The organism is Salegentibacter salinarum, from assembly GCF_900168115.1.
GTDB classification, from domain to species: Bacteria; Bacteroidota; Bacteroidia; order Flavobacteriales; family Flavobacteriaceae; genus Salegentibacter; species Salegentibacter salinarum.
On sequence record NZ_FUZC01000002.1, the window covers coordinates 344639 to 389042 of the forward strand.

Consider the following 44404-nt stretch of genomic DNA (forward strand, 5'->3'; position numbering starts at 1 on the left):
CGGGGATGGTAATTTTAGTTATGAAGACCGGACTGTTATTGAAGAGCTAGGTCGGCAGTACTACGGCGGAATTTCCAATAATTTATCTTACAAAAATTTTTCTTTGCAATTCTTATGGCAATTCGTAAAGCAAAACGGGTATAAAGGCTATTTCGCGCCACCGGGCAATGTTTCCAACCAACCTCAAAATGTTATTTCGGGTATAGAAAATGGCACACTGCAACAGGCTTCTCAAAATTTTACGGCATTCAACTCCTATTTTTTTGCCTCAACGAGTGAACATTTCATTTCGGACGCTTCATTTCTGCGTCTTAAAACCCTGGGATTTAGTTATGACCTTACGGAGAAGATACTCCAGAATTGGAAACTAGATGGTTTTAGGTTTTTCCTAAATGCCCAAAACCTTATAACAATAACCGATTATGAAGGAATAAACCCTGAAAATCCAGGAGTGGAAACATTGCCTTCTTTACGAACGATTACCGGAGGCTTGCAAATTAATTTTTAAAAATCACGACAATGTTACGAAATACATATTTTAAACAACTTTTTATTTTGCTGGTTATTCTTATTAATACCTCTTGTGAGGATTATTTAGAAGTTGATACCCCGAAGCACAAAATAGTAAGTGCAACAGTTTTTGAAGAAGATGAAACCGCCATAAGTACCATGACCGGCATTTATAATGAATTATTAAACGCTGATTTTTCCGGTGGATGGAATTATTCAGTAAGCGTTTTAGGAGGGCTTTCTTCAGATGTACTTGAGCCTGTTAACCCTAATAGTGTAAGTTATGCCGAATTTAATCAAAATGAAATTTCACCTGACAGTGAATTTAACTTTTATCTCTGGTCCAGTACCTTTAATATTATTTATATGACAAATGCCCTTTTGGAAGGTTTAAGCCAGTCTGAAGGAGTTTCCGAGGAAATCAGTAAACAGTTGGAAGGAGAGGCCCGATTCATTAGGGCGTTTACTTACTTCTACTTAGTGAACTTATATGGAGATGTTCCCCTTATCCTTTCCACTGATTATGAACAAAATTCGTTGATAGCCAGAGAAGGGCAGGAGCAAATCTATGAATTGATAATTGATGACCTGCAAGCCTCCATAGAACTTTTAGAAAATACTACATCAGAAACGCGAACCAGGGCCGATAAATTTGTAGTGACAGCAATGCTGGCAAGGGTTTATCTCTACCTGGGTAACTGGGAGCAGGCCGAATTCTTAAGTAGTCAGGTTATAGCGGAGTCATCCAAATATGAGCTTCTTGAAAACCTTGATGAGATTTTTCTGCCAGAGAGTAAAGAAGCCATTTGGCAAATTTCACCTGTTGGTAGAGGAAATATTCTAACTAGTACCAATGAAGGATTGGCTTATGTGGGTAGTTCTTTTTCTTCCTTCAAAATCAGTGATGAATTTGTTAATTCCTTCAATTCAGAAGATAAAAGACTTACTAGTTGGATAGGTTTTTATACTAATGCTACTCGCAGCTTCCATTTTCCATATAAGTATAAGGACGGGTCGAGTATTAGTAATATCACTGAATATTCCATGGTCTTAAGACTGGCAGAACAATTTCTTATCAGGGCGGAGGCAAGAGCTCAAACAGGATATTTTTCCGGAGCAATCAACGATCTGGACAAGATAAGAACTCGTTCAAATCTGGAGTCTATTTCAGGATCAGACCTAGAAATAAACCAGGAAAATTTAATCTCATTAATCCTGGAAGAAAGAAAAAGAGAGCTTTTTTCAGAATGGGGACATCGTTGGTTGGATTTAAAACGTACCAACAGGGCTTCCTCGGTTCTAGGACATTTATCCGATTCTTGGGAAGACACCGATATACTTTATCCTATTCCAGAAATGGACCGAATGAAAAATCCAAATCTTACCCAAAATGATGGTTATTAAGAACTTGAAATTAATAAAGGACAGGGGATATTATCTTTTGGTGTTTTTATTTTTAGGGTTTAATACTGCTATTTGTCAACAAAAACCTAAGACACCTGACAGTGAGCTTTTAGGTCTTGACCCTTCTGTAAGGTATGGTAAACTGGAAAACGGTTTTACCTATTACCTTCAAAAAAGTGACTCCCTAACCAATACCATTGACCTCCATCTGGTGGTAAAGGGAGGAACTTACCACGAAGATAAGGACCAACTTGAATATGCGCACCTGATAGAACATATGGGGTATAAAAGCACAAAGAACTTCCCCGATTTACCGGCCTATTTCAATACAAAAGGTCTATATGTCCATGCTGGCACTAGAAATCTTCATACATTTTATTTTACCAGAATACCATCTGGTGATAAATCGGTTCTTGATTCCGGGTTACTGGTTTTACGGGATTGGTCGCATGATATCAGGTTCGACCAGCAGTCTATTGATGTGGAACGTGAGGCGATTTTAGGTGAAATGAGGGTAGATAACCCTTATAATGATTGGTTTTGGAATGTCCTGACTAAAAATTTGATTAAAAATACCGGGGCCCATTTTCGAGATCAAAATGCGGCTGAAAAAAGTATACTTGATTTTGATAAAAATGCATTTCTGAGATATTATAAGGATTGGTATCGTCCTGATCTGGAAGCTGCAATTATAGTAGGTGATATCAATGTAGATAGTGTAGAAGCACAGATTCAGCGATTATTTTCGGACCTAAAAACTCCTGAAAAGAGGAGTAATGTCAATAAAAAATTGGCGAAATGGAAGGTTGATTTCAATGTTGAGAACCAGTACATCTCTGTGCTTGATACTTTGAAGCCGGGTTTTCGGCTTTATATTGCCAGCAAACGCATGGATGAAAAGAATCCAAAGAACGTGTCGGATTATAAAGCTATGTTATTGCGTCAACTCTATGAGATAATCCTCAAACCGCGCATAAAGCAGCTGAAGCAACAACTCAAGCCTCCATTTTCAGAATTTTTTATGACCAATAATCCAGTGAACGGACAGCTTGCTTATGATTTGATGAAAGTTGATTTAGAAAGTGATGAGCCTCGTAAGGTAAAGAATGGATTAGTTAGGGCTTTAAGTGCAAGAAAGCAAATACATAAAGGAGTGACCGACTTAGAATTAGATAGGGCAAAGAAGGAAGTTCTTCAGCATTATTCAGGGAAACAAAGGAGTAATTCTGAACTTGTTTCAAAATATGAAAACCATTTTGTAAGCGGAACCGCTGCTCCTGATCCCAAAAATGAGTACAAGTTGATCTCTAAAATTCTTAATCAAATTGACCTTAACAAAATGCAATCTGTTTTTAATGATTACGGAAATTTTATGAACAAAACAGATTTTTTGTTTTTCAGGGCTAAAGACCAGGTCGCACCGGACTCCGATACACTTGCCAAGTGGCTTGATGAAATTGATTCGATGACAGTAGATCCATTAAAACCTTTACCACCTGCTATCGAATCTCTCTCGGAGGTAGCAGGCATTCAGGAAATCGATGAATACGATGTAGAATTAGAAACCGAGCATATAATTGGTGTTACCGAAATAAAGCTGAAAAACGGGATAAAACTTTTTTTTAAGCCTTTAAAACCTATATCTGAACGCAATGCGAAGACAATTAGCATACATGCTTTTCGTCCAAATAATATTCCTATAAGAAGGAGGAAGGAATATTTGGCAGCCAAGGTTGTTCCGGAGGTTCTTAAGTTTACTGGAGCTGGTTCTTTTGATAAATTCCAGTTAGAGAACTTTAAAAAAAGTACTGGACTTCGATTGAGTTTTGAATTAGGGAGAAATTATCAAAAGATTTATGCCACTAGTAAAGAGAGGGATATTGATGAACTGCTCAATCTCTTATATCTTAGGTTGAAAAAGCCGTTACTTGACAAAGAGAGTTTTTCAGCATGGAAATCGGATCAAAAAGGGGTACTGAATGAGGATAGTTTTGGACGAGGAAATCCAAATTTTTTTATGGATGATATTCGAGCTATTTGGTATCCCGATATTCCCAATTTGAAATTGCAGGATCTTGAAGATCTAACTATGAAAAAAGTGTCTGAGGCACATCAAGAGTGGTATTCTAATTTAAACGGCTACACCTTTATAATTTCGGGTGATTTTGACAGGGAGGATCTGACTAAGCGGCTGGTTAAAAAAATGTCAGCTTTTCCAGTTACCACGAAACAGGTTTCGAATGATCAAACTATCGATTTTCCATTTTACAAGATGGATAAGGTCATCAGGCTTAGTAATCTAGAGCAGTCTTATATCAGTTTATATTTTCCTGTTAATGCTCCCAGGGATATTAAAACCCAGGTTGAACTTAAGCTACTATCAAAAGCTTTGCATAAGCGAATTTGGGATCGTCTACGGGAGGGATGTTATGCTCCGGGGGCTTGGGGAGAGTGGATGGACATTAATAATGGTATTTACTCTTTAAATGTCCGCTTTAATAGTGAACTAGGTAATGAAAGTGAATTAACACAGATGGCTATTGAAGAATTCCGAAAGCTAAAAAAGTTTGGCGTGGACCGGACCTGGTTAGAAAATGCAGTTGTGGATTTAAAAGAAAATTATGGAAAAGGGATCGATTACCTTTCCACCTTTTCATCTTTTTGGCCAGAGTATTTTCAGGATAAGATCAACACGGGGGAAGATATTGAAAATGAAGTGCTTCAATATGAAGCAGTATTGGACCATTTCACAAGTTTGGAGGATATTAATGCTGCTGCGGATAAATATTTAAGTGAGGAAAATATGCAGAAATTCCTTGTGCTGCCAAAGGATTATGTACAAAATGAATGAACTCACAATTGATTATCGGTCTATTTTTTACTGAATTTGATTTTAAAATGCCATTAAAATAAACACCGGGAAAATTATCCCGGTGTTATTTTAATTAAATAAGTAATTAGTCACTTATCATAATTGGCAGCGGTGAGCTACTCTCAAGTGGTTCACTCTGGGAATTTGCAACTGGATAAACCGTATATGGTGTTTCCGTATCTGATTCGAGATAAACTCTACAATCGAAAGACCCTTCCTCACAATTTACAGTAACTGGTTTCCAACCTTCGTCGGTTTCAATAAAACCTGTTGCGGCTGCATAATTTGTTCCCACGGTGGCAAATGCCATTCCAACGGAGCATATAAACGCTAACATCGGTAATAAAACTTTAGTTTTCATGATATTTAAATTTAAAAGTTAATAATAAAATTCCCGTTTTTTAATTCAGGTGCCGGTGCACCCTACATTTGTTGCAACAAAATTTCTTTATATTTTATCTGTTATCTCTGCCTGGTTTTTCAGCTTGTTATTTTTCATCAGGTATAGGCCAAGTAATCCAATTGCTATGCAGCCCAGGTTGAAATATAGATGCTGATGCCAGGAAAGAAGGGAGATGATTCCTCCACAGGAACACGGGGTATAGGGACTTAAAAATAATATCCCAAGAATGTATATAGTAAACAGGTTTAACAATCCCATAGCTGCAATCATCCCCAATAATTTCTTTTTAGGGTATAGCAGAAGTGATCCGACAATAAGTTCTAAAATAGGAACTCCTATACTGAGAAAGTTCGTTAATAGCCTACTGTTAATTAAGGGGTTGTTGTATAGGTTATCATAGAAACTGCTATAATCAAACAACTTCGTGGCTCCTGTATATATGAACAATATGGCCAGGAAGAACCTAATGATTTCTGAAAGACGATATTTCTGGTGATAGGTGAAAAACATTTTTTTTGTTTAATACCTTAAAATTCAGCATTTTAATTTGATTTTTTTAGGTGAAAGTTTTAACATGCACATCAATCAGCGCGAATCGGAAGGATTTACTCCAAAATGTTTCTTGAATGCCCTGGAAAAATGTGAAAGGCTTCCAAAACCACATAGGGTCGCTATGTTTGAAAGTTTTGTATCAGTATCCAAAACGAGATCCCGGGCTTTCTCCAGCCTTTTTTCCCTATGGAAGCTAGCTATTGTTTTTCCGTGTATAGCCTTAAACCCCCTGATTAGTACGGTAGAATTGGTTTCCAGTTCCCTGGCGATTTCTGGAATAGGTTTTAAAGGAGAGTCAAGATTATCCATAAGATAATGGTAAAGCCTGTCGATAATCTTTTTATTCTTTGAGATATCAAATTGCCTTTTCGGATGCAGTGCCTTTTTGAGCAACTTCTCTTTAGTCCATTCATTTTTGGAGATTGTCTTAACCGCAGATAAAATAAAAACTTCTGAATTATTATTTTCAAATTTTGTGATCCTGGAATCCATGGTTAAAAAAAGGTCGTCGCGTAATCTATAATTTAATTTGATAGATCGGTCAAAAGAGGTTGAATCCATAATTTCCTGAACTTTTTTCAGAGATTCTTCATCGAGTATACTTTCCAGATTGTGTAACTGGTTATCAAAAAGGCCGTTAGATCCAGTATTGTAATCCTTAATTTGATAATTTTCTTCTACTATAAGAATTATATGGTTCAGGTAGCTGAGATCATATTCCGGTATTTTAGAAGGTACTTTTAGTTTTAATACCCCTGCAAGCATATTTAATAAGACACCAATCGTTGATAACTTGCTTCGTAGTTTATTTATTTTAATACGCTTGTCATATTCATCATTAGCCAGTGCGGTAATTAGATGGGTGATCTGGTCGAAGAGTTTGTCGTTAGGAAAGTACATAATTAGTTTTTTACGGGATAATTGGATAAAAACTCCAGGGCTTTTAACTTGTCTTCAAAAACCTCAGTGTCAACTTTTGGAATGCTTGTGGAGAGGTAAAACTGGGCGGTAGATTTAGTATGGGGATATTGAACTAGAAGAGCTACTGCTGTGGCTTGTACCGATCCCTCTTTTGCTAAGTAATCCATAGCCTCTTTATCTGCCTGAATTACCTCACGCAAATCGCATAAAATGGGATACCCTTTATTATTTTGAATGGACAGACGAAGTTTTAAAAGATTCTTGGCAATCTTAAGGCTAAGGTTTTCCAATGGGGCATAAACAAAGTAAAGGATATCATTTTCTATCCAAACCTCTGCAAAATTATTTTGTGCCCTTTTAATCAAAATAATAATTGTTACTATAGAATACTGTAATTTAGTAAATTACATTTGATAAAAATGAAAATTTATTGATCCAACAGGTCATTTTGAGACAGTTTGAATCAAAATAAACGCTGTTATTTGACTCTCCTGAATTTTATTTTACTCTAAGTGGCATTTTTTCAGTTTTTAAAAAATAAATTTCCAGGTCTTAAAAAAGTTTCATTAGCTTAAGGTATTCATAATAAATACTTTGGGGCAATGGCAAAAGTTAAACACAATAATTTCCTTGATACTGTGGACGAGGTGATCACTAATGCAACCGATGCAGGGGTGATTCATCTTCATGCTGAAGGCAGGAAATTGAACGGTCGTAAAATTACAATTAACGGAAAATCTTCTTACCATTTCGGTACTACCGGTTACCTTGGGCTTGAGCAGGATGAGCGTTTAAAAGCGGCTGCTATCGATGCCATCCGGCAATATGGAACTCAATTTCCTTTATCGAAAACTTATATTTCGCATCCGCTCTATGCGCCGCTGGAAGAAAAAATTTTCCAAATGTACCAGCACCCTATACTCATCACAAAAAATAGTACACTTGGCCATTTAGCTGTGATTCCTACAGCTGTGAGAGACAATGATGCGGTGATTTTGGATCATCAGGTGCACTGGAGTGTCCAAAGCGCTACTGAAATTTTAAAATCTCGTGGAATTCCTGTTAGAATGATCAGGCATAGTAATATGGATATGTTGGAACATTATATCAAGGAATATAGAAATAAAGCAGATAAGATTTGGTATATGGCAGATGGAGTTTATTCCATGTATGGAGACTATGCGCCTTTAAATGACCTTATTGCACTGGCGAGAAAATATCCTCAACTCCACCTATATATAGACGATGTCCATGGGATGAGCTGGAAAGGTAAGCACGGCTCGGGTTATGTAATGTCGGAGCTTAAGGAACTTCCCCAGAATATTCTTTTATTCGGAACCTTGAGTAAAACTTTCGGTGCCAGTGGAGCGGTGCTTGTTTGTCCCGATGAAAAACTGCATAAAAAAATTAAAAATTTCGGAGGACCGCTAACATTTTCAGCTCAGTTAGAGCCTGCTTCTGTAGCAGCGGCAACTGCTTCTGCAGATATTCATTTATCCTCTGAAATATATGAATTACAGGCAGATTTGGAGGGTAAAATAAGATACTTTAATCAATTACTGGAGTCATCGGATTTGCCTTTGATACATAGAAATTCCTCCCCTGTATTTTACATTGGTACTGGCCTTCCGGCTACGGGTTATAATTTTGTAAATAAAATGATGAATGCAGGTTTCTTTGTAAACCTTGGCTTGTTCCCGGCCGTTCCGGTTAAAAACACCGGTGTCCGAATCACCATTTCCAGGCATAATGAATTAGAGGATATAAAAGCCCTGGTTGATGCAATGGATTATCATTTTCCAAAAGCCCTCGAACAAACTCATACGGACCTACCCAGTATCTATAAGGCTTTTGGAATGCCGAAGCCAGGCTTACCGAATGAGAAATTTGCAGAAAAAACCAATACCAACCTACACTTAACATATACCAAATCCATAAAAGAATTAGATAAGGAATCCTGGGACAAGTGTTTCTTGGGGAAAGGTACTTTTGATTGGGATGGTCTTAGCTTTTTGGAGCATGTATTCATCAATAACAATTTGCCGGAACATAACTGGAATTTTCATTATATACTGATCAAAGACAACAGGGATAAAATTATTCTAGCAGCCCATATGACTAGTGCCTTATTAAAAAATGATATGCTTTCCAATGCAGCTACATCGAAAGCTATTGAGGATATAAGGAAGCAGGATCCTTATTATATGACAGATATCGTGCTGTCGATGGGATCGGTTTTCTCTGAAGGGGATCATTTATACATTGATTCGGGCCATTCTCAGCTAGTGAATACAATGCGTTTATTTCTGAAACAACTCGAAGTAATAAAACAGCAGGTAAAAGCCAAGCTTATAATTCTTAGGGATTTCAATAAAAATAATGACTTAAACAGCTTTTTCAACGAGCAGGGTTTCGTAGCTATAGATATGCCTGACTCCTGTGAAATTTCCAGTCTCCACTGGAGTAATGAAGAACAATATGTATCCACACTCAGCAAACGCTCCAGGAAGCATTTCAGAAAAGATGTCAAGGCATTTGAGAATTATTTTAAAACCAGGATCGTATGTTTACCAACTTCCGAAGAAATTGATAAATATTATGAGTTATTTGAAGAGGTTTGGAGTCACAATTTAGGAATTAATACCTTTAAATTTCCTAAAAAGCTATTTTCTGAAATGATTATAAGTCCGAAGTGGGACTTTTTGGTATTATATCTTAAACCAAATAGAATCAACGCATCGGAAAAGGTCGTAGGCGTGATGTTCGTTACACGATCCGGGAATACTTTAATACCCTCTCTGGTCGGGATGGATTATGATTATAATGAAGAATTCAATATCTATCGCCAGCTTTTATACCAGACAATCAAAACGGCCGGAATTTTAAAATTCAAAAAAATTAATTTTGGCTTTAGTGCCAGTTTTGAAAAAAAGAAATTAGGAGCCACTTTAACTCCTAAAATAGCCTATATCCAGGCAGATGATAACTTTAGTCTGGAAGCTTTAGATTGGTTAAGAAAAGAATAGGTACCCCCAGCCCCCTGTGTATATTTTGTTTTTTAAGATCCTACCATTTAAAAATACATATTGAAAATAGCACAACAACGGCATTATTTGTTATCCTTAAATACGAAACTGATGTTCGAGAAGGCAATGTCAATTTTTACGGATGAGGTAGAACGGATCATCAATTCGCAGGAGGATACTCTTAAAAAAGCGGAATTGGGAATCCGCCTCTCCAATCGTACCCTCTCTGAACTACAGCGAATGGTGGAAAAGGAAGATTTTGAGGATCCTGCGGAAGAGATCAATTTTTTTAGAAATATCAAACCCATACCGATGAGTTACCTGATTTATTTTACCGAAGTCAGGACTTGTGAGTTGAGCATTCCCAAGCTAGGTACACAACCAAAGATCTGGTTTTTGGAAAAGGAGGCTAAAAAAATCAATAAGTTTTTCTCTAAGAATAAAGACTTTGCAAATTATATGGAGCAATCGCGCAGATATATGGATCCGGAATTTTTTACGCGTAATAAACTGGATAATTTTCCTTTTGCGCCGACCATAAATTATTACCAGTACCCCGAATTCTCGACCTCGCACGATATGCTTTGGGCTATGATCCAGGCAATGTATAAGTTTATACATTACGTAAGAGAGAAACTGCATACGCTGCAACCCGGAAATAAGGCACTTTTTCTGGAGCGTAAGCCAAAGTTGCTTAAATGGACCGGTTCCAAAACAGCACTGGTCGAACTGCTCTATGCGTTGCATGCAGACGGGGCTTTGAACCACGGCAATTTGGAGATCAGTACTATTATTTCGGCTTTTGAAGATTTTTTCAATACGAAACTGGATCAGGGTTATAAGACGTATTACGAGATAAAGGCCCGAAAAGGAGATAAGGCCAAGTATCTTAATCAGCTTATCCTAAGTCTTTTAAACAAGATGCGGAGGGATGATGAATTATAATATTATTAGTTGGGTAGATTGGGCGGGTTTACCCTTCTATTCCTTGATTCTAATGTTTTGATAAAGGCTACAAGTGCAGCCTTTTCTTCATTAGTTAAGTTCAATTTTTCCAGTATCGGGGAAGTCGTTGGAAAAAGAGTATCATTTACCTCGTGAGGCTTTCTTTTAGGACGTGGCATCCCGGCATTGTACATATTGACGACCCCTTCTAAATGAGGAAACAGGCCGTTATGCATATACGGCTCAGTTCGAGAAACTTCCCGCAAGGTAGCTGTTCTGAATTTTCCGACATCTTCAGGCTTTCCTGTTACTTCGAACAAACCCAGGTCTTCGTATTTTCGTCCATAATAGGTTAGGCCTGTATTATGAAATTTATTATCACTAAAGTAGCCTGTATTATGACAATTTATGCACCGGGCTTTGGTTCTAAATAGATGTAGACCTAAGACCTCCCGGTCTGAATAAATATCAGCTTCGCCATCAATAAACCTGTCAAACTTAGTGCTTTCGCTAACAATAGTTCGTTCATAGGTGGCAATAGCCTTTCGTATATTTTTTTCGCTAATTTGTTCGTTTCCAAATGCAGATTCAAATAATGCTTTATATCCCTTTATGGCGGAGATCCGTTCCGTAGCCAGGTTCACGTGGAAATTCATTTCAAGGGTATCATTAATCGGGAATCCCACCTGGTCTTCAAGTGATTCAGCTCTTCCGTCCCAAAATAAGCTATCAACGTATCCCACATTGAGTAGGGTCATAGAGTTTCTTCGTCCTTGCTGCCTGTTATGGCCATAACTTACTCGACGTCCATCTCCCCAGCCAATTTCAGAATCGTGGCAACTGGCACAGGCTATTTGTCCTGAGGAAGATAACCTGGGGTCGAAGAAAAGCGTTTTTCCAAGTTCTTTTTTTTCCTTGTTGTAAGAGTTGTCCTTAGGAAAATTCGGAGGGGGGAGGTGACCAATGTCTTCGAAATTATTTTTTACTTCCTCATCGATGTCGGGTGCGGGCCACATGGATGGATCTCCACTACTATAGCGTTTCCTTAATTCATCAATATCATATTCCTGGTAAACTTTAAATCCTGAGAAAGCCAGGATTATGAATAGACAGCAATGAAAGAGTTTATAGTTGTTTTTCATGATTTAGTAATTCAAAATAAGAGAAAGACTGGTATACAAACGCTGGTTATTGGCATGGTAATTATCGCTTTCCAGGGAGGATAAATAGCCAATTTTCAGGTTCAGGATACTTTGGAGGTTTTGTCTACTGATAAAATCCAAATAAGCACCTGCCTCCAGGTTTATTCGCGTGGAGGAAACCAACTGAAGATCCGGCATGATAACCTGGTTGTAATAATCACGAAGGCTAAAACCCATATAATCATATTCATCAATATTTTCCAAATACTGGCTGTTTCCGTTTTCCAGGTTCTCTTCAATATTAAAAATAATACTTGTTCTGAGCTGCGGCCTAAGCTTGATTTTTTTGGTTTCAAAGACTACTTTCTGCCCATAAAAGTGTATTTCACCATTTTTAAAATCCGATCGGGTTACTGCCAGGGCATCCTGCTGTGAGCTTTCCCAGTACTGAAATTTTAACCCATATTCATTTTTTGTAGAGCCTTGAGCATCTTGTTGAATGTGGGAATAAGAGAGCATATGTTCATCCAAAGAATTGGAATAGGTTTTTCCTCCTTTAGCGGTCAAGAAATTTTCTCCCAGGTTCCTGTGATAAGTATATTCGGCTTTGATTAGCTTTCCTTTACCTTTATACTTCAACCCCATAATATCCAGTTGAAAAGCTTCCGGCTCAAAAGTGGCGAAATAACTGTTTTCATTGTCAACCCTATCATCCACATCCTCTTTAAACGTGATATTTTCCCCTCTTTTTAAATTCGCCGTTACCAGTAATTGGTGACTGCTATTTTGGAAAGTGTAGCCCAGAGAAAAATTTTGCGCTTTGTTTTTCCTCTTAATATCCTCCTCAAATACATTCATAAGCGAGCCGTACCCGGCTATCCATTTTATATAAATATCATAATTTACAGCCTCGTTCTGATTGTTATTGGAGAAATTAATATTGTTGATTATGGCTGCCTGTTCAAAAGCATAGCCCATATTGAACCTATGATTTTTAGTTATATTGTAAGACAGGTTTGCTCCTAAGGTTAACTTGTTATAGGTTATTTTTGGTCTTGGATCGAGGTTTACCCGGTATTTATTAAAGAGGTTATAGTTTGTTTCCAGGGCTAAGTTCCAACCTTGGTTTACCGGTATTACAACTCCACCGTTCAATTCGTAATGTTGGTTGCTCCAGTTCCCGGGTTTTGAGACCCCAAAGTAATGCGGATCGGGCATCATGCCTTTTTTCGGCATCATATAGGATAAATTCCAGGCCAAATCCCGGTAATAGGTTTTTTTAACCAGGAGGTCACCAAAAAAAGTAATTCCCATACCAGTTCTATAAATACCTTGGGTTTTTAATCCAAAGTCTTGTACACCTTGTGGTTCCCCGCCTTGTTTAAGGGCACCTTCTTCAAAGTGATAATATAAAGTAGAAGCGGTATAGTCTTTTAGTGGTACGCATGCCATATTCACCGGGTTCTTGCTATAATTCTTTAGCACTTCAGTAAAGAATTGATTAGAAACAGGACTATTCAGACTGTCCTGTGCCGTGCCCCTGAATGATAAACATAGTAATACTAAAAGACCAAACCGTTTCATAACAATAATTTAATTGGTTTTTACCTGGGGACGATCCAGGAATTCAAAATCATTACTGGAATTATTGGTGTCCTGGTAGTAGATGCGACCATCAATTTCCCCCGCAACTTTACGGATAACAGATTGTGAGGAAAAGGCTCCGTTTGGAGTGGTGGTTTCGCCTGCATCAATTTGGCTGGTTAAACGTTTGGGCTTCTGTTTTGCCGGGTTGTTATACTGAAGTTCCACCCCATCCAGGATTACCTCGTTTGGGATTTGTAGATATAAACTGGTCTCTTCATCTATTTCATTTTGATCGGGAGCAGGATACTCACCCCAGGAGGAAATGTTTTCATCATCAGAATAGAAGATCGCAAGAGCTTCCCTACCGTGGGTGTCCAGAATAAAATCACGTCCACCAGAGCTTTTAAATATTACTTCAACATTGGTTACATTGGGATTATCTATATCATAATCTAAAAAATTACCGCCGGTACTCTCCATATACGGCCTGAAATAAGCTTCAAAACGTACCTGGCTTAAATCCACAGTTCTTTCCGGTTCTGCCACTTCATAAGTTTGGGTTTCTCCATCTTCATCTTCAATCACCAGGGGTTGTTTATGATTAATGGCGGTGGCCGCTATAATAGCACTTTCCCCCGGAGCAAGTGGATACTCTTCGCCACTTCCAGGTACCTTCAATACTTCATCGGCGTAGATATAATCGCTATTTGGATTTTCCTTATCCTGGCCAAGGGATTGACTCCAGTCATACTGCCCCGAAGCCTGATGATAAGACTCATTAGTAGAAGGTGTGCTTCCATTACCATAGACCTGAGCTAAATAAAGGCCGTCCAAATATTGAATTTCATTGGAATTATTATGGATTTCTACAAACTGGTCCCGGAAGACAGCACCCAAACGAACATCAGAACCATTATAATAAATTTGCTTGATCAGCAGGTTTCCAATGGTACCGGTCACAATTTCAAGCGAGGTACTGCTGCCATTTTCAGAGATGGATATATTCTCGGCGGAACCATTAAAGCTGACCTCGGTTTCTACTTCCTGGCCTGAAAAATCAAAATATTCCTCGGCAGTCATGGTTTTACTGATATTTATTTGGTAAGAGCCCGGGACAACTTCTACTACGGCCCGACCCTCGGCATTGGTAGTAGCTTCATAGCTTCTGCCGTCTTCTATATTCTCAAGACTGATTACCGCACCAGCAGCATTCTCGTTTTCATAGTTTTCGTCGTAGGCAACGTGGATTTCATGGGTGACCGGAGCGATAAAATCGCCGTCGTCATCTTTGCTACAGCCTATTATAAGGGTGGCAATTAGCGCTAAAAAGGATAGTTTTCTCATAAATAGTAGTGTTTATTAAAATTCATATTTAAGGTTCGCGCCAAAACTAATGGCTTCATTTTTCCGCCGGATAGCATCATTGACTTCTATCGTAGGCCTGTAATTCAAGAAATTATTAGCATATAAGGATATACTGATATTGTTCCGCATTTCTTTGGTCAGTCTGAAATGGAAATTATTATAGAATGGGGTTATACGATCTTCTGTACTATCGGGGTCAAGAAAGAGCGAAGCATATTCAGGATTGGTTCTTTCCGAAGACGGAATGCTATATTGATTAGCACTTGCATCAATATATCCAATGGGATAGATATCAGCAAAGCTTGCATAAACCGCAGACCTTATAAAGTGTTCTGCCGTGAAAGACATGAGCAGCCCAATGGCCGAAATATGATGGGTTATGGTTCCACGTAAGCGCCACATATCCTGTTTGTTGGATGTCCTGTTATAGATTCCATAGAGATATTCTTCATTTAAGGGATCAGGATTTTTCCGGATTGTAGGAAGAATAGAGGCTGAATTGCTATAAGTATAGGTTCCATTGACATTAAAGCTCGTATTGATAGCTTCGATTTTTTTAAAGTTTATAAAAAATTCTATCCCCTTATCTATTACAGTTGATGCATTGGTAGGTAAGGAATAATTCAGGATCATTGTTGCAGGTCCTACTATTTCGTAGGTGGGGGGAGTTTCACTATTTGGAAAACTAAATTCAAGTTGAGGAAGGTATACCGATTGAATGATATTGTCGCTGGTAAATCCATCAAAACTCTCGTTATAAAATGCTGAAAAAGAAATTTGTGCAAAAGCCGCATTAAAATTACCACCAAGCTCATATTTCCAGCTTTTAGAAGGTTCCAATTCATTTTTTTCAATAGGAACTTTATGGGTGTAAATCAGGTTATACGAGTAATTAGAAGTCCTGTAGTCAGCCAGTACCCGGTCAAAATATTTATCTCCGGGAAACGTTTGGGCTAGGGAAGGGGCTTTAGAGGCAAAACCAAATCCACCTCGTACACTTAATCTATTGGTTAATTCATAAGCTAAATTGACCCTGGGACTGTAACTGGAAAAACCATTTTGAGAATCATACCGGAACCCAAGATTGGCAAAGACTTTTCTATTGTTGGAAAAAGTATGGGTGATGTTATCCTGCAGGTGAGCACCAAAACGAAATTGTCCTAATACGGAACGCTTAAAGTTTACTTGTCTAATACCTTCTTCCAGACCGGAAGATCCTCCTGAAAATGACACCTGGGTATGGGCGTGCTCCGGATCATATTCCTTACCACGTCCCTTGTTATCACTATAAGAAAAGTCGAATCCAAACGTCAGACTATGAGAAGTGTTCCCAGCGTTGAAAGCTTTATCCCCTGAAATATTCGCTGATATATTTAATGGCTGGCCAAAGGTTTCCCTTTTCATGAGGTAGGCGACCGGGGTGTAAGTTCCTTTAGAAATTCCGGTCTCTAAATTTAAGGGAACGATACGCCCTCCATCATTTCTGAATTCCTGTCGGTAGGAATGCTGGTAGGCATAAGAAAACCCGGTGTTTAGGTTGATGTTATCAATAAGCGATACCGCAGGCTTCCAGTTTAACCGGTTGTTAAACCTTATCCCACGATCTTTACGAAAAGCGGAGTCTCTACCCCCATCATCATTGTCTTTATCAAACTTTTCATCATCCAGGTTGTTATGGGCGGTAAGGCTGAAAGAATTTCTTAAAGTTTTATTTTTATTGGTTAAAGACCAAATTAACAAAGCTGTTACTCGGTTATAGGATTCCAGGCTGTTCCTGGGATCAGCGTTAGCATTTAGGTAATCAAGGGATACACTAAGGTTGCCCAGTTGCTTACCAAGGCCGTAGCCTTTTTGCAAACTCAGGGAGGTATTTCCCTGCCTTATATTTGCATTGATATGGTAGGGGGAGATTCCTGCCTTTCTTTTTATATCAATCACCCCGGATGTCAGATTTCCATATTTTGCATCAGGAATGCCACTAATTACTTCCACTTCCTCAATATTTGAGGCCGGTATGGTCCTGAGGTCTATTCCGGTATTCGTGTTGTCATAAGCGGTAAGATCAAAACCCGGACTATAACTCTGCATATTTTCATCATTGGAAAGCTGCATACCGTCCAGCATATAGGAGACTCCAAAAGCATTATTATCATTTGGATTTGCTGTCCTTAGTGATATACTGTTTGGGCGATTTAAGGAGGGAGGAGTTACTTCCTGACCTGGTAATTGTTTTAAAATATCTGCCAGGCTATAGGCCTGTACCTGGTTTATTGCATATTCTCCAAGTGTTACAGTTGACCCAATCTTACTTTTTTTTGGAACCGCCGTTACCATTACTTTATCCAGACGCAAGTCATCATCTTTTAAATAAATCTGCAAGTTATCGCTGTTCTCAATATTTTTTGATTCAATAATAAAATCCTGTTTGCCCAATAATTGGAATTCTAAGATGAAGTTTGAAGCTTTTAAATCCAGACTGAATGCTCCAATTTCATTGGAAACAGTCCACTCATTACCAGATTTATTAATAATTAGAACCTGTTCGAGGGGTTTTTTAGTATCGAAGTCCAAAACCCGTCCAGATACCTGACCCATAGCGGAAAATCCAGATAGAAAAGAAATAAAATAGATAAGAAGCTTCATTTTACTGGCTTGGTGAGCAAATATAAATTCTTATTTATAATAAATCCAAATAAATATAATTATTTATTTAAAATCATTCTAAATGGAAACAATGGATGAGATCAAGGAGTTGTTAAAACAACATTCCAATAAAACTTTAAAGAGTAATTTCAATCCATTGGCCTGTTAAAATCTAATGAGAAAATTTATTTATTGCTTTTTATGAAACCTTTTTAAAATTTGCAGGTCTTCATAATAAACACCATCAACAACTTGGAAAAACTAACCGACGAAGAATTGATGAGCAAGGTTTCAGACGATAACCTGGATTGCATGCGGTTTCTTTATGAGCGATATTACCAGTGGATCTACAATTTTTTTATGCAGATGATCCGGGATAAAGATGCCAGTGAAGATTTGATGCAGACTACATTTTACAAGGCTATTAAATACCGGAAATCTTATAAAGGTGGAAAGTTTGACTCCTGGATTTTCAGGATCGCCCGGAACCTAAGTGCTGATTATTTTAGAGAGCAAAAACAAACTTATAGTAATGAAAGATTCGAGAATATTACGGAAGTCATAGCGGAAACCGAAGCTGGTGGCGATGTACAAAAACTGAATTTGGTAATGCTAAAATTATCACCCGAAGAGCGTGAAATATTAGTGCTTAGCCGTTTTCAGGAAATGCGTTACCTGCAAATTGCAAAACTGTTGGGAAGTACTGAAAACGCGGTAAAGGTTAAAGCCCACCGCGCTTTAAAAAAATTAAAGAAATTATTTTTTGAATCTGTTGAGATATGAAATGTAAAGAAATAGAAGTCAGGATATTTTATTATTTGGAAGGGCAACTTTCAAAGAAAGAATCCGGTGAATTTGAAAAGCATTTAGAACAATGTAACGGCTGTAGAAAGGAACTTAAAGAAAACAAAAAACTACTGGCGACAATGGATACGGTCGAACCGGAAAATCCAGGAACAGGACATAAGCAATCCTTTGAAAAAATGCTGGAGCGGGAAAAACAAGGTTTGGTAAAGAGTGATTCCTCGAAAGTACAACCACTTTTCTGGAAAACCGCCTTTCAAATCGCCGCGTCTATTTTGCTGGTGCTTTGTGGATATCTGTATGGAGAACATCGAGGTACACAAGATGCTCAACTGCAAATTGCTCAACTTACGCAGCAATCGCAGGAATTAAAAACGGATATGACTTTGGCTATGATGGATAACCGCTCTGCCAGCAAGCGAATTCAAGCCGTCAATTATTCTGAAGAAATACATATGCCTGAAAATAAAGTATTGGAAGCCATTATTGGGCGGTTGCACAATGATGATAACGTAAACGTAAGACTGGCGGCTGCCGCTTCGTTATCTCGGTTTCAGGAAAACCGACTGGTAAAAGATGCTTTTATAAAGGCCCTTGAGACAGAGGGAAATCCAGACGTACAGATAGCGGTCATTCAGTTTCTTGCTTATGTTAAGGAAGAGCGTTCTGTTACTCCTATGAAAAAACTTTTAAATAAACCTGATGTGCCGGACTATGTAAAGCTCCAGGTAAATGAAGGGCTTGCACAAATTTTATAATCAATCAAAATCAAAAACAATGAAACGAACAAGTATTTTATGCCTGGCTTTTATGCTCATAGGTGTACTGGCCAGTGCCCAAGAGGAATTTAAAAAATCGTTGAGTGGTATTTCAAGAATTGAAATTGAAACAGGTACTTCAGTTTCTCTAAAAAAAGGAACAACCAATCAGCTCATTATTAAGGAAGGTTGTAGCAATTGCGGAAATGAAGATGAACCTGTAACAGGTTGGGAAGCAAGCAATGAAATAACGGACGAAAAAGCAAAAGGTTTAACGCCCATCTATGCCGGTGGAGAAGACAATACTGGAACGGGAATGTACCTGGAACAGGATGGTGAGGTTTTACGTTTAACTGATTTGAAATCTTTTTATAAGCGCATGGGTCTTACCATCACCATTCCAGCTTCGGTTTCTTTAAAAATTAATTGCGGCAATTTGGGCAATGCCAGTGTTGAGGGGTTAACTAATGAGCTTGAGATAAATACGAATGTGGGATATATCAAATTAAATAATGTAACCGGTCCGGTAACCGCTCACAGTGCTACGGGAAATATCGATGCTATTTTTACCAGTGTAAACCAGACTGCGCCAATCTCTATCAGCTCCTCTACCGGAATGATCGACGTTAGTCTTCCTACAAACACGAAAGCCTCAGTAGCGCTTAGCTCTACGATGGGATCGGTATACTCAAACTTTGACCTTGTTGGGCCCAGGGAGGACGGGCTCAAGGCCATTGGCGGAAATAAATCCATTTCGGGAAATATTAATAGTGGAGGGGTCAAAATCGCCTTAAAAGCCTCTATCGGCAATATTTACCTAAGAAAAAAATAACAATCATTCATCAATCAAAACACGACAATTATGAAAAATCTAATCTTATTTAATTTTATAGTACTATTTGTTTCAGCTAGTTATGGTCAACGAAATGTAGAAGAGAACTTCAAAATTTCCGGAGATCAGCAAATCAGCTTTAATTTCAAATTTGCAGGCGACATCAAATTCATTCAATGGGATAAACAGGAAGTTAAAATAAATGCTCGTGTTCTTGTGGACAATGGGGAGGGAAACGATGCCTATAGTTTAAAGTCTGAAGCGTCTTCAGGGGAAATCAGTATTTATTCTGATTTTGGAGATTACTTCGAACAAAAGAATAATACCGTTATTAATAACTGCAATAGGAAAACCGAAATCAGTTATGTGGTATATGTTCCCACGAATTGTAAGCTGAAGGTGAAAAGCATTACAGGCAATGTACTTTCGGATAGTTTTTCTGGAAAATTGGAAACCGATTTAATAGCCGGCAATGTCGAGTTAAAAAAATACGATGGGGAACTAATGCTCAAAACAATTAGCGGTAACTTGGATGTCACTTTGGATAAGGCAGAAATTGATGCCAAAACCCTTACCGGTACGATCTATTCCGATCTTGATATCACTTCCTTACATAACAACAATGAAAAATCGGTGGCCAGTAGGGTAAAAGGTACCGTGAATAATGGCGGCAAAAGAACGAAACTTGAAACTATTTCGGGAAATATTTATATGCGTAAGGGATAAATCTTAGAGAATCAATAAAGCCTTCTGTATTATTGTAATATGGAAGGTTTTAATTTTTGAGAATTTGAACCCTTGCATAAAATGGTTAAAAATATGATATACTTGATCATTTCAATTTAAAATTTCTTTAGTTTAGTCCAGACTTCAGAAGACCGTTACGAAGCGCAAGGTAGAATTCTCATAAAATGAATAGATTATTTTAATCATGTTTGATGACTTAGAATATATTTCCATAAAAAATCAAACCACTTCCTTTCCCAGGCACTTTCACGAAACGTTTTGTATTTCTTTAATTTTTAGTGGAGCAGGAGAATTCCATCACTATTGGAGAAGAAGCGATGGGAGGCTAATATGGACATAACGGACATTCCCCTTTGGGATATATTTTACCTAAATCACGTTTAGGGATTTTCTTTTCCGTGGTTAATTTAGAGCAGGATGTGATTAAGATGGAGAATCAAATTTATGATCGGGGCATCATTCCCGATCTGACTATTCCGCAGTCTTACGAAAATTTTCTAAAACAGGAAGACACACAAATGAAGGAAACCCTTAAATTGATTCGAGCCGAATAATCTATCAGCTTCCATAACTGTTTCCCATATACCTCAATATTTGAGGTTAATTATTCCCCTGTTTAGTTCACCAAACTAGTCAGGGGATTTTTGTAGGTAATTTAAATTCTGAATTGTGGTATTTATGTCTTTCTGCATCAAAAATGTCACCGTCACCAAAGCTTAATTTTTATCGTAATTACGATAGACCTTACGAAGACTTAAATTTAGTCTTTCCAATGTGGTAGCTTTCTGTAAAGTCATTTTATAAGTTGTTCTATTCATTCAAAATAGCTGAAATGACCACAAATGATTCCCTTCTCCCAGAATGTTAAATTTTCTCGTAACTACGTCTGTCATTGTGAAATAAAATCTGAAGATCCTTTCAAATTTGTGATTACGAAAGTCAAACCAGTAGCCCCCATCTTTAAAAAAATAGTAAAGGGTGGGGGTTTTACACAAAACGTAATTACTATGGAAATAAGTATTATCACTACCGAGGACCTGTCCCTATTTAAAAAAGATTTGTTGAACGAGATCAGGGAATTAATGCAGCAACAAGACAGTTCGCCCGTTAAGAAGTACCTCAAATCCAGCGAGGTCATTAAATTATTAAAAATCAGTCCTGGTACGCTTCATAACCTCCGTGAGAATGGAACCCTACCCTATAGTAAGTTAGGCGGGCTTATTTTTTATGAAGCTGACAAAATCGCAAGGGTACTGGAGGAAGGAAAAGTGAGTAACTAGTTTTGGAAGCTATGAACTATATCCGGCTTCTTACCGAAGTTACCGAGAAATTCAAGAATGACGATCGGCTCAACGCAACCCATATCAGTATTTATTATGCACTTTTTCAGTATTGGAATTTGTTCCGGTTCAGAAAACAGTTTTTCGTACAACGAGAGGAAATTATGCAGGCCTCCAAGGTTGGTTCTTTAACGACTTACCATCGTTGTATCCGGGAACTCAGCAAATGGAATTACATCACGTACCTCCCTTCAAAAAATCCCTTAAAGGGCAGCCAGGTTATGATGTCCATTTTTTGGAGTAGTAGTAAACAAGTAATGGATGAGCTGAAGACCAGTGATAATCGACCGGTAAATAAGTTTAAACCCTGTAATGAACAAGTCGAGGATAAGTCCGGTACAAGTCCTGGACAAGCCCTGGTATATGAAACAAACAATAGTAAACCTACTAAAGAAACTAAATATACCAGAGATAGGCCTAAAGGCGCAGATGAAGTAGTTAGTTTTTTTAAAGAACAAAGATGGTCTGTTCAGGAAGCCCTGAAATTTTACCATCATTACGAGGCTAATGGATGGAAGGTAGGCGGAAATAACCCGGTCCAGAATTGGAAATCCCTTGCCAACAGTTGGGTGCTCAAAGCTGAGGAGTTTAAAAAAAGCACGCGTAAAGAAACTGATCATCTAAAAACCACAAAAAATAAAGATTATGGTCAACCCTTGTGAGATTATTGAAGGCGGTGTAAGCTATCATATCGGAAAAATTAAAGGCAAAAAGGCCTGTTATGATTTTCAGAAAATGTTGGAATATTTGGAGATCAAAGGGAAGCTTTTATTCATGGAATTTAAAATTTATCCCGAAGATGAAGCGTTGCTTTTTAAACTCTGTAATTATATCATTGCCGATACGGAACAATGTGAGAAGTTTAAAATTGATCCCAGAAAAGGTCTGCTTCTCAGCGGTCCGGTGGGATGCGGCAAGACCAGTGTACTAAAATTGCTTCGCCACTTGGTCCCGCACCAAAAAGCTTACCAGGTGATCCCCAGCCGCAATATCGTTTTTTCTTTCAATCATTTGGGATATAAGACCATTGAAGACTATGGAAATGCCGGATACCTGTGTATGGATGATCTGGGGGTGGAACCTATGGGAAGGTATTATGGGCGGGATTGTAATGTGGTAGGGGAAATTTTGCTCTCCAGGTATGAACTTTTCCTAAACCATAAGGTCAGGACCCACGCCAGTACCAACCTCAATGCCGAGGAATTGGAGGAGCGCTATGGCAACAGGGTACGTAGCCGGATGCGCAAATTATTTAACCTGGTCGCTTTTGATAAGAATTCGGCCGATAAACGCAAATAAATTATGAGAATAGCAAGTTATAATATCCAGAACCTGTTTTTCAGGGATGAGGCACTTTTTGGAACCGGGCACAGTAAAAATTTTATGGACTGGCTGGATGAGTTTGAGGCCATATTAAGGAAAGGCTTAAGGCTAAATGAGGATTATCGAAGGCTTAGGGAATTATCCTTTTTAATGGGGCTTAGTAAAGAACATCCGCAAAAATACCTGGTGTTACGAAATCATGGGGGCGTTTTACACGGAAAGATAGTTGCCTCGCCCCGAACTTTGGAAAAAGATTTCAAGGCCGGTCATAGCTGGATCAAAATGACCAGCCAGATGATTCCACGAGAATCGGTCATCCATAAAGCAAGGGTGATCAGCGAGATTAACCCTGATGTTCTTCTTTTGCAAGAGGTAGAGGATCGCGCCAGCCTGATCAGCTTTAGAGATAAGTACCTGGCTGATTTTAATTACCGGGATTGCTACTATTTTGAAGGAAATTCCAACCAGGGTTTAGGTTTTGGAATATTTTTAAGGAAAGGCTACAGTCTTTCTGTATGCCGTAGTTATTGCAACAAAGAAGATTCAGAAGGAAAGCCGCTTTTTGATACAGGCTTACAAATATTATGGCTTCGGGATCCAAAAAACCAGCTTTTTAGGATACTTCAAACCAATCTCTCCGGGCTAGGGAAAGGGGAGAAAGTTGATCAAAAAAGAAGGGATCAATTAGGTTTTATCAGTAAGGTCTGGGAAGAGCAACTGGATATGTTTCACGATCTATTAATCTTTTGCGGGAGTTTAGGCCGGCCATCTTATTGTGAATCCCTCTCTAAACTTATGTCAAAAAAGGAAATCCGCAATATCCTAAAAAGCGGATGTTTCAAGGCAGACCGGGATTATGGAAAAGCCGCCTCCTATTTCAGCCTGGGTGCGTATCAAAAGGGGATCAATCTCCGGGAAACACAATACCTTTTATATAATAACACTCCTTCGGCTGAGCTTTTAAGCTGCGGTCTTAACCGCAGGGGAATCTGGTCAGGGAGAACGCATAACTGGTATTGTTATCCGGGGATAAATAGCGAAGTGTCCCAGGCTGGTATGCATCCTTTGTTGTGGGCAGATTTTTTGTTAACGCCCGGTAACAAATGAATAATTTTACAACACGCTGACTTTTAATTATATAAAAATTAGAAAATTTAAGGTTAAAGTGTTGTTTATCAAATCATTGTAATGGAGTTAAGTTTTAGTTCTCCGTTGAACTTAAAACCTATACTTTATGAAAAACGCTTTCTACCCCAGCCTTTTTTTGTCCCTTTTCAGTCTCCCAATGTTTGCACAGATCGGTGGGATTGAGCAATCAGTAGCCGATATTTCGGATACCATCAGGGCGGTATTCCCCATCATCCTGGGGGTTATTTTTCTGGTAGGTTTTCTATTTAATGCCGGGCATTTTTTTGGAGAAAATGCAGACCTTAAAAAAGGAATCACCAGGGTGCTTGTTTTTGTACTTATCGCGGGAGCGGTAGTTGGAATTTTCACTTACCTCATTGGCATAGTAGTCTAATGAAAAGCTACTCGGTGTACCGGAATATCCGCAAGAATGCAGTGATCTTTGGGTTGGCTGTTAGCAGTTTTGCGATCCAGATGGGTTCTGTGATCGCATCACTGCTACTGATCATTTTCGCTTTTAAGCTCCTTTTACTGTTAGGACTTTTGGTGTGGAATTTCGGGTTGTATATCACCTTACTTCGGATAAACAGTTTTCCATTTACACGCGTTAGCGCAAGGCTACCTTCACTTATTTCGAATAAACAAACAGGATTAAGCAGGTATTATGAATATTAATTTACAGGATTATTACCCGATAATTGACCAGCAGGAACACTTGATCTTTCTGGCCAACGGAAATATTGCTTTGGGTTACGAGCTGGAGCTTCCCGAGATCTTTTCCCTTTCAGAAAAAGCTTATGAAAAATTGCACAGCACTTGGTTTCAGGCGCTAAAAACGCTTCCGGTAGGCAGTGTTGTCCATAAGCAGGATATCTATCTAAAAAAGGAATTCGAATCAAAGGGAATAGCGGGGAATACCTTTCTCTCAAAAGCAACCAAAAAGCATTTTCAGGGCAGAGCATTATTAGAGCATCAAAGCTATATATTTTTTACCTGGCCATTTCAAAAATCTTTTTCGCGTCCCCGGATGGCCAATCCATTTGTAAAGGTTCCAAAAAAGCTACCTGGTGAAATGAATACTGAAACCCGGCAATTTATGGCAGCTGTAAGCGATTCTGTTGGCTATTTGAATAATACCGCTAACATAAGCCTAAAGCCCATTTCAAAAGAAAAGGCCATTAGCATTACTAACCAGTATTTCAATGGCTTTTGTGCAGGCAGTGACACCGATATAAGATTAAAAAACGGAGAGCTTCGCATAGGTAACCAAAGGCTTGGGATACTAGCCATAAACCATGAATCCTGTTTTGGCCAGGGCGTACAAACCAGCAAACCACATTCCCGCTTTACTTCAGATGAGATCAGTTTTCATAAAGGATTTTTGGATGACTTTGGTTTGGAGCTAAATGAAGATCATATTGTCAACCAGGTGTTGTTTTTGGATGAGCGTTCCCGTTGGATCGCCATCTTAAATAATAAACGCGAAGAGCTTTTAAAGAGTGTAAATTTTGGTACTCAAAATAAGATCTTTCTATCACAGATCGATGAAACCCTCGAGACTATTGGTAAAGACGAGCAGTCTCGAATCGTAAGGGGACAGGTAAACATTTTATTTTCCGGTAAAGATCAAAAAGAACTAAGTCAGATAAGTTCCAGGATCAAAAGTGGTTTTAAGGAATTGGATATAAAACCTTATGAACCTGCCGGGTCTTTATTATACCAGTATTTTTTAAATAGTTATTTCGGACATAGTCCGGCATTTTCCAATGAGGATCTCTACGTGACCGATCTAAGGCATGCTTTATGTTTATGGATCAATAATACCGGGTATCGCAGCGATAAGAAAGGGATTCTCTTTAATGAGCGGTTATTTAATACCCCGGTAATTAAGGACGTCTGGGATAGTGATAAAAAGCGTATTAAAGCCAGGAATTTTGCCATTTTCGCACCTACAGGAGAGGGAAAATCTTTTCTGGCCAATAATATTTTACGTCAGTTTTTTGAAGGAGGTACGCGTTTGGTTATCATCGACCTTGGTGGATCCTATTCGAAATTCGCAAAACTCTACCCGAAGGATCATATCATCCTGCGTTATGAGCATGGAAAGAACTTAGGAATAAATCCTTTTTATATAGCAAAACCAGATGACCTGAGCCCGGAGCGGATTGAAGACCTGTGTGGTTTTTTGATGGAGCTCTATGCTTCGGGACTCAAGGTCGCCAAAGAAGGCCAGGTGGCTATAAAAAAGATTCTTCGCTTTTATTATGAGCAGGAGTCCGGTCCTTATTCGTTAGAAGGATTTTACCGGTTTGTGTCTACAAACCAGGAAACTTTTGAGTCCAGCCTTGGCATTGGTAAAGATTACTTTGATGCTGTTCAGTTCCTACACATTATGTCAGAATATGTCGGCAGTGGGATGTATGGTTTCCTATTTGAGTCCAGGGAAGACCAGGCCTATAAATTGGAGGACAAACGTCTGATCATCTTTGAACTTGATGAGGTAAGGAACAGCAGGGAAATTCTTTCGGTGATGCTTAAACTGATCAAATCGGCGGTACAGCGTACGATTTGGAAAAACCCTGGAGAACGAGGCATTATTCTTTTCGACGAGTTTGCCAAGCAACTTAAGTTCGACAATGTTTTGGAAAGTGTGGAATTCTATTACCAGGCTATTCGCAAGCAGGAGGGGGCTATAGGAATTGTCTTACAGTCGATAAATCAACTTCCGGAAAATGCTACGGCAGCCAGTATTCTTGAAAATACCCAGGTTATTTATAGCCTTCATAATGAAAAAGGGTATAAGGATCTTGTTCGCAGGCTTAACCTTAGTGTCCACGATTTGAACCAGCTCCATTCCATCCGTAACGATTTAAAAGGCAAGCGCAAGTATACCGAGATCTTTATCAAGATTGGGAGAGAGTCCAATATTTTCCGGTTGGAGGTGCCCCCGGAAGTATACGCTGCCTACCTCACCGATGGAAGAGAGAATCAGGCTATTATGGAAATTTATGAAAGGACAAAAAATATGGAAGTAGCCATATTAGAATTTTTAACCACTAAAACAGAAAAATCATGAACAGAAAGAAATTTAAAATTTTGATTATAGCCCTGGGCTTTACCTTTTTTTCATCAGGCCACATTGTGGCCCAGGGGATGCCGGTCTATGATAACACCAATTTTTTGGCCCTTGGCCAATCTCTTATCGAATCGGCTAAACAGACCTCGGAACTTTTAAAAACTGCCCGGTTTTTAAAAGAACAAAAGGAGCGTATAGAAAAGGTAAATGCCTTAATAAAACAGCTCAGAACGGTCCGGGAGATCGTGGAAAATAACCAAAGCTTATACGAAACGGTTAGGAGTGACTTGAGAGCCATTATTTCCTCACCATATATCAGCCCGGAGGAAGTGGCCCGTATTAGCGAGTCTTTTAACAGCCTTATGGAAAATGCCCTGGAGGACCTGGATTTTATGCAGCAATTACTCACTAGTGATATGCTGAATATGGACGATGCACAACGTTTGGAAGTACTGGAGAGCCAGCGGATGCGATCCCGTGAGGTTATCCGGGAGATCGGTTTAAAAAAACAACGTTACGAGATCCTGATTGAGTTCAGGCGTATCAAGGAGGAAATTAACCGGCGACAAGCCCAATATTAAGAATCATGGATCTGGGTCTGGAATATGTAGATGCGGTATTTACTACCATCAAAGAAGCTGAGTTCTCTCAGTATACCATTACGGGAATGAAGGCACTTGCGGTATTCCTTTTTCTGGTTAATATTATAAAGAAATACCACGAAGGAGCTGTGGCCAGGGACGGATATACCTGGGGACTAAGTCCTTCGGAGCTTATCAAAAATTTTATGGTGGTACTGTTGGTTATTTTTTCCGACCAGATCCTGGCTGTTTTTGATGGTATTCTGGTAGGTATCGAATCTGATTTTAGGGACACAGCACCAGCTCTTATCCCGTTACAATTGCAAGATATAGAGATAGACCGGGATGTCGGTTTACTTGAGGCCGGGACCAAAGCTTTAAGCTTGCTTTTTGAATACCTGGTGACCCCGTTTTATGCCTTAAAAATGATCGCTTTTATTTTAGGCTTATTTCTCTGGATTATGGACCTGTTTATTTATCCATTATTTCTGGCGGAACGTTTTTTTATCCTGGGCCTGATGCAGGTATTTTTTCCCCTGGTGATCAGTTTATCCGTTTTCGAGAAATTTCGGGAGATGGGCTATCGCTTTTTCAAGCTTTATGCGGCGGTGTATATGATCGTGCCCGCTTTCTTTTTGGTCAATATATTTATCAATCAACTCTACCAGGCGATCAATACTGAATTCTGGCCTGGTCTAATAGGCAATAATGGGGAAGATAGCATCCTGTCCCCGGTCATCCAGTTGGGCTCGGTAGCCTTTATCTTATTATTAAAATTCAAGCTCTACCATAGAGCCATTAGTTTCACGTTTCGAATATTTTCCACTTAAATCCTCTTCTTATGAAAACACCTTATACCCATATTTACAAAGTTCTGCGGCTCAACCGGTTTATAGTACTTAGTGTATTGCTTATGGCTTTTTGCAGTAGTATGATCTCCCTGTATCAGGTTCGTCAGGTACAGCAGGATTTTTTGAATAAAGCCTTTGCCATTAGTCCTGATGGAGGGGTACTTCCTTTGGAACTGGTGAGTCAAAAAGACCAGATAGAGGTGGAGGTCAAATCTCATTTAGATCAATTCCACCGGTATTTCTATGGTCTCAATACCAGTAATTATAAAGAAAACATCGCAAAAGCCCTGTGGCTTGGCAACAGTTCTGTAGACCAGGTGTATCGTCAGAAAAAGGCGGATGGGGTTTACAATCGTTTATTGCAGTATTCCCTTGTACAAAGAGTGACTAAGATAGAATCTACAGTGAAGCTGGCGGAAGTGCCTTATTCATTTGAGGCGACGACCTGGTTTGAAATCAACCGGGGGAGTTCTACGGAAAAATATAAGTTGGTTACCAGTGGAGAGCTTCTAAGGGTAGACCGTAGTTTTCCGAATAATCCGCACGGGCTGCTGATCACTAATTTTTTTGAGAACCAATTAATAAAACAACCTGATGAACATTGATAGAAAAAAAGCAGTATTTGTAGGGGTAGTGGTATTACTAACCTGCTTTATTGTGGCTTACGGCTTTTGGGGGATGGAGACTAATGAGAAGCTAGGAGACGAGAAAATCAGCAACCCAGGGATACCTGAATTAAGTGGGGAGTCTGAGGAGTACCAAAGTCGTCTGGAAGCTGTGGAGGGACTTCGCGAGGAGCGTGACCGGGTTCCGCCAAGTTTATATCCTGATAAGAACTTAGAGAGTTCTGGTGAATATGATCCTTATCTGGAGGAAGAGGAAAAAAACAGGTTAATGGATAGTATTTTAAAAAGTGGTCCGGAGCCTGACGAGTATTATTTTGAACCTGAAGCCACCCCAGTAAAGGAAAAAGATACAACAGGTATTAGCCTTGTCAATAAATCAACTAATCCACCTGATCATATTCCCGGACAGGGGCATCTGGAATTCTTTTTTGTTTCAAAAGCCCAGGAAAGCCAGCCCCTTGAGAAAAGTCTTGAGAGTTTTCGGGTTAGTGTAAACGGAGACCAGGTCATACGAAAGGACGAGCGTTTAGAACTTAGAATCATTGACCCAATAAAGATAGGAAAAGACAGCCTTGCTTCTAATAGCCTTATTTATGCCAGGGCTGGATTTAGAGCCAATCGTTTATTACTTGAAATTACAGGAAATTTCATTCCGGGAGGGAAATTGGTTGCCTATGATCTCACTGATGGCCTGGAAGGAATTTATATAGAAAACTCCTTTAGGAGTCAAGTAACCACTGAGGTACTGGATGATGTTATCCAGGATATCAATATTTCGGGGGTTCCCCAGGTACGGGGATTGAAAAGTATTTTTCAGCGGGATAACCGCAATGTAAAAGTCAAAGTTTTGCATCAACATCAATTAATTTTAAAACCGGCATTATGAAAAATCCAGTACTATTATATTTATTGTCAATGCTACCCGGGCTACTCATTGCCCAATCGAAAATGATATACTGTAATGATTTTCAAAATACAGTAGTCTTAAGTCCTGAACCTATTATTCAGGCCGTTACGGGTTCAGATCATTTTGTTTTCACCTATGACAAAACAAAGCCCGATATTTTGGGTTTGTTACAGGGGAGCCCCGGGCACCAGAGTAATTTGATTTTAAGAACATCGGGCGGGGATATTTATACCTATACCTTAGAATACCGTGATAGTCTAAGTGATTATTCCTTTCAAATAAAGAGAGCAGACAGGATCAGATTAAACGATTCCATTGTTATGGAATCTAAACCGTTTTCTAAAAAAAGAATAGAAGTCAAAGACAGAAAGGAAACATATTATCAGAAACTATCAGCTTATTTCGCTTCGAAGGCTAAAAAGCGCTTAGCCGTAAAACGAAAAGAAGGGATGCGCATAGAGGTATTAGCAGTGCATCATCATCGGGATGAAGTATTTATTACTTACCGAATAAAAAACCGGTCCAGGATTAGTTTCGAGATTGGGGATTTAGCCCTTTTTAGGGTACAAGGCAAAAAAGCAAGAAGGAGTTCCTTTCAGAAAATTCGGTTAGAACCAGTTTACAGGGAAAAAGTTCCTAAAGCGGTAGCGGTCGGAGAGGAGCGGAAGTTTAGCGTTGTTTATTCAAAATTCAGTTTAGGAGAACATCAGGAGCTTCATTTGGAATTAAATGAAGCGCGCGGATCAAGGTTTTTTAAGTTATTTTTCTAACTTGGAATAATTAATAAACGCTTATTGTGAAAAGAAATAGACTTGTGGTTCCTATTCTTTGGGTAATAGCCCTCGCATTATTAGGAGCGCTACTTAGCAACTTTTTTCATCAGGAAGAACCGATTGATTTACGGAAACAAAGTCTCCATGGAAAAATAGATAAATCTTCCTTTCATAGAGGGTTTATTAAAGTGAATGATAACATTTGGATTTCCCAAAATACTCCTGAAGTTTCGATAGTAGACGGCCAAAAAACCGGCCGTCTGATCGATGAGATTTATCCCCCTTACCGGTTAAAAAAGCAGGCAGGTGATTCCATCATTCTCCTGGAAAAAGATGAGGATAGCCTTTACTTTAGGGTATTAGGTGAGGATAGTATTAATGATCCGACTTTTTCACAACTATACAGGCGTTGGTTTAAACATTAGAAAAGGATAATCGAATAACTTATTAAAGCAAACCTAACGAGTATACAACTCGTTGATTAGATTCTGTAGAATTAGTTTAATAGTAAATTACAAACTAATTTTCTACGGCTATTTTTTTGTAGCTTTCAAAAGCTCTTCCACCTCGGTATAAATACTCGCAAATCGCGCATCCAATTCATCTTTGGAAAAATGTTTAAATTTTCCGGGTAGTGCCTTTTGAATTTTCGGATATTTAAACCGGACTTTTTTCTCCTTTCCATCCGCATATGCGACAAATTCCCCGGGTTTAAGTCTAAAGAAAAGGTCTGCCCTTAATTTAGATACCTCTCGTTTGGTTCTGGTCACCCTGGTATCAAAATTGAGGCCTTCCCCTTTACTGATACTAACCGTATCGCGTTTTACCAGTTCAAAAAATTTCTCATAATAGGCAGCGGTTACCGGGTCGTTGACTTTACCGAAGAACTGGTAGGAAAGGTTCGCCAGGATTGCTTTACTTGCTTTCTCACCATAGAGCAAGTCATTTTGCACTTTATCCTGGAGGATATACAGGGTAGCAATATCATAACTTCTCAGGGTAGCCGGTATTCGGTGCATATGCAGGAGACGGATGGTTGGAGCTTCCTCCATTAAGATGAAGGCACTTTTTCGATCTCTTACACTCATCTGTTTGATGACGGTATGCAGTATCATTGCGATTACCGGGGAATAAGCCGATTCGTTTTTCGGGTTATTCACAATAGTTACCACAGCCGGATTTTTCGGGTTATTTAGATCCAGGGAGATGTCGTGACCGGAGAGGCAAAAGAATATTTTTCGGGTGGTAATCTTTTTAAAAGCATTGGCAAGGGTACTTTTAACCGCAGCCGTTTGCCGTTCCGAATCAATTCCACTAATAAAAGCATCAGCCATTGCCCTGGAAGTGATATCCGAACTTAAAAATTCAATGAGTTGATCACTATTCATTCTTTGATAAAGTGCTATAAGATGGGGTAGAGTACAAAGTTTGGGGTGATGGGTTTTAAGGTTCCAGATCATTCCACATAGAATTCCTTCTACAGCATCATTAAAGAAGCGGGTAGTACCACTGGCATATTGCTCTTTTTGTTCGAGCAGGTTTTCCATGAGTACCCGGGCAATTTCATTAACACTCTCCTCATCGGGAAGGTATTGAGGTGCGATGGGGTTTACTTTGTGGTATACAGGATCAAAGGAGATAATCTTGAATGGGAGATCGGAATTTTTGAAAAGGGGGTAGGCTAGTTCGGTGAGTTCAAAATTCTTGTAGTCGTGAATAATTCCACAGAAATTATTCCGGGACAGGTGTTTTAAAAAATTATAGACCACACTTTCGGTCTTTCCACTTCCGGCGGCGCCAGTTATCGAAACTCCACGTTTAAGATTTTGGATAGAGAAGCTACCTGAGTCCAGCGCAAATTTTACACGGTATTTTGAAGCAATGGTGTTATTGGACTCGAAACCATAAATAAGCAGGAGGATAAATATCAGGGGAAGGCTGGCGCACATGATAATGATATAGCCTGCCTTGGAATATACCATAAACAGTGCATAATTAGAAACGACTAAAATACCAAAGCACTGAAAAAAGCTTAACTGCTTGAGGCGGTCTAAAAGTGCGAAACCACCGGCGATTATAGTATAAGAAATAAAGAAATAGAGTATCATATGTGTATAGATTTAATAACCAATAGAACTGGATTTTAAACCGAGTTCTATAGCTTTTTGAAACTGCTTTACGGCAAACCGGATCCTTGCATCCGGAATTTTAGAAACACCGGTATTAAGTATTCCCATCGCCGCTTTCCGCTCGTTAGTTGGCAGCTTGAGGATCATGGAATAGTACTTTTGCGGGGATTGCAGGTATGTTTTTCGGGCCTTGTATTGTTCCACAAAATTCCGCTTATAATTAAATTTTTGATCGAAAGTTTTTTCTGCCTTTTCAAAGAAGCGATCCCTGTCAAAACCCCGCTTTACGATCTTTCCGTGTAGGGACACTTCGGAAGCTTTATACTTACTTCCCGGGGAAAGGCTAACAGTATTGGATTGATCTTTTCGGCTCACAATAAGATGGAGGTGGGTTTGATTCCCCTGTTTAGGCGTTCCTTCATCAATGAGTTTCCCTTCAATTTTATGAGGAGCATCCCTTTGTAAGCGCAATATTTCTTTTCTAATATTATGAGGGTGGCCGGGAATTTCACCGCGTTGCACTTTTCGCAGCTTATTCTTTAATTGCGCTATTTTATTGTTATAAGGCGCATTTTCTCGGACTTCTTTATCCCGCTCTTTGAAAGTTCGGGAGAACTCTATTTTCCCATAATATTTTATATCGGAGACCTGAACGGGTCTGCCATTAATTTCCCGGTTAAAGGAAGCAGCATAATCCTTCATCACTTCCCTGGTATATGCTTTAAGTTTTTCCGGGTCATTTTTGATGTGTTGCAATTCCTTTTGGGAGGGATTAATGGTCAGGGAATAGTATCGGGGTTCGGTAGTCTTCAGCTTTGCAGTATTCCCATCGATTTCTTTGATGACCTGGTCGCGTGTAATTTTCTCCTGGGTTTGATTAAAAAAATATTCCTGGGCTTCCGGAAGGCGATCTGTATTTTCCTTTTCCAGGTAGTCTACAAAATCGGCTACGCTACTGGAGAAGGCAGGGCCTATTTTCTGTGGGCTAATCGTGATATACATGATATTTATATTTAAGGGATTTTAGCTCATCATATTCCATATTGACTTTCAGGTAAGGATTTCCGAAAGTAGGTTTTACCAGTTCTATATTTTTAAGGACTGCTTCAAGGTCTTTTTTTTCAGGTGGGGCTTCAGGTAATTGTTGTATGATAGGTTTTTGGGCCAGGGTATTTTGCAGTGCCTGTTCAAAAGAGGGAGGGAGTTTCTTTTTAGTTTTTTCAGGTAAGCTCTCAAAGAGGGCGGCAAGCATGGCTTGGGTAGGTTTGGTTTGGGTACTTTCAATAGCCCGTACTATGGCGATAGAAGAATTGATTCTTTTTTCCAGATGATGTTCCAGGGATTTCATATTTGGGCCCAGATGTTGGGTAGGAGAGAGCCTGTTCGTTTCAAAAAAGTCCAGCATCAGATCCAGGCTGGCCGATTGTCTAAGTCCTAAATCCTTAGTGAATTTTCGAAAGCGTTTGGCCACTGAAGCTTTAATGCTCAGGTTTTTAAAAGTTTCTTTTTTGGTTTGTTTTTTCATTTTCCGTGAAAAAATTGTGAGTATTACTGGCCTTAGAAAATTTTTCCGTGAAAAAAAATCTATCCAGGTTCAAACTCCAATAAAATTTAACTTCAATTGATATCAAATAATGGCAATCCATCCGGAAAATAAGGACATAACATCGCGGCGCGTGTTATCCTCTTGCTGTCCTTTTTCGTCACGCGTTGCGGGACGATTTTTTCTGTTGAAATGCAGCAATAATTGAATAATTAGAAAAGTCCGAAAATTGGACTTTAAGTTTTTATACTTTGAAATAGGATCAGCGAAAGTCAGAAATAGGATCCTACGGTTAATCTGAAAAGCTAAAATTTAGCTTTATAAATATAACAAAAATATGTAATGTAAAACACTGTAAATTAATAATTTAAGGATGTTATTTCTTTTGTAATCAATTAGTATCGAGTGGCGTCAATTAGCACATAGTATTTTATTTTGTTTGATCTAAAGCGCTGTAATAGATATCAAATAAAATTGTAAGGCTAAAGATATGATTTGAAAAATGACCTCACGGTATGTTAAAATTTACCTTTTAGGAGTCCGAGGTAAGGTTTTTGCCCGCCAGGTTTTATTAGTGGGATGAAAATTAAAAGGCATTTAAAGAAGGCTTTGGAACGGGTAAACCTCCTATATTACTGTTTCAAATTAAAAAAATAAAGTCGGTCGTTCCCACATGTAAAAAATCTGTTTTACTCAATTTAAAATAACAAAGTATTGAATAAAAAAAAACTTTTCAAAGGAAAAGAGCTTTAAGTGGGTTAAGATTACTGACATTACAAGATACCATTATCTGCAAAGATGAAGTAATTACCATCCGGACTTATAATAATATGATCCAGTATTTTGATTTTGAAAAAATCTGCTGCATTGTTAATTTTCTGGGTCAGGCGTCTATCCGGCTCGCTGGGTTTTAGCGTTCCACTGGGATGGTTATGCGCCTTATGCAAAGCTTTACATAATACACATAATGCAAAGAAAATAATTATGTCAACTGTTATTTAAACAATCTAAAAAACAGACATTTAAAAAATATTGCTTTACATTATAAATTTGATCTCTAAGACCAAAAATCCAGAATAATCAATTTGACAAAATAATTTTCGCTATTTTAGAGCTAATAGTACTGAATGAATATGAATCCGAAAGGCTAAGAATTCCCGAATCTCACTTTCATAAATCGTCTGAAAATTCTCATCAATCAACAACCATAAAAGATGGGAGCTTCGATATTTTAATGAGAAAAAGATTTTAATCGTTTTGTATATGTAGCTAGCTCAAAAACGATACATTTTTTAATCTAGACTATCAAAGCAAAGACGAAAAAGGAAGTCTTAAATTTAGGTTTCTCCTAAAAGTTTTAAAACAATAATGAAAAGTATAAACATACTATCTGTCGCTCAAGCCAATAGCAAGTTACCAGACGAATTATTAAAAACATATCTTTCTGCCTCAGGGATCAAAATGAAAAAGAAAGAACTAGAGGATTTAACAAAATTAGTGCGAAAACTATCCTCAAAAAATAAAGATGCACCTGCCTTATATGATACTTTCTTTATAGGTTATAAAATCCCCCAAATCAGTAGGGAATTTGACCTTTTAAGGTTTGGAAAAAACTATATTGTTAATATTGAGTTAAAACAAGAAAGCACAGAAGAAAAAATAAAGGAGCAATTAATCAGAAATGAATATTACTTAAGTTTCCTGGATCAGAACACTATTCACTTGACGTATGTATCCAAAAGCAATAAATTGTTCCGTCTAGATAATGACGAAGAATTAATTGAAATCAGTTTTTCAGATTTTGCTAGAATATTAAAGAACCAGAAAACCCAAGATATTTTAAACATTGATTCTCAATTCAATCCATCTAATTATTTAGTTTCACCGTTTAATTCAACTACAAAATTTTTATCCGGTAATTATTTTTTGACTAATCATCAAGAACATATTAAAGATATTATTGTCACCCAAATTGAGAATGAAGAAACTACTTTCATAAAAATATCTGCAAAAGCAGGAACAGGCAAAACCCTATTAACATATGACGTTGCAAAATTCTATCATAACCAAAATTCAAAGAAAGTTCTAATAATACATTGCGGCAAATTAAATCGGGGACATGAAGTATTAAGAGATGAGCATAGATGGAACATTATACCCATTAAAGATTATAAAAAAAAAGACTACTCGAAATATGATGTAGTCATTATTGATGAATGCCAAAGAATCCAAACTTTCCAGTTAGAAGATATTCTAAAAGAAATAAAAAAAAATTCAAGCAACTGCATTTTTTCTCTAGATCCAAAGCAATGTTTGCGTGGCGTTGAAATATCAAGAAATATCAATGAATTGCTAGAGAACTCCGTATCTCCAATAAATTTTACACTAACTGAGAAGATAAGGACTAATAAAGAAATCTCTTATTTTATAAAAGGAATATTCGATAAAAATTACAATAATCGAAAAGCAAATTTCAATAACATCGAGATAACATATTTTTGTGAAACTGATTCAGCTCTCAATCATATACAGCTTCTGAAAAGTCTTGATTGGAAAATAATAAATCTAACAGAATCTACTAGAGATGTATTGCCGTACGACGTACTAACAATACCAGGAGAGGATAATGCTCATGAAGTCATAGGTCAGGAATTTGATAAAGTTGTGGTTATCGTAGATAAACATTTTTATTACCAAGAAAATGGTATGTTGTCAACGAAAGGTTATAAAAAGAGGCCATATTATCATCCCACCAAAATGTTATTTCAGATAATGACTAGGACTCAAAGAAAATTAAATTTTATAATAATTGGAAATAATGAAATTCTATCTAGAGCAATTAAAATAACTGACCAATACTGATGATTTTCAGAATTATAAAAATAACCCTATATCATTTCCCTAAATAGGAATGTTCGAAGCTAGTTGCACTAATTTAAAGATCCTTAATTTCAACAACTTCTAAAAAATTCTGGAATCGTTATTTTAAAATAATCACATAGGTTTTTCAAGGTCAACAAAGTAATATTAGTCTTTCCACTTTCAATTCTGGAAATATGAACACTCGTATCATTGTAAACATTTTCTTGTGTAAGTTTAATCAATTCCCTTAAATCTTTAAAGCGTTTGGCAATTGATAATAAAAATTCTTCGTTATTTGAGTGATCTTCCATTTGTTGTGAAAATCACTTAATTACACTTTGGGAGCAGGTTATTTTGGGTAGTAAATTTACTTTCAAACTCCCGCTGTAACTTATTGCTATTTCATTAACTTTAGTTTTCATTATTGACTTATTTAAAGGGTTAATAATAAAGAGGGCAAAACTTCCACGGTAGCGCCCTCTTTGATTTTAAAATTATTATTTAGATTTTTCATTATTTCCTAAAAACAGGATTTCATTTATCAAAATTTCGGTAACATATCGTTTCTCTCCGCTTTGGGTTTCATAGGATCTGGAAGTTAGTTTGCCACGGATGGCCACTTCTTTTCCTTTATCAACATATTTCTCGACAAGCTCTGCCCGTTTTCCCCAGGCCACTACATTGTGCCAGTCGGTTTGTTGAATTTTCTCGCCATCCTTATGGTAGTATTCATTGGTAGCCAGTGAAAAAGAGCTTACTTTTTTACCACTTTCGAAGTTTTTGATTTCCGGGGCATTACCCACATTTCCGATTAACTGTACTTGATTTCTTAGATTACTCATAATTAAAAGATTTAGATACCTGCTTTTAACACAGATTGATTAAACAATGATTTACTTATTATATCCGGAGCGTTTTCCTTTTTTGATTTTTTTACTTCGCTAACGTTTTTGTTGTTTTGAAATGATTTCATAAGTGTTATTTGTTGATTTACTTCCTATAGAGCCGTTTGCTGTACCTTTTTTGATGCTGATACATTTTCAATATTTAGAATTAGGGAAGATTTATAAAAAGGAGGGTGTAGCCTGACTGGCTTATGCAATCTGGACTAAGTTCTAAATATTGGTATTTTGCATTACAAAAAAGGTAGGGACAGCAACGGCCGGGAAGTAAATGCAAACACTGAAATTGAAAAACAACCGGAAGCGAAGTAAATGCAAGAATGAAATTTCTATTTAGCGTACTTCGTTACCAATTAGACACGTATTAAGAATTTTAATTTTCGCTATAAGGTAAAGTGATCATAAATAAAAAAGAAGAAATTGGTAACGGGGTATAAGATAATGGCAGGGAAGCTCTTTTTCCAGAATGTAGTTTTTTACGGAATATTGGAAAATGTGCTGAACGGGTGTTGAGGTAATATTATCCTTGAAATAAATATTTTAATAAATAATAGGCCTTAAAGAAATAAGGTCAACCAAAATTGAATTTCCCTGAGTGTTTACCTGTTAAAACCATTATACTTTTTAAAGAGTTTGTCTAAGAAATAGAACGGGGATTCAGTATTTGGAAATTTATGTTTCAGTTATTTAAGGCAATTTTCCTGAGTATTGGATTCTTGTTTATTAGGGAAATATCAGCTTGTTCATTTTTCTTATTTCTACCAGGATTAACTTTAACTAGTAGTAAATAAATGTTGGCTTTTTTATCCAGTAAAAATTTCCTGAGAAGGAAATTAACACCCCCCTCATTACGCATACCCAAAAGAAGACCCTCATTTGGGGAGCGGTTTCGACAAATATAGAAGCTTCTCCTGAAGCTTTATGCGATGTAATTTCCTGTGATGGGGAAGGTGTTGGAATTGGGGCAGAACCTGTGGAAGGTTATCGTCTTGTGGTCTCCGGCGGCAACCGATGATATCCAAGTGGCCTCGGTGGCTAACTGGCCTGACTTTGTCTTTGAGACGGGCTATAAGCTACGAAATCTTTCAAGTCTCTCGGACTATATTGAAAGGGGAGGGCACCTGCCCGGTGTTCCCAAAGCGGAGGTGGTAGGCAGGAAGGGTACCACCTGGAGGCTATGGATGCCTTGCCATCGGAAAAGATCGAGGAACTTACCCTGTACCTTATCCAACAAGAGCGCCAATTAACCTTCTAGAAAGCAGGCACTAGGGTATTCTCACTTCTGAGTGCGGTATTACTTTTCTTTTCAATTCGAATTTTTACGTTTGAACCTTACCAATACTACGGTTGAAAATGCTGTTTTGGTTTTGGGTTATGTTATTTTTGGGTAAGTGGGAGAAAGACTATTTCTGTTTTTCCTTTTTATCAAACCTTCCAAACCGATACGATGAAGCATCTTTATGTAGTATTCTTTTTTATATGTACTTGCAAGATTACTTCTGAGATTATTGGAAACCCCCTGATTAATATGGCTAATTTAGGTAAAGAGTTAATAAGTAATATTTAAAAAATAATGATGAAATTTTACGTAATATGGTTCGTTCTTTTATTGGTTTCACCTCTTAACTTTAGTTATAGTCAGACTTGTCCGGAAGTGAATAATCCAATACAAAATTTTTGTGATTCAAATGTTTCTACTGTGGCCGATTTGCTGCCGAGTGATGCAATTTGGTATACTTCCAACGATCCAGGTGCTATTGCCTTATCGCCTAATGATGAACTAATAAACGAAGGAATTTATTTTGCCGGAAATTTAAATGGAAACTGTGATAATCGTCTTCAAGTTTCAGTTAATATTTATCAAACTCCAGATGCAGGAAGTGATAAACAAGCTTATTTATGTGGTACTTCGAGTGGCGCATTGTTTAATAATTTTACAGAAGTAAGAAATTATTTTACGAATATGCTGGATGAAGGGGTTCCTAAAGATGGAACTTTTGATCCTACATTAAGAGAAATTAATGAAGAGTATTGGTCATCCCCTGTGGAAGGGTCTAAAGATCTTAATACCACCTATACTGTCGGAGAATTTGGTTGTGAGGACGCTGTTGAACTAACTGTTACTGTTTATGAATATGTAAACGCGGGAGAGGATGGAGAAGTAATTCTGGAGGATTCATCTCCGATAGATTTGTTTCAATACTTAGATGGTAATCCGAGTGAAGGAGGTACTTGGTCCGGTCTTGAAGATGGTATTTTTGATCCTTTATCAGATGAAGATGGTGCCTACACTTATTCTGTTGGTAATAATTTGTGTAGTGTGAGTTCGACTTTGATGGTTTCATATACTGGAGGAAATGATCTACTCGATTGTAATAATTTATTTGTAGATAATGAAAACGTAGGTATCGGCACGGCTAATCCTGGAAGTTATGTTTTAGCAGTAGACGGTGGCATTTATACCGACGAGGTAAAAGTGATGAATGTGGATACCTGGCCTGACTATGTTTTTTCGGAATCTTATAATCTGATGGACTTAGAAGAAGTAGCCTCTTATATCGAGGAAGAGGGTCATTTACCAGGTTTGCCTTCAGCAGAAGAGGTATTATCTGATGGCATTTCACTCACCGAAATAGATAAGTCCAATTTGAAAAAGGTAGAAGAGCTTAGTTTATACCTGTTGGATCAGCATGGGAGAATGGAAAGCTTACGTAATGGGAAAGTCCAAAAATCCTCCGTCCTTGCTTATCGTGCAGATAATGAAAGACCTTATAATTTTATTTTAGATCAATCCGGGATAGCGGAAGGTCAGGCAGAGTTAAAGACAATGTCTACGGACAGTCTTTCTACAGGTAATATGTACTGCGATGGAGACAATGTTGGGATAGGGATAGGCCAAACCTTTGGTTACCGCCTTGCCGTTGCTGGTGGTATTCTTTCTGCAGGGGTGAAGGTCTCGAGTGTTAGTAACTGGCCGGATTATGTTTTCTCTGATGATTATGCGATGCTTTCTTTAGATGATTTAAGAGCATATATCAGCACAAACAAACATTTACCGGGTCTTCCGAGTGCTAAAACGATCGCCCGTGAAGGGTATAGCCTATCTGAAATGGATAAGCTCCTTTTGGAGAAAGTAGAGGAGCTCACCCTGTACGTTATTGAGCAGGAGGCGGAGCTAGAGAGTTTATCCGGGGAGTTGGGAGTTATACTTCCTGTAAGGGATGAAGAATTTGTTTCAAATAAAACTGTTTATAAAAGCCACAACGTGGATATTGAATCCTATCTCACTGCGCCTGTCCAAAGAGAGGGACGTACTTTTCGAGATGCCTCCCTTCGAAGTATGGAAGGCTCTACGGAAGCTTTATGCGATGTAATTTCCTGTGACGGGGAAGGAGTTGGAATCGGGACAGAACCGGTAGCAGGTTACCGTCTTGCGGTTTCCGGCGGCATTTTAACCGATGATATCCAGGTGGCCTCGGTGGCTAACTGGCCTGACTATGTCTTTGAGGCGGACTATAAGCTACGGGACCTTTCGAGCCTCTCGGCCTATATAGAAAGGGAAGGGCACCTGCCCGGTATTCCCAAAGCGGAGCTTGTGGAACAGGAAGGGTACCACCTGGAGGTTATGGATGGCTTGCTATTGGAGAAGATCGAGGAACTCACCTTATACCTTATCCGACAAGAGCGACAACTAACTTTCTTGGAAAGCAGACAGTAGGAGGAATTAGAATGTTTTAACTTCCGGTTGCTTTATTACTTTTCTCTTCAACTCAAATTTTTACGTTTGAACCTTACCAATCCTACGGTTGAAAAAGCTGTTTTGGTTTTTTGGGGAGTTATTTTTGGGTAAGTGGAACAAAGACTATTTCTGTTTTTCCTTTTTATCAAACCTTCCAAACCGATACGATGAAGCATCTGTACGAAGGAGAATACTATATGGAAACTGCGATGAAGATATCTTGGAAGCCAATGAATAGAATACGGTGATGCTCCTTGGAAATCAGATAACATTCTGGGAGCCTTCAGAAATGAAAACCGTTATGAGCAAACCTTTAGCAGCTATAACTTGCCACCTAATACCGGACTATATACAGCTTTGATAAATAGTGATATGCCAGTGAAAAATTATCAATCCCAGATCGGCTATATCTCTTACAAGACTGGTGAGCTGAAAAGGACTGAAGTTGAAGTGGTATAGGGGGATTGACTATGTTTATAATCTCAACGGAGCACTCAAGCAGTAATAATTCTGTGGGGCAGCTAGATCCGGACAATGATGTCAATGATGTATTTGAGATAACAGTAATTTATAACCATAACGATTATTAAAGAACAATTCCCCGTCCTCATTCTAATTTTAATAGGTTGATTTTTATTATTAAAATAATTATATAGAAACCGTAATTATTCTACGGTTTTTGTGTATAAAGTATTGTAAGGGGTTTAATATCATTGTTATTAAATAAACATTCCATGAAATCCCTTTTTATAACCTGCGTATTTTATGTTTTAGCACAACCTTTTTTCTCATTAAGTGGTATTTTTAATGCCGAAAATGATAGGTCTGGTCTATTGACTTATAGTACTAATAATGATTTATATATCGAGCGAATTTCTAATTCTGTTGGAAGAGAAACTAGCTCTCTGTGTCCTACTACAGATTCCCCATATCAAGAAATATGTGAAGCTACTGAAGGAGATTTTCCAAAAATAAAACATCTTGATGCAAATGATAATGGAGATGGTGTTGCATGGTACCCAGATAATGTGAGTACGGAGGCACTTGACGAGGAAACTTACTTAGAGGATGAAAAGATTTACTATTTAGGTGCAGAAAGTGGCGGGTGTGTTGGTTCTAGAATTGAAGTAACAGTATCTTTAGCACTTGCTCCCAATGCTGGAAGAACAACTTCTATTAACATTGCTTCGGATAGTGAACCGGTTGATTTAAGGGATCTGATTAATACGACCTACCTTCGGCCCGAACCCGATGACGGTGGTTTCATGGTTCCAGCATTAAATAGTGGGTCTACTATATTTGATCCTTCTATAGATGCGAATTTTACTGGGGGAAAACAATTTCGTCATTGGGTATATTCTACTAATAATATTTGTGATGATGATTCTACAATAGTTTATATAACTATAGATCCGGCTCCAAATACTTCTCATCTTCTATATTATTTGGGAACAGATGAGGAAGAATCTAAAAATTTCCTGGAACAATCTCCGCCCAGTACTTCTGAAGAGGGAATTAGAACGAATATTTGGATTGATCAACCTCTGGTGAAAAATTCAATTTATAAAATAATAGTGAATGATCAGGCAAAGTATTATTATGTAAACAATCTTTATGCAGAACCTGATACTGCTCCAGCCATGACTTTAACTCAGGCTAACGAGATTACTTTAATAGAAAGTTCAGAAGGTTCTAATTGTACTGAGTTAATTACAAACAATGAAGAAAATATTGGAATAGGAGGTCTTCCAAACCAGAATTACGGCTTGACCGTAGAGGGTGGCATTTATACCGACCAAGTAAAAGTGATGGACGTTGATACCTGGCCTGACTATGTGTTCTCCGAGGGTTACGGCCTCTTGGAATTAGATGAAGTGGCCTCTTATATCAAGGAAGAGGGGCATTTACCTGGCTTGCCTTCCGCAGAAGAAGTATTATCTGATGGTATTTCGCTGACGCAGATGGATAAGGCTAATTTGAAAAAGTTAGAAGAACTTAGTTTGTACCTGCTCGATCAGCATGATAGAATGGAGCGATTGCGTGCCCCTAAAACCCAAAAAGCCCCCGTCCTTGCTTATCGGACAGATAAGGAAAGACCTTATAATTTTGTTTT

General features: G+C 38.2%; 39 protein-coding genes and 2 pseudogenes (1 of these 41 only partly in view). 27 read left to right on the top strand and 14 right to left on the bottom strand.

Annotated elements, in window-relative coordinates; all coding sequences use genetic code 11:
• The 4 genes and pseudogenes from B5X53_RS04460 to B5X53_RS04470 all read left to right on the top strand — a co-directional run.
• On the top strand, window positions 1–508 hold the final stretch of the coding sequence (locus tag B5X53_RS04460) for a SusC/RagA family TonB-linked outer membrane protein (RefSeq protein ID WP_079712033.1). 2495 nt of this gene lie to the left of the window's left edge; 508 of the gene's 3003 nt are visible here — the last part of the coding sequence; its start codon lies off the left edge, out of view; its stop codon occupies window positions 506–508.
• Window positions 509–519: 11 nt separating this feature from the next.
• Window positions 520–1914: a RagB/SusD family nutrient uptake outer membrane protein gene (locus B5X53_RS04465; protein WP_079712034.1), complete on the top strand. Its 1395-nt coding sequence runs from the start codon at window positions 520–522 to the stop codon at window positions 1912–1914.
• Window positions 1904–2467: pseudogene (locus tag B5X53_RS19590) on the top strand (M16 family metallopeptidase); the annotation flags it as partial. The gene B5X53_RS04465 and the pseudogene B5X53_RS19590, both read left to right, overlap by 11 nt.
• A gap of 9 nt (window positions 2468–2476) precedes the next feature.
• Complete coding sequence (locus B5X53_RS04470; RefSeq protein WP_234999239.1) at window positions 2477–4765, top strand: insulinase family protein; 2289 nt, start codon at window positions 2477–2479, stop codon at window positions 4763–4765.
• Window positions 4766–4871: 106 nt separating this feature from the next.
• On the opposite strand, the gene B5X53_RS04475 is transcribed toward B5X53_RS04470, so the two are convergent.
• The 4 genes from B5X53_RS04475 to B5X53_RS04490 form a co-directional block, all read right to left on the bottom strand.
• A complete protein-coding gene (locus B5X53_RS04475) occupies window positions 4872–5147 on the bottom strand; it encodes a DUF6520 family protein (RefSeq protein WP_101023081.1) in 276 nt (91 codons plus the stop codon).
• A gap of 87 nt (window positions 5148–5234) precedes the next feature.
• Complete coding sequence (locus B5X53_RS04480; RefSeq protein ID WP_079712037.1) at window positions 5235–5699, bottom strand: MauE/DoxX family redox-associated membrane protein; 465 nt, start codon at window positions 5697–5699, stop codon at window positions 5235–5237.
• 75 nt (window positions 5700–5774) lie between these two features.
• Window positions 5775–6641, bottom strand: a complete 867-nt coding sequence (locus B5X53_RS04485; RefSeq protein WP_079712038.1) for a helix-turn-helix domain-containing protein — start codon at window positions 6639–6641, stop codon at window positions 5775–5777.
• A 2-nt stretch (window positions 6642–6643) separates the two neighbouring features.
• Window positions 6644–7027, bottom strand: a complete 384-nt coding sequence (locus tag B5X53_RS04490) for a DUF7793 family protein (RefSeq protein WP_079712039.1) — start codon at window positions 7025–7027, stop codon at window positions 6644–6646.
• Between the two features lie 237 nt (window positions 7028–7264).
• Between B5X53_RS04490 and B5X53_RS04495 the strand changes: the two genes are divergently transcribed.
• Window positions 7265–9688: an aminotransferase class I/II-fold pyridoxal phosphate-dependent enzyme gene (locus B5X53_RS04495; protein WP_079712040.1), complete on the top strand. Its 2424-nt coding sequence runs from the start codon at window positions 7265–7267 to the stop codon at window positions 9686–9688.
• Between the two features lie 111 nt (window positions 9689–9799).
• Entirely contained in the window at window positions 9800–10633 is an 834-nt protein-coding gene (locus B5X53_RS04500) for an RteC domain-containing protein (protein WP_079712041.1), read from the top strand.
• A gap of 5 nt (window positions 10634–10638) precedes the next feature.
• On the opposite strand, the gene B5X53_RS04505 is transcribed toward B5X53_RS04500, so the two are convergent.
• The 4 genes from B5X53_RS04505 to B5X53_RS04520 are packed head-to-tail and all read right to left on the bottom strand — an operon-like array spanning window position 10639 to window position 17370.
• A complete protein-coding gene (locus tag B5X53_RS04505) occupies window positions 10639–11775 on the bottom strand; it encodes a cytochrome-c peroxidase (RefSeq protein ID WP_079712042.1) in 1137 nt (378 codons plus the stop codon).
• A gap of 3 nt (window positions 11776–11778) precedes the next feature.
• On the bottom strand, window positions 11779–13359 hold the full coding sequence (locus tag B5X53_RS04510) for a DUF6850 family outer membrane beta-barrel protein (RefSeq protein WP_101023082.1): 1581 nt from the start codon (window positions 13357–13359) through the stop codon (window positions 11779–11781).
• A gap of 9 nt (window positions 13360–13368) precedes the next feature.
• Window positions 13369–14706 (bottom strand): DUF4876 domain-containing protein, encoded by a 1338-nt coding sequence (locus B5X53_RS04515; RefSeq protein ID WP_079712044.1) that lies wholly within the window; start codon window positions 14704–14706, stop codon window positions 13369–13371.
• 15 nt (window positions 14707–14721) lie between these two features.
• Window positions 14722–17370 (bottom strand): TonB-dependent receptor, encoded by a 2649-nt coding sequence (locus tag B5X53_RS04520; protein ID WP_079712045.1) that lies wholly within the window; start codon window positions 17368–17370, stop codon window positions 14722–14724.
• A gap of 252 nt (window positions 17371–17622) precedes the next feature.
• On the opposite strand from B5X53_RS04520, the gene B5X53_RS04525 reads away from it, so the two are divergent.
• From B5X53_RS04525 to B5X53_RS04605, 18 genes are all read left to right on the top strand, one after another.
• Window positions 17623–18153: an RNA polymerase sigma factor gene (locus B5X53_RS04525; protein ID WP_079712046.1), complete on the top strand. Its 531-nt coding sequence runs from the start codon at window positions 17623–17625 to the stop codon at window positions 18151–18153.
• Window positions 18150–18932 (top strand): HEAT repeat domain-containing protein, encoded by a 783-nt coding sequence (locus tag B5X53_RS04530; RefSeq protein ID WP_079712082.1) that lies wholly within the window; start codon window positions 18150–18152, stop codon window positions 18930–18932. The genes B5X53_RS04525 and B5X53_RS04530 overlap by 4 nt, the downstream gene beginning before the upstream one ends.
• Window positions 18933–18951: 19 nt before the next feature.
• A complete protein-coding gene (locus B5X53_RS04535; protein WP_157822113.1) occupies window positions 18952–19764 on the top strand; it encodes a DUF4097 family beta strand repeat-containing protein in 813 nt (270 codons plus the stop codon).
• Between the two features lie 30 nt (window positions 19765–19794).
• A complete protein-coding gene (locus tag B5X53_RS04540; protein ID WP_079712048.1) occupies window positions 19795–20490 on the top strand; it encodes a DUF4097 family beta strand repeat-containing protein in 696 nt (231 codons plus the stop codon).
• 205 nt (window positions 20491–20695) lie between these two features.
• Window positions 20696–20851 (top strand): AraC family ligand binding domain-containing protein, encoded by a 156-nt coding sequence (locus B5X53_RS19595; protein WP_143533238.1) that lies wholly within the window; start codon window positions 20696–20698, stop codon window positions 20849–20851.
• A gap of 13 nt (window positions 20852–20864) precedes the next feature.
• Window positions 20865–21065: a hypothetical protein gene (locus tag B5X53_RS18865; RefSeq protein WP_101023083.1), complete on the top strand. Its 201-nt coding sequence runs from the start codon at window positions 20865–20867 to the stop codon at window positions 21063–21065.
• 453 nt (window positions 21066–21518) lie between these two features.
• The gene (locus B5X53_RS04545) at window positions 21519–21791 is read left to right on the top strand and encodes a helix-turn-helix domain-containing protein (protein ID WP_079712083.1); all 273 of its coding nucleotides are present in this window, start codon (window positions 21519–21521) and stop codon (window positions 21789–21791) included.
• An 11-nt stretch (window positions 21792–21802) separates the two neighbouring features.
• Window positions 21803–22513 carry a hypothetical protein gene (locus B5X53_RS04550; protein WP_079712049.1) on the top strand — a complete coding sequence of 237 codons (711 nt, stop codon included), beginning with the start codon at window positions 21803–21805 and terminating at the stop codon, window positions 22511–22513.
• Entirely contained in the window at window positions 22497–23150 is a 654-nt protein-coding gene (locus B5X53_RS04555; protein ID WP_079712050.1) for a P-loop NTPase family protein, read from the top strand. Before B5X53_RS04550 ends, B5X53_RS04555 begins: the two co-directional genes overlap by 17 nt.
• A gap of 3 nt (window positions 23151–23153) precedes the next feature.
• Window positions 23154–24281: an endonuclease/exonuclease/phosphatase family protein gene (locus B5X53_RS04560; RefSeq protein ID WP_079712051.1), complete on the top strand. Its 1128-nt coding sequence runs from the start codon at window positions 23154–23156 to the stop codon at window positions 24279–24281.
• Between the two features lie 127 nt (window positions 24282–24408).
• Complete coding sequence (locus B5X53_RS04565) at window positions 24409–24696, top strand: hypothetical protein (RefSeq protein ID WP_079712052.1); 288 nt, start codon at window positions 24409–24411, stop codon at window positions 24694–24696.
• Window positions 24697–24966: 270 nt separating this feature from the next.
• Window positions 24967–27378, top strand: coding sequence for a TraG family conjugative transposon ATPase (locus B5X53_RS04575; RefSeq protein WP_079712054.1), 2412 nt, complete (start codon window positions 24967–24969; stop codon window positions 27376–27378).
• Window positions 27375–27959 (top strand): conjugal transfer protein, encoded by a 585-nt coding sequence (locus B5X53_RS04580; protein ID WP_079712055.1) that lies wholly within the window; start codon window positions 27375–27377, stop codon window positions 27957–27959. Before B5X53_RS04575 ends, B5X53_RS04580 begins: the two co-directional genes overlap by 4 nt.
• A 5-nt stretch (window positions 27960–27964) precedes the next feature.
• Window positions 27965–28789, top strand: coding sequence for a hypothetical protein (locus B5X53_RS04585; protein ID WP_079712056.1), 825 nt, complete (start codon window positions 27965–27967; stop codon window positions 28787–28789).
• An 11-nt stretch (window positions 28790–28800) separates the two neighbouring features.
• Window positions 28801–29415 carry a conjugal transfer protein TraK gene (locus B5X53_RS04590; protein ID WP_079712057.1) on the top strand — a complete coding sequence of 205 codons (615 nt, stop codon included), beginning with the start codon at window positions 28801–28803 and terminating at the stop codon, window positions 29413–29415.
• A complete protein-coding gene (gene traM / locus B5X53_RS04595) occupies window positions 29405–30322 on the top strand; it encodes a conjugative transposon protein TraM (protein ID WP_079712058.1) in 918 nt (305 codons plus the stop codon). Before B5X53_RS04590 ends, traM begins: the two co-directional genes overlap by 11 nt.
• Complete coding sequence (locus tag B5X53_RS04600) at window positions 30319–31113, top strand: DUF4138 domain-containing protein (protein ID WP_079712059.1); 795 nt, start codon at window positions 30319–30321, stop codon at window positions 31111–31113. Before traM ends, B5X53_RS04600 begins: the two co-directional genes overlap by 4 nt.
• A 26-nt stretch (window positions 31114–31139) precedes the next feature.
• Window positions 31140–31541, top strand: coding sequence for a hypothetical protein (locus B5X53_RS04605; RefSeq protein WP_079712060.1), 402 nt, complete (start codon window positions 31140–31142; stop codon window positions 31539–31541).
• A gap of 108 nt (window positions 31542–31649) precedes the next feature.
• On the opposite strand, the gene B5X53_RS04610 is transcribed toward B5X53_RS04605, so the two are convergent.
• From B5X53_RS04610 to B5X53_RS04625, 4 genes are all read right to left on the bottom strand, one after another.
• A complete protein-coding gene (locus B5X53_RS04610) occupies window positions 31650–33224 on the bottom strand; it encodes a type IV secretory system conjugative DNA transfer family protein (protein WP_079712061.1) in 1575 nt (524 codons plus the stop codon).
• A gap of 12 nt (window positions 33225–33236) precedes the next feature.
• Window positions 33237–34247, bottom strand: coding sequence for a MobB family relaxase (mobB, locus tag B5X53_RS04615; protein WP_079712062.1), 1011 nt, complete (start codon window positions 34245–34247; stop codon window positions 33237–33239).
• On the bottom strand, window positions 34231–34770 hold the full coding sequence (locus B5X53_RS04620; protein WP_079712063.1) for a BfmA/BtgA family mobilization protein: 540 nt from the start codon (window positions 34768–34770) through the stop codon (window positions 34231–34233). The genes mobB and B5X53_RS04620 overlap by 17 nt, the downstream gene beginning before the upstream one ends.
• A 791-nt stretch (window positions 34771–35561) precedes the next feature.
• Window positions 35562–35786, bottom strand: coding sequence for a JAB domain-containing protein (locus B5X53_RS04625; RefSeq protein ID WP_079712064.1), 225 nt, complete (start codon window positions 35784–35786; stop codon window positions 35562–35564).
• A gap of 370 nt (window positions 35787–36156) precedes the next feature.
• On the opposite strand from B5X53_RS04625, the gene B5X53_RS04630 reads away from it, so the two are divergent.
• Window positions 36157–37650 (top strand): DNA/RNA helicase domain-containing protein, encoded by a 1494-nt coding sequence (locus tag B5X53_RS04630; RefSeq protein ID WP_079712065.1) that lies wholly within the window; start codon window positions 36157–36159, stop codon window positions 37648–37650.
• 89 nt (window positions 37651–37739) lie between these two features.
• Here B5X53_RS04630 and B5X53_RS19600 read toward each other — a convergent pair whose 3' ends face one another.
• Window positions 37740–37961 carry a helix-turn-helix domain-containing protein gene (locus B5X53_RS19600; RefSeq protein ID WP_079712066.1) on the bottom strand — a complete coding sequence of 74 codons (222 nt, stop codon included), beginning with the start codon at window positions 37959–37961 and terminating at the stop codon, window positions 37740–37742.
• Window positions 37962–38147: 186 nt separating this feature from the next.
• On the bottom strand, window positions 38148–38492 hold the full coding sequence (locus B5X53_RS04640) for a single-stranded DNA-binding protein (protein ID WP_079712067.1): 345 nt from the start codon (window positions 38490–38492) through the stop codon (window positions 38148–38150).
• A 1714-nt stretch (window positions 38493–40206) separates the two neighbouring features.
• Here B5X53_RS04640 and B5X53_RS04650 point away from each other — a divergent pair.
• Both B5X53_RS04650 and B5X53_RS04655 read left to right on the top strand, forming a co-directional pair.
• Window positions 40207–42270: a hypothetical protein gene (locus B5X53_RS04650; RefSeq protein ID WP_143533239.1), complete on the top strand. Its 2064-nt coding sequence runs from the start codon at window positions 40207–40209 to the stop codon at window positions 42268–42270.
• Window positions 42271–43025: 755 nt separating this feature from the next.
• Window positions 43026–44404, top strand: a pseudogene (locus B5X53_RS04655) (hypothetical protein); the annotation flags it as partial.

Bases quoted from the DNA above. Each gene is read 5' to 3' on its own strand.
- B5X53_RS04555 (WP_079712050.1), top strand. From the start codon at position 22,497: ATGGTCAACCCTTGTGAGATTATTGAAGGCGGTGTAAGCTATCATATC.
- B5X53_RS04480 (WP_079712037.1), bottom strand. From the start codon at position 5,699: ATGTTTTTCACCTATCACCAGAAATATCGTCTTTCAGAAATCATTAGG.
- B5X53_RS04505 (WP_079712042.1), bottom strand. From the start codon at position 11,775: ATGAAAAACAACTATAAACTCTTTCATTGCTGTCTATTCATAATCCTG.
- B5X53_RS04530 (WP_079712082.1), top strand. From the start codon at position 18,150: ATGAAATGTAAAGAAATAGAAGTCAGGATATTTTATTATTTGGAAGGG.
- B5X53_RS04600 (WP_079712059.1), top strand. From the start codon at position 30,319: ATGAAAAATCCAGTACTATTATATTTATTGTCAATGCTACCCGGGCTA.
- B5X53_RS04565 (WP_079712052.1), top strand. From the start codon at position 24,409: ATGAAAAACGCTTTCTACCCCAGCCTTTTTTTGTCCCTTTTCAGTCTC.
- B5X53_RS04575 (WP_079712054.1), top strand. From the start codon at position 24,967: ATGAATATTAATTTACAGGATTATTACCCGATAATTGACCAGCAGGAA.
- B5X53_RS04465 (WP_079712034.1), top strand. From the start codon at position 520: ATGTTACGAAATACATATTTTAAACAACTTTTTATTTTGCTGGTTATT.
- B5X53_RS04545 (WP_079712083.1), top strand. From the start codon at position 21,519: ATGGAAATAAGTATTATCACTACCGAGGACCTGTCCCTATTTAAAAAA.
- traM (WP_079712058.1), top strand. From the start codon at position 29,405: ATGAACATTGATAGAAAAAAAGCAGTATTTGTAGGGGTAGTGGTATTA.
- B5X53_RS04620 (WP_079712063.1), bottom strand. From the start codon at position 34,770: ATGAAAAAACAAACCAAAAAAGAAACTTTTAAAAACCTGAGCATTAAA.
- B5X53_RS04495 (WP_079712040.1), top strand. From the start codon at position 7,265: ATGGCAAAAGTTAAACACAATAATTTCCTTGATACTGTGGACGAGGTG.
- B5X53_RS19600 (WP_079712066.1), bottom strand. From the start codon at position 37,961: ATGGAAGATCACTCAAATAACGAAGAATTTTTATTATCAATTGCCAAA.
- B5X53_RS04560 (WP_079712051.1), top strand. From the start codon at position 23,154: ATGAGAATAGCAAGTTATAATATCCAGAACCTGTTTTTCAGGGATGAG.
- B5X53_RS04510 (WP_101023082.1), bottom strand. From the start codon at position 13,359: ATGAAACGGTTTGGTCTTTTAGTATTACTATGTTTATCATTCAGGGGC.
- B5X53_RS04520 (WP_079712045.1), bottom strand. From the start codon at position 17,370: ATGAAGCTTCTTATCTATTTTATTTCTTTTCTATCTGGATTTTCCGCT.
- B5X53_RS04485 (WP_079712038.1), bottom strand. From the start codon at position 6,641: ATGTACTTTCCTAACGACAAACTCTTCGACCAGATCACCCATCTAATT.
- B5X53_RS04630 (WP_079712065.1), top strand. From the start codon at position 36,157: ATGAAAAGTATAAACATACTATCTGTCGCTCAAGCCAATAGCAAGTTA.
- B5X53_RS04610 (WP_079712061.1), bottom strand. From the start codon at position 33,224: ATGATACTCTATTTCTTTATTTCTTATACTATAATCGCCGGTGGTTTC.
- B5X53_RS04535 (WP_157822113.1), top strand. From the start codon at position 18,952: ATGAAACGAACAAGTATTTTATGCCTGGCTTTTATGCTCATAGGTGTA.
- B5X53_RS04640 (WP_079712067.1), bottom strand. From the start codon at position 38,492: ATGAGTAATCTAAGAAATCAAGTACAGTTAATCGGAAATGTGGGTAAT.
- B5X53_RS19595 (WP_143533238.1), top strand. From the start codon at position 20,696: ATGTTTGATGACTTAGAATATATTTCCATAAAAAATCAAACCACTTCC.
- mobB (WP_079712062.1), bottom strand. From the start codon at position 34,247: ATGTATATCACGATTAGCCCACAGAAAATAGGCCCTGCCTTCTCCAGT.
- B5X53_RS04550 (WP_079712049.1), top strand. From the start codon at position 21,803: ATGAACTATATCCGGCTTCTTACCGAAGTTACCGAGAAATTCAAGAAT.
- B5X53_RS04580 (WP_079712055.1), top strand. From the start codon at position 27,375: ATGAACAGAAAGAAATTTAAAATTTTGATTATAGCCCTGGGCTTTACC.
- B5X53_RS04540 (WP_079712048.1), top strand. From the start codon at position 19,795: ATGAAAAATCTAATCTTATTTAATTTTATAGTACTATTTGTTTCAGCT.
- B5X53_RS04585 (WP_079712056.1), top strand. From the start codon at position 27,965: ATGGATCTGGGTCTGGAATATGTAGATGCGGTATTTACTACCATCAAA.
- B5X53_RS04475 (WP_101023081.1), bottom strand. From the start codon at position 5,147: ATGAAAACTAAAGTTTTATTACCGATGTTAGCGTTTATATGCTCCGTT.
- B5X53_RS04500 (WP_079712041.1), top strand. From the start codon at position 9,800: ATGTTCGAGAAGGCAATGTCAATTTTTACGGATGAGGTAGAACGGATC.
- B5X53_RS04590 (WP_079712057.1), top strand. From the start codon at position 28,801: ATGAAAACACCTTATACCCATATTTACAAAGTTCTGCGGCTCAACCGG.
- B5X53_RS04515 (WP_079712044.1), bottom strand. From the start codon at position 14,706: ATGAGAAAACTATCCTTTTTAGCGCTAATTGCCACCCTTATAATAGGC.